The 57671-nt window shown below is 67.6% G+C and carries 48 protein-coding genes (2 of these 48 cut by a window edge); 25 read left to right on the forward strand and 23 right to left on the reverse strand.

What is annotated here, in order from left to right; genetic code table 11:
* Both VGV37_RS23265 and VGV37_RS23270 read left to right on the forward strand, forming a co-directional pair.
* Nucleotides 1-806: the 3' portion of a hypothetical protein gene (locus VGV37_RS23265; RefSeq protein ID WP_326882163.1), read on the forward strand. It extends 484 nt beyond the left edge of the window; only the last 806 of its 1290 coding nucleotides appear in the window; its start codon lies off the left edge, out of view; it ends in the stop codon at nucleotides 804-806.
* Complete coding sequence (locus tag VGV37_RS23270; RefSeq protein ID WP_326882164.1) at nucleotides 788-2284, forward strand: hypothetical protein; 1497 nt, start codon at nucleotides 788-790, stop codon at nucleotides 2282-2284. Before VGV37_RS23265 ends, VGV37_RS23270 begins: the two co-directional genes overlap by 19 nt.
* On the opposite strand, the gene VGV37_RS23275 is transcribed toward VGV37_RS23270, so the two are convergent.
* From VGV37_RS23275 to VGV37_RS23285, 3 genes are read right to left on the reverse strand one after another with little or no spacing between them, the layout of a single operon-like run.
* On the reverse strand, nucleotides 2281-3462 hold the full coding sequence (locus VGV37_RS23275) for a catalase family protein (protein WP_326882165.1): 1182 nt from the start codon (nucleotides 3460-3462) through the stop codon (nucleotides 2281-2283). The genes VGV37_RS23270 and VGV37_RS23275 overlap by 4 nt on opposite strands.
* Nucleotides 3459-5306, reverse strand: a complete 1848-nt coding sequence (locus tag VGV37_RS23280; protein WP_326882166.1) for a GMC family oxidoreductase — start codon at nucleotides 5304-5306, stop codon at nucleotides 3459-3461. Before VGV37_RS23280 ends, VGV37_RS23275 begins: the two co-directional genes overlap by 4 nt.
* A 12-nt stretch (nucleotides 5307-5318) precedes the next feature.
* Nucleotides 5319-7715: a hypothetical protein gene (locus VGV37_RS23285; RefSeq protein ID WP_326882167.1), complete on the reverse strand. Its 2397-nt coding sequence runs from the start codon at nucleotides 7713-7715 to the stop codon at nucleotides 5319-5321.
* 247 nt (nucleotides 7716-7962) lie between these two features.
* On the opposite strand from VGV37_RS23285, the gene ggt reads away from it, so the two are divergent.
* A complete protein-coding gene (gene ggt / locus VGV37_RS23290) occupies nucleotides 7963-9597 on the forward strand; it encodes a gamma-glutamyltransferase (RefSeq protein WP_326882168.1) in 1635 nt (544 codons plus the stop codon).
* Between the two features lie 52 nt (nucleotides 9598-9649).
* On the opposite strand, the gene VGV37_RS23295 is transcribed toward ggt, so the two are convergent.
* From VGV37_RS23295 to VGV37_RS23310, 4 genes are all read right to left on the reverse strand, one after another.
* A complete protein-coding gene (locus tag VGV37_RS23295) occupies nucleotides 9650-11161 on the reverse strand; it encodes a M81 family metallopeptidase (protein WP_326882169.1) in 1512 nt (503 codons plus the stop codon).
* A 234-nt stretch (nucleotides 11162-11395) separates the two neighbouring features.
* Entirely contained in the window at nucleotides 11396-12682 is a 1287-nt protein-coding gene (locus VGV37_RS23300) for an ArgE/DapE family deacylase (RefSeq protein WP_326882170.1), read from the reverse strand.
* Between the two features lies 1 nt (nucleotide 12683).
* Nucleotides 12684-13712, reverse strand: coding sequence for a histone deacetylase family protein (locus VGV37_RS23305; protein ID WP_326882171.1), 1029 nt, complete (start codon nucleotides 13710-13712; stop codon nucleotides 12684-12686).
* Complete coding sequence (locus VGV37_RS23310) at nucleotides 13709-14419, reverse strand: GntR family transcriptional regulator (protein WP_326882172.1); 711 nt, start codon at nucleotides 14417-14419, stop codon at nucleotides 13709-13711. The genes VGV37_RS23305 and VGV37_RS23310 overlap by 4 nt, the downstream gene beginning before the upstream one ends.
* Nucleotides 14420-14604: 185 nt before the next feature.
* Here VGV37_RS23310 and VGV37_RS23315 point away from each other — a divergent pair, with 185 nt between their 5' ends.
* The 7 genes from VGV37_RS23315 (at nucleotide 14605) to VGV37_RS23345 (ending at nucleotide 22811) form a co-directional block, all read left to right on the forward strand.
* Nucleotides 14605-15366 (forward strand): class II aldolase/adducin family protein, encoded by a 762-nt coding sequence (locus VGV37_RS23315; protein WP_326882173.1) that lies wholly within the window; start codon nucleotides 14605-14607, stop codon nucleotides 15364-15366.
* 83 nt (nucleotides 15367-15449) lie between these two features.
* Nucleotides 15450-17021 (forward strand): ABC transporter substrate-binding protein, encoded by a 1572-nt coding sequence (locus VGV37_RS23320; protein WP_326882174.1) that lies wholly within the window; start codon nucleotides 15450-15452, stop codon nucleotides 17019-17021.
* Nucleotides 17022-17049: 28 nt separating this feature from the next.
* Nucleotides 17050-18024 (forward strand): ABC transporter permease, encoded by a 975-nt coding sequence (locus tag VGV37_RS23325; RefSeq protein ID WP_326882175.1) that lies wholly within the window; start codon nucleotides 17050-17052, stop codon nucleotides 18022-18024.
* Nucleotides 18024-18875 (forward strand): ABC transporter permease, encoded by an 852-nt coding sequence (locus VGV37_RS23330; protein WP_326882176.1) that lies wholly within the window; start codon nucleotides 18024-18026, stop codon nucleotides 18873-18875. Before VGV37_RS23325 ends, VGV37_RS23330 begins: the two co-directional genes overlap by 1 nt.
* Nucleotides 18862-20466, forward strand: a complete 1605-nt coding sequence (locus VGV37_RS23335; RefSeq protein WP_326882177.1) for an ABC transporter ATP-binding protein — start codon at nucleotides 18862-18864, stop codon at nucleotides 20464-20466. Before VGV37_RS23330 ends, VGV37_RS23335 begins: the two co-directional genes overlap by 14 nt.
* Complete coding sequence (locus tag VGV37_RS23340) at nucleotides 20463-21404, forward strand: glyoxylate/hydroxypyruvate reductase A (protein ID WP_326882179.1); 942 nt, start codon at nucleotides 20463-20465, stop codon at nucleotides 21402-21404. The genes VGV37_RS23335 and VGV37_RS23340 overlap by 4 nt, the downstream gene beginning before the upstream one ends.
* Before the next feature lie 33 nt (nucleotides 21405-21437).
* Nucleotides 21438-22811 (forward strand): aspartate aminotransferase family protein, encoded by a 1374-nt coding sequence (locus VGV37_RS23345; protein ID WP_326882180.1) that lies wholly within the window; start codon nucleotides 21438-21440, stop codon nucleotides 22809-22811.
* A gap of 3 nt (nucleotides 22812-22814) precedes the next feature.
* On the opposite strand, the gene VGV37_RS23350 is transcribed toward VGV37_RS23345, so the two are convergent.
* The 3 genes from VGV37_RS23350 to VGV37_RS23360 all read right to left on the reverse strand — a co-directional run bounded on the left by VGV37_RS23350 (nucleotide 22815) and on the right by VGV37_RS23360 (nucleotide 27336).
* Nucleotides 22815-24209: an amidase gene (locus tag VGV37_RS23350; protein ID WP_326882181.1), complete on the reverse strand. Its 1395-nt coding sequence runs from the start codon at nucleotides 24207-24209 to the stop codon at nucleotides 22815-22817.
* Between the two features lie 105 nt (nucleotides 24210-24314).
* Nucleotides 24315-25952, reverse strand: coding sequence for a choline dehydrogenase (locus VGV37_RS23355; protein WP_326882182.1), 1638 nt, complete (start codon nucleotides 25950-25952; stop codon nucleotides 24315-24317).
* Nucleotides 25953-26136: 184 nt separating this feature from the next.
* Nucleotides 26137-27336 (reverse strand): PAS domain-containing sensor histidine kinase, encoded by a 1200-nt coding sequence (locus tag VGV37_RS23360; protein WP_326882183.1) that lies wholly within the window; start codon nucleotides 27334-27336, stop codon nucleotides 26137-26139.
* A 197-nt stretch (nucleotides 27337-27533) separates the two neighbouring features.
* Here VGV37_RS23360 and VGV37_RS23365 point away from each other — a divergent pair, with 197 nt between their 5' ends.
* The 7 genes from VGV37_RS23365 (at nucleotide 27534) to VGV37_RS23395 (ending at nucleotide 33783) form a co-directional block, all read left to right on the forward strand.
* Nucleotides 27534-28427 (forward strand): dihydrodipicolinate synthase family protein, encoded by an 894-nt coding sequence (locus VGV37_RS23365; protein WP_326882184.1) that lies wholly within the window; start codon nucleotides 27534-27536, stop codon nucleotides 28425-28427.
* 11 nt (nucleotides 28428-28438) lie between these two features.
* Complete coding sequence (locus VGV37_RS23370) at nucleotides 28439-29095, forward strand: GntR family transcriptional regulator (RefSeq protein WP_326882186.1); 657 nt, start codon at nucleotides 28439-28441, stop codon at nucleotides 29093-29095.
* Between the two features lie 63 nt (nucleotides 29096-29158).
* Nucleotides 29159-30496 carry a sugar ABC transporter substrate-binding protein gene (locus VGV37_RS23375; RefSeq protein WP_326882187.1) on the forward strand — a complete coding sequence of 446 codons (1338 nt, stop codon included), beginning with the start codon at nucleotides 29159-29161 and terminating at the stop codon, nucleotides 30494-30496.
* On the forward strand, nucleotides 30493-31434 hold the full coding sequence (locus VGV37_RS23380; protein WP_326882188.1) for a sugar ABC transporter permease: 942 nt from the start codon (nucleotides 30493-30495) through the stop codon (nucleotides 31432-31434). Before VGV37_RS23375 ends, VGV37_RS23380 begins: the two co-directional genes overlap by 4 nt.
* Nucleotides 31431-32255, forward strand: coding sequence for a carbohydrate ABC transporter permease (locus VGV37_RS23385; RefSeq protein WP_326882190.1), 825 nt, complete (start codon nucleotides 31431-31433; stop codon nucleotides 32253-32255). Before VGV37_RS23380 ends, VGV37_RS23385 begins: the two co-directional genes overlap by 4 nt.
* Nucleotides 32248-33216, forward strand: coding sequence for a ribokinase (locus VGV37_RS23390; protein WP_326882191.1), 969 nt, complete (start codon nucleotides 32248-32250; stop codon nucleotides 33214-33216). Before VGV37_RS23385 ends, VGV37_RS23390 begins: the two co-directional genes overlap by 8 nt.
* A gap of 45 nt (nucleotides 33217-33261) precedes the next feature.
* Nucleotides 33262-33783: a DUF1993 domain-containing protein gene (locus VGV37_RS23395; RefSeq protein WP_326882192.1), complete on the forward strand. Its 522-nt coding sequence runs from the start codon at nucleotides 33262-33264 to the stop codon at nucleotides 33781-33783.
* Nucleotides 33784-33786: 3 nt separating this feature from the next.
* On the opposite strand, the gene VGV37_RS23400 is transcribed toward VGV37_RS23395, so the two are convergent.
* A complete protein-coding gene (locus VGV37_RS23400) occupies nucleotides 33787-34584 on the reverse strand; it encodes a GntR family transcriptional regulator (protein ID WP_326882193.1) in 798 nt (265 codons plus the stop codon).
* A 62-nt stretch (nucleotides 34585-34646) separates the two neighbouring features.
* Between VGV37_RS23400 and VGV37_RS23405 the strand changes: the two genes are divergently transcribed.
* The 7 genes from VGV37_RS23405 to VGV37_RS23435 are packed head-to-tail and all read left to right on the forward strand — an operon-like array spanning nucleotide 34647 to nucleotide 42908.
* Nucleotides 34647-35924: a M20 family metallopeptidase gene (locus tag VGV37_RS23405; protein WP_326882194.1), complete on the forward strand. Its 1278-nt coding sequence runs from the start codon at nucleotides 34647-34649 to the stop codon at nucleotides 35922-35924.
* 34 nt (nucleotides 35925-35958) lie between these two features.
* The gene (locus VGV37_RS23410; protein ID WP_326882195.1) at nucleotides 35959-37521 is read left to right on the forward strand and encodes an ABC transporter substrate-binding protein; all 1563 of its coding nucleotides are present in this window, start codon (nucleotides 35959-35961) and stop codon (nucleotides 37519-37521) included.
* 15 nt (nucleotides 37522-37536) lie between these two features.
* Nucleotides 37537-38484, forward strand: coding sequence for an ABC transporter permease (locus tag VGV37_RS23415; RefSeq protein ID WP_326882196.1), 948 nt, complete (start codon nucleotides 37537-37539; stop codon nucleotides 38482-38484).
* Complete coding sequence (locus tag VGV37_RS23420) at nucleotides 38477-39301, forward strand: ABC transporter permease (protein ID WP_326882197.1); 825 nt, start codon at nucleotides 38477-38479, stop codon at nucleotides 39299-39301. The genes VGV37_RS23415 and VGV37_RS23420 overlap by 8 nt, the downstream gene beginning before the upstream one ends.
* A 4-nt stretch (nucleotides 39302-39305) precedes the next feature.
* Nucleotides 39306-40949 carry an ABC transporter ATP-binding protein gene (locus tag VGV37_RS23425; RefSeq protein WP_326882198.1) on the forward strand — a complete coding sequence of 548 codons (1644 nt, stop codon included), beginning with the start codon at nucleotides 39306-39308 and terminating at the stop codon, nucleotides 40947-40949.
* Nucleotides 40946-42169 (forward strand): M20 family metallopeptidase, encoded by a 1224-nt coding sequence (locus tag VGV37_RS23430; protein ID WP_326882199.1) that lies wholly within the window; start codon nucleotides 40946-40948, stop codon nucleotides 42167-42169. Before VGV37_RS23425 ends, VGV37_RS23430 begins: the two co-directional genes overlap by 4 nt.
* Nucleotides 42170-42224: 55 nt before the next feature.
* Nucleotides 42225-42908 (forward strand): tetratricopeptide repeat protein, encoded by a 684-nt coding sequence (locus VGV37_RS23435; RefSeq protein WP_326882200.1) that lies wholly within the window; start codon nucleotides 42225-42227, stop codon nucleotides 42906-42908.
* On the opposite strand, the gene VGV37_RS23440 is transcribed toward VGV37_RS23435, so the two are convergent.
* From VGV37_RS23440 to VGV37_RS23490, 11 genes are all read right to left on the reverse strand, one after another.
* Nucleotides 42858-43604 (reverse strand): hypothetical protein, encoded by a 747-nt coding sequence (locus VGV37_RS23440; RefSeq protein WP_326882201.1) that lies wholly within the window; start codon nucleotides 43602-43604, stop codon nucleotides 42858-42860. The genes VGV37_RS23435 and VGV37_RS23440 overlap by 51 nt on opposite strands.
* Before the next feature lie 21 nt (nucleotides 43605-43625).
* The gene (locus tag VGV37_RS23445; RefSeq protein ID WP_326882202.1) at nucleotides 43626-45389 is read right to left on the reverse strand and encodes an ABC transporter substrate-binding protein; all 1764 of its coding nucleotides are present in this window, start codon (nucleotides 45387-45389) and stop codon (nucleotides 43626-43628) included.
* 51 nt (nucleotides 45390-45440) lie between these two features.
* Nucleotides 45441-45719 (reverse strand): DUF2160 domain-containing protein, encoded by a 279-nt coding sequence (locus tag VGV37_RS23450; RefSeq protein WP_326882203.1) that lies wholly within the window; start codon nucleotides 45717-45719, stop codon nucleotides 45441-45443.
* An 11-nt stretch (nucleotides 45720-45730) separates the two neighbouring features.
* The gene (locus VGV37_RS23455) at nucleotides 45731-46534 is read right to left on the reverse strand and encodes a carbohydrate ABC transporter permease (protein ID WP_326882204.1); all 804 of its coding nucleotides are present in this window, start codon (nucleotides 46532-46534) and stop codon (nucleotides 45731-45733) included.
* The gene (locus VGV37_RS23460) at nucleotides 46534-47424 is read right to left on the reverse strand and encodes a sugar ABC transporter permease (protein ID WP_326882205.1); all 891 of its coding nucleotides are present in this window, start codon (nucleotides 47422-47424) and stop codon (nucleotides 46534-46536) included. The genes VGV37_RS23455 and VGV37_RS23460 overlap by 1 nt, the downstream gene beginning before the upstream one ends.
* On the reverse strand, nucleotides 47421-48497 hold the full coding sequence (locus VGV37_RS23465; protein WP_326882206.1) for an ABC transporter ATP-binding protein: 1077 nt from the start codon (nucleotides 48495-48497) through the stop codon (nucleotides 47421-47423). The genes VGV37_RS23460 and VGV37_RS23465 overlap by 4 nt, the downstream gene beginning before the upstream one ends.
* Nucleotides 48497-49585: an ABC transporter ATP-binding protein gene (locus tag VGV37_RS23470; RefSeq protein WP_326882207.1), complete on the reverse strand. Its 1089-nt coding sequence runs from the start codon at nucleotides 49583-49585 to the stop codon at nucleotides 48497-48499. Before VGV37_RS23470 ends, VGV37_RS23465 begins: the two co-directional genes overlap by 1 nt.
* Nucleotides 49582-51105, reverse strand: coding sequence for a glycerol-3-phosphate dehydrogenase (glpD, locus tag VGV37_RS23475; RefSeq protein WP_326882208.1), 1524 nt, complete (start codon nucleotides 51103-51105; stop codon nucleotides 49582-49584). The genes VGV37_RS23470 and glpD overlap by 4 nt, the downstream gene beginning before the upstream one ends.
* A gap of 129 nt (nucleotides 51106-51234) precedes the next feature.
* Entirely contained in the window at nucleotides 51235-52044 is an 810-nt protein-coding gene (locus tag VGV37_RS23480) for a DeoR/GlpR family DNA-binding transcription regulator (RefSeq protein ID WP_326882209.1), read from the reverse strand.
* 19 nt (nucleotides 52045-52063) lie between these two features.
* The gene (locus VGV37_RS23485; protein WP_326882210.1) at nucleotides 52064-52693 is read right to left on the reverse strand and encodes a 2OG-Fe(II) oxygenase family protein; all 630 of its coding nucleotides are present in this window, start codon (nucleotides 52691-52693) and stop codon (nucleotides 52064-52066) included.
* Nucleotides 52694-52799: 106 nt separating this feature from the next.
* Nucleotides 52800-53438: a TetR/AcrR family transcriptional regulator gene (locus tag VGV37_RS23490; protein WP_326882211.1), complete on the reverse strand. Its 639-nt coding sequence runs from the start codon at nucleotides 53436-53438 to the stop codon at nucleotides 52800-52802.
* A gap of 132 nt (nucleotides 53439-53570) precedes the next feature.
* On the opposite strand from VGV37_RS23490, the gene VGV37_RS23495 reads away from it, so the two are divergent.
* Nucleotides 53571-55094, forward strand: coding sequence for an FAD-dependent monooxygenase (locus VGV37_RS23495; RefSeq protein ID WP_326882212.1), 1524 nt, complete (start codon nucleotides 53571-53573; stop codon nucleotides 55092-55094).
* Nucleotides 55095-55121: 27 nt separating this feature from the next.
* On the opposite strand, the gene VGV37_RS23500 is transcribed toward VGV37_RS23495, so the two are convergent.
* Nucleotides 55122-57671 carry the 3' portion of an AMP-binding protein gene (locus VGV37_RS23500; protein ID WP_326882213.1) on the reverse strand. 66 nt of this gene lie beyond the right edge of the window, so only the last 2550 of its 2616 coding nucleotides appear in the window; its start codon lies off the right edge, out of view; it ends in the stop codon at nucleotides 55122-55124.

A 57671-nucleotide genomic window follows, 5' to 3' on the forward strand; every position in this document is an offset into this window, starting at 1 on the left:
TCCAGCATGCCGCCGTGCTCGCCGGCGAGCCGCCACGCGCGATTAGCGATCGCCTGCGCGCCCATAGCCGCGCGGCGGGGCCGGCACCGTACCGGGAACAGCCGACGCCGCCCGGCTGGCGGGTGGGCGAGGTCCTCGACGCCATCGGCGGGGCACTGCTCCTGTTGCTGCTGGCGCCCCCGCTGCTGCTGGTCGCCCCGATCTTCCTGGTCCTGCTGCGCTGGCACGAGCGGGCGGACCCGGCAATCACGCCACGGCCAGATCCGGTGCATGTCGCGGACCTGAGCCGGATCGAGGATCATGACGTCGGCAACCAGTTCAGCGCGTTCGGCACCGTGAAGCCGGGCCGGTTCCGGCGCACCACCTTGATCGCCCTGCTGTGGCTGGTGAATTACACGACGCGGCACATCTATACGCGCGGCAGCCTGGGCCGGGTCGGCACCATCCATTTCGCGCGCTGGGTCTTCCTCGACGACAAGCGGCGGCTGTTCTTTGCCAGCAACTACGACGGCAGCCTGGACAGCTACATGGACGATTTCATCAATAAGGTGGCATTCGGCTTGAACCTGGTGTTCAGCAACGGCATCGGCTATCCGCGCACCCGGTTCCTGGTGCTGGGCGGTGCCAAGGACGAGCAGGCCTTCAAATACTACATCCGTCGGCACCAGCTGCCGACCGAGGTCTGGTACAAGGCCTATCCGGGGCTGACCGCCTATGACCTGGCGCGCAACGCGTCGATCAGCGCGGGGCTGGACCGCGACGACATGACCGATCGGGAGATCCGGCAATGGCTGGCGACGATCTAGCGGCGGCCGCGATCGACCTGGACGATGTCCAGGGTCTGCTGCGCTCCGGCTACGGCAGCCTGAAGGACGCGGTGTTTCTGATGCTGCGCATCGCCGATCCGGCGGCTGCGCGGGTCTGGCTCGCCACGGCGCCGGTGACCAGCGCGGGCCTCCTGCGCGTGCGCATCGATCGCGCGCTCAACATCGCGGTGACCGCACCGGGGCTGCGCGCGCTCGGGATCGAAGAGGCTATCCTGGCTGGCTTCTCGGCGGAATTCCTCGCGGGCATGGCCGGCGACGAGGCCCGGTCGCGCCGGCTGGGCGATATCGGGCCGAGCGCGCCCGAGTTCTGGGCCTGGGGTGTCGCCGATCGCACGCCCGATCTGTTGGTCGCCCTCTATGCCGAAGCCGGCGGGCTGGCCGCCTGGCGCGGGGCGGTCCTGACGCCAGGATTCACCGCCGGCTTCACGATCCTGCGGGAACTCGCGACCGCGGACATGCAGGATCACGAGCCGTTCGGCTTCCTCGACGGCGTCAGCCAGCCGGCGATCGATTGGACCCGGGAGCGCACGCCCGGCACCGACGCCGATCTGGACTACGGCAACCTGATCGCGCCCGGCGAATTCCTGCTGGGCTACGCGAACGAGTACGGCCATTATACCGACCGCCCGCTGCTTGAGCCGGCCAGGGATCCGGCGGGCGTGCTGCCGCCCGCCGCCGATGATCCGGACCGCCGCGACCTGGGGCGCAATGGGTCCTATCTGGTGTTCCGGCAGCTCGACCAGGATGTGCGCGGCTTCTGGCGCTTCGCCGCCAGCCAGTCGCCGGAAGATGACGGCGTGGTGTTCGCCGAGGCGATGGTCGGCCGCCGCCGGTCGGGCGAACCGCTGCTGCCGCTCGAGGAAGGGCCGATCCGCGGCGTCGGCCACGGCGACGCCGACGGCCGGAACAATCTCTTCACCTATGCCTGCGACCCGGACGGCAGCCGTTGCCCGCTAGGCGCCCATGTCCGCCGCGCCAACCCGCGCAACGGCGACATGCCCGGCGGCCGGCAGACCATCTTCGACCAGGCGATCAGGCTCGCGGGCTTCGGCGGCGGCGGGCCGCGTGCCGACGCGGTCGCCTCCAGCCGTTTTCACCGCATCCTGCGTCGCGGCCGCGAATATGGGCAGTTCCTGGCTGCGTCCCAGGCGATCGCGGACGATGCCGCCGATCCGGCGAGCGGGCTCAATTTCCTGGCGCTGAATGCCAATATTTCCCGCCAGTTCGAGTTCATCCAAAACGCCTGGCTCGCCAGCGCCAAGTTCGATGGGTTGAGCGGTGAGAGCGACCCGCTGCTCGGCAACCGCCTGCCGTTTCCGGCAGAACAGGCGACCGACGGCTTCACCGTACCGAGGCCAGGGGGGCGCGTCGCCGGGGTCCCGCCGTTCGTGCAGATGCGCGGCGGGGCGTATTTCTTCCTGCCCGGGCTCCGGGCGCTGCGCTTCCTCGCCGGTTAGTCGAAAGTCTCGTCGCCGGTCGGTTCGACGTGTGGTGTGCCGTTCATGACCTGGCGCAACCGCGACAATTCCTCGTATATCGCGCGCCGCGCCCGGTTCTGGTTGCCGAGCGGGCGATGCTCGGGCAGGCAGTGCCAGGGATTGATCGAAAAGCGGCTGGCGAAAGCGAGTTGCGCCGGCGTGTCGAATACCTGCCGCGGCAGCAGCAAGGTCGCGGCCGTGATCGGGCGCGACAGATGTTCGGGCCAGCGGACCGAGGCATTCTCGATTGGCATTCGACGCGGGTCGGTTTGCAGTTGGATGCGAAAATCGAATGCGACCTCCCGTTTCGCCAGGGTCGCCGCCATCGCCTGGCGCAGGTAATCGTCCGGTGGTCGGCCGGGCAGGTCGGGCACGCGGCTGCGCCCCCAATGCTGCGGCCGCAGCCCGTAGCGCATGGCTTGGCCGTGGCCCAGCAGATAGGGCACGCAGCTCCAATATTCCGTTTCCAGCGGGCTGGTCTGGGTCCGCGCCCACAGCCCCTGCATGATGCCGTCCAACAGATGGAAATCGCGAGGATCGATGAAATAGAACAGCGGCAGGCCGCGCCCGATCGCGGCCTGCAGCTTGCGGTTCTCGTGCACGTCCGGCGTCGTGAAAGTGGGCGTGCTGATGCCGGTGAAATCCTGGGTGAAGCGCTCGTCGGCCAGCAGCTTGGGTCCCGGCACGCCCATCACCTTGAGGCCGATGCTGAGCACGCCGATATCGTCGATGTCGGGCGGGCTGGCAGGACCGGGGCCGGCGAAGCGGACCCAGGCGGGATATTCCCCGGGCATCGCGAACAGCCCGTGCCTCAAGGCCGGCGGCAGGTCCGCCCGGACAATGAAGCGGCCGCGCACCATGCCATGGGTCTTGGTATTGCCGGCGCGCTGATAGCCGCCGGGCGCGTATTGCGCCCGCATGTAGTGCGACATGCTATCGGTGATCGCGCGCAGGCACGCGGCCTCGTCGGGCAGCATCGTCTCGCGCGCCGGCTCCAGCGGCTCCGGGCCGCCCCGGGCGACGATGATCGCCTGGGTAATGGCGGCGAGCGGTTCCCGGAACAGCGCATCGAAGGCGGGCCGGAAGAACGGATCGATCCGGCGTTCGAGATGCAGCAGGCACAGCAGTGCCGCGTGCACGCGATGCTGCCAGCTCACGGCCGGCGCTTCGCGTCGCGCAAGATCACGTCGGCGGCCTTTTCCGCGATCATGTAGACCGCGCTGGCGATGAAGAAGCCGGGGATGCGGGGAAAGACCGAGGCATCGACGACGTGCAGCCCCTCGACGCCATGCACCGCGAAGTCGCCGTCGACCACGCCGCCCGCCTCGCGCGGACCGATCGGGCAGCTGCACGAGGCGTGATGGCCCCAGGCATTGTCGCGCACGTATTGGGCCAGGTCTTCGTCGCTCACAACCTCGCGGCCGGGCAGTTCCTCCTCGGCGATCAGGTCCAGGACGTTCAGCGGTTCGTTCAATTCGCGCACGAAGCGGATGCCGGCCACGACCGCCTTCAGGTCCTCGCCGGTCGGATCGTCCCGTTCGTCGAAATAGTTGAAATCGATCAACGGCGGATCGCGCGGATCGGCCGAGCGCAGGGTGACCGTGCCGGCCCGGTTGTTGGTATGCGCCTTCAACACCGCCCAGGTCAGGCAATCGTGGCGTGTCGCGATCTCGCGCGAATAGCCAGGATAATAGCCGTGGAAGCTGGCCAGGAGCGCCATGCAGAACAGATCGGCCGGCTGGCGCCCGGGCGTCGAGCGCTTGGCGACCGCCAAGGCGGCGCCGTTCGAGACATACATGCCGCTCTGCTGGCCGGTCCATTCGGCATAGAGCGGGTCGCCAGGCTCGAACCTGGCGCCGGCCAGCACCTCCCAGGGCCGGTTCATGCGGTTGACCACGCCGACCTCGTAGCGATCCTGCAGGTTGCGGCCGACGCCGGGCAGGTCGACCCGGACCGGGATGCCATGGCGTTCGAGTGCCGCGCGCGGGCCGATGCCCGACAGCATGAGCAATTGGGGCGAATTGAACGCGCCGCCGGACAGGATCACGCCCCGGCCGGCGCGGATCGACCGGCGTATGCCCTCGCCGCCGCTGGGTGTGGGATGTGCACGATAGAGCCGCTCGCCCTGCAGATATTCGATGCCGACCGCGCGGTTGCCTTCGAACAGCACGCGGGTCGCCAACGCGTGCAGCTGGACGCGCAGCCGGTCCGGCTGGCGCTCGGCGACATCCAGGACCCGCTCGCGCGCGCCGGTGCGCCGATGGTCGCAGGTCGATAGCGGCGTGTAGCAGACCGCCTCGTCACCGCGCGGCATGATCCGCCGGTCGTTCGGATCCGCCTGGCCCTCGAACAGGCGCCACAGCGCTTCGAGCGGCCGCCTGCCGGCCCGGATCGCGGCCACGGCACCGTCGATGATGGTCTGGATCAGGCCACCGTCCTCGACGACCTGCCAGGGTTTGGCCCGCTCGGCGCGCAGCCAGCCGGACCAGCCATGGCCGGTCGGGTCCAGCCCCAGCCGGGACAGCAGGCGCCAGAACGGCCGATGCCGGCACTGTTCCAGCCGGCGGAAATAGCGGCGCATGGATCGGGCGCTCCAGCTCCGGTCGCCGGTCAGGGCGGCGATGCCGTCCCAGTCGGCGTCGTGGGGATAGACCAGGATCATGGCGTTGTGCGCGGTGCAGCCGCCGAGCGCCGCCGCGCGTGGATAGAACACGCCGTCGGCGCCGGCCTTGGGATCGCGTTGCTGCTGTGCCTCGTCGGCATAGTGGCGCACGAAGAAATCCCAGCTGATCGCCGGGTTCTCCGATGCCAGGGAATGGAACGCCGGCACGTCGTAATCGTCCGGCAACCGGGCTTCGTCCGTCGCCCGCGGGTCGCCACCCGCTTCGAGCAGGACGACGCGCATGCCGGCCTCGGCCAGCCGGGCCGCCAGGGTTCCACCTCCGGCGCCGGATCCGACGATCACATAGTCGCAGTCGTCGCCGGTGTCCGGGCTGTCCACGAGGGCGGCGGCTCAAAAGGTCTTCAGGAATTCGATCAGGGCGAGCTTGTCCTTGTCGCTCAGCGGCTGCTCCGGGCCGAAGGCCTTTTCGTCGTCGCTCAGCGCCGCGGTGTCGTTGAACGCGGCCGTGCCGAAATAATGGCCGCGGTTGACCTCGAAGTCCCGGCACTTGCTGAGTGCCATCAGGGTCGGGACCTGGTTGGCGAATTTCTGCCGCAGCTGCTCGTCGGTCGCGTCAGGCGGCATCGTGACCAGGTCGGTCTGCAACCCGGCCAGCAGGTTGACGAGCTGGGTCGCATGGTTCGCCTGCTCGACCGGGTCGTCGCTCTCCGACAGGGGCTGGATGTTCGACAACAGGTTGACCGGAATGCCGGCGGGGATCGGGCCGATGGTGATGTCGCCGTCCTTGTCGACCAGCCCCGGCGCCAGCCGGTGCGCCGTGCTCTGTAACGGATGCAGCACTTCCGGCACATAGCCGACGGGAATGGTGACCCAGCTGCGCGCGGTTGTGCGGTCGATCAGCCCCACCCCCTTGTCGCCCAGCACCTTGTCCCGCTCGCGGGTCTCCGGCCACAGCATCTCGCCGATCGAGGCCTGGAACACCCGCAGGCGCGCGTCCACGCTCGGATCCTGGTCGAATGGGCCGACGCTGTTGTTGAGCAGGAACGGCGCCGTCGACCACAGGCTGATCAGCGACGGTGGCCGTGTGTAGCCGCGGCCGCCGGCCGGCATCGCGTAGGGCCGGCGCTCGCCGGTGACCGGATCGCGCAGGGTGACAGTCCCGACGGAGGGCAGGGACTTGTAGGAGTGGGAGGAGAAATTGTCCCAGATGTTGCCGGCGACCGCGTTGGTGGCGAGCGGGCTGCAGGCATTGGTCCGCAGCAGGGTCACCGGCACCCGCACGTCGGTCGACAGATAATTGCCGTCGAGGAAGTCCGTCGCATGGACGATGGCGTTCATCTGCTGCTTGTAGCCGGTGGTCTTGGTCCAGCTCCAATAGCGCTTCCAGCAATCCAGGTAGCCGGGTCCGGCACAACCGGCCGGATCCAGCCCTTCGGCCGGCTGCGGCGCCTTGCTGGAATGGCAGCGCGCGCAGGTCTCGGCGAACACCGTCTTGCCGCGGTCGATCACCGCTGCGTCGGTCGTCAGGTATTTCGTGCCGCCGGGCGCATCCTTCAGATGGTCGGGCACGCCGGCCTTCAGCAGGAATGCCGCCATGGCCGGCGTGCCGGCCTCGGTCGCCTGCCAATAGCTGGAATTCTTCTCAGCCACGGCGATCTCGATCGGGCTGATCGGCTGGCCGCCCACGACCGCGTTGAAATGCAGCAGCCATTCCTCGCTGAACAGGCCGATGTTCAGGTAGACGCGGTTGAGCGCGCCGAGCGCGCCCACCGAATCCGACCCGTCCTTGAGGATGTGCGGCGTCCAGACCGTATCCGGCTTCTGGTAGAACTGGGTCAGCGGCCCGCTGGCGACGAAATCGTTGAACTGCTTGTTGTCGCGCTCGCCGCCTTCGAGCTGTTCCTTACCCCAGCGGTGCCCGACACCCAGCCGGGCACCCAGCGAATAGATCGCGTTCATGGTGCGCGGGTTGTTGATGTTGTCGGTCGAGACCAGCGACGTGTCCATGGCACCCGGGCGATAGGTGTGGACCAACTGGAACATGAAGTTGGTGGGATTGGCGTCGGGGATGAACAGCCGGTCGACCCACATGTATTGCGCACCGACGGTCGAGTTCAGGTCCGCCCAGGCGGGGTGCGCGGCATCGGCTGGCGGATGGGTCGGGCTCGGCCCGACATGGCAGAATCCGCAAGCCATGCCAACCCGATAGGGCCGCACCAGATCCTTCGAATTGTAATAGGACGGGTCGTTGTAATAGCGCTCCGCATCCCATTTCTGGGCCGCCGCCTCGTCGAAGGCCGGATTGGGGAACAGCCGCAGCCCGACGATGCCGGTCGGATAGCCGTAGAACGAGCCGACCGGCACGGTCTTGCCGCGCGCGCCGATCCGGATACCCGGGTATTTGATCTCGTCCGCGAACGGGTCGGGGCCGCAGCCCGGGCCGTCCTTGCGCACGTCGAGCCACAGATGGAAACGCTGCGGATCGCCGCCCGTCGGCTTTTCGAAACACGGCTCGTTGACCAGGCCCAGGTAGTTCCAGCGCGACTCGCGACCGAACTTCTGCCCGGGGTGGGAGGTCACGACCTTCAGCAGGTCGAACGCCCCGAAGGTCGAGGCCGTCATGCCGTCCCAGAACCGGTCGTTGCCGCCGGTCCAGACCAGCCACATGTTGCGGCCCTTGATCTCGTCGGCGCCCAGCGCCACGCCGCCGTCCATGTCGTGGAAATAATCTTCGGACGCCGTCAGCAGCGACGCGGCGTCGCGGCCGGACTTGCTGGCTTCGTCCAATACCCGACCGGACTTCGAGGCATCGTCGCAGGACGCGACGAGAATGAGACAGAGGAAGAGCAAGGTACTTGCGACAATACCGGTTACCCGTGCCATTGCGCCCCCGCATGCCGTTTTATCAGCAATTGCCGCGATGGTAACACGCTACCATTCGGATTGAATAGGCCGCATCGCCGGTGCCGTAGCCCTACTCAGCGGTCGCTGGTCATGCTGTTATTCCTGCTCGTGCTTGATCGGGGATCCCATGATGACGAGACCGACCCGCCGCCTGCCGGCCTACCGGGCAATGATCGTGGCGCCGCAACCGGAGGCGGCCGAGGCCGGGCTGACGGCGCTCCAGGCCGGCGGCAATGCGCTCGACGCGGTCGTCGCCTGCGCGCTGACCCAGGGCGTGGTCGATCCGGCCATGTGCGGGCTGGGCGGCCTCGGCAGCCTGCAGATCTTCGATCCGGCAAGCGGCCGCAATCTTGTATTCGACGGGCTGTCGACCTGTCCGGCCGCCTCCACGCCCGGGATGTGGCAGCACCTGTTCGAACGCGAATGCAGCGACGGCTACGGCTACGTGCTGAAAGGCGGCGGCAACGAGCTGGGCCATACCGCCGTGACGACGCCGGGTATCGTGCGGGTGTTCGGCGATGCGCACCACGCGTTCGGTCGGCTGCCCTGGGCCGAATTGTTCGGTCCCGCCATCGGCTTTGCCGAGGACGGCTGGATCGTCCGTCCCCATGTCGCCATGATGTTCGCGCTCAATGAAGCCGGCGTTGGCCGCCTGCCGTACGTCGAAAAGCTGGCGCTGACGCCCGACGGCCGGAAACTGTACCTGCGGCCGGACGGCACGCCGAAGAAGCTGGGCGACGCGGTCCGGAACCCCGATCTCGCGGAAACCCTGCGTGGGCTGGCGCGCGACGGGGCGGACAGTTTCTATACCGGCGAGATCGCCCGGCGCCTTGTAGCCGACATGGCGGAACACGGCGGCCTGATGAGCCTGGCGGATCTCGCGGGTTTCCGGGTGCAGCAGAAGGCACCGCTCGCCATCGACTATCGCGGCCGCCGCATCGCCACGCCGCCGCCGGCGGCCGGCGGCATCTATGTCACCGAGATCCTGCGCATCCTCGAACGGTTCGACCTGACCGCGCTCGAGCACAATGGTGCCGAGTATGTCGCGATCGTCGCCGAGGCGATGAAGATCGCCGGCGGCGACAAGGACCGCTTCATCGGCGATCCGGATTTCGTCACTCCGCCACTCGACCGGCTGCTGTCGGACGCCTATGCCGACGAATGTGCCGCCAAGATCCGCCGGGACGAGAAGACGCCGCTGGCGCGCATCACCGGCGACAGCAAGCACACCACGACCGTGTCTTGCATCGACGCCGACGGCATGGTCGTGACGCTGACCCATACCAACGGCGTGCCGTCCGGCGTGATCGCGCCGGGGCTGGGCTTCATCCTCAATGGTGCGATGAACTGGTACGACCCGCGCCCCGGCCGTGCCGGCTCGATTGCGCCGGGCAAGCGGCGGTTCTCGTCGATGACCCCGACCATCGTCTTCGAACAGGGCAAGCCGGTCTTCACGCTCGGCGCGCCGGGCGGCGCCTGGATCGGACCCGCGATCGTGCAGGTGCTGCTGAACGTGCTGGACTGGGGCATGCCGGTGGCGGAGGCGGTATCTGCCCCGCGCTTCAGCGCCACATCCGACGCGATCGACATCTCCAACCGCATCCCGCGCAGCGTTCAAAAGGGGCTGGAGGCGAAGGGCTACGAGGTGAAGCGCTCGCCGTTGTCCTATCCGTTCGCCGCCCCCCACGGCATCACCTGCTGGGACGGCAGGCTCGAAGGCGGCGCCGATCCCCAGCGCGACGGCTATGCCGCCGGCATGGTGTAGGCCGTCACGCCCTGCCCTGGTGGTTCTTCCGAACGCGCTGCAGGTGTTCGTCTCAGACGCCGCCGGCTGAGCCCGGCTTCGGCGCAAAGGCCGGGCCGCCCGGACGGACGCGCATGCCGGGCGCCAGGTGCCGCCAGGGCAGGTCCGCCGGGTCGGATTGCATCGGCCCCGGCGCCTTGGCGACGAGGATGGCAGAGGCGATCGGCATGAAATCGGCCCGGAAATGCACCGAGCTCTTGTTGACCAGGATCGCCATCCGCTCCGGCTCGATCCCGCCGATCCGATAGAGGTTCCGGTCCAGCATCTGCGTCTTGTAGGTGCTGACCACGATATGGATGCCGTCGATCCGCAGGCCGGCGACCAAGCCTAGGTCGACCCTGGTGCCGGTCATCATCGGGCCGGCCAGCACGCAGTGCCCGTCGGACAGGTGCTCGACCTCGAAATCGCCCTCGAACGGGGTATCGCCGGGCGTGCCCGATCCGCCGCCGAGCGCCAGGTGAATAGTCTGGCCGATCCCGGCTGCATGGGCCGCCGCAGCCGCAGCGGGGTCGCACATCAGGCCGAGCGCGGCATCCTGGGCGCCGTGACGCACCAGGGCGCGCAGCATGCCGGTCGTGTTCGAATCGCCGCCGGCGCCCGGATTGTCCTGGGTATCGGCGATGACGACCGGGCCGACCGTGCCGGACAGGCGGATCGCCTCCGTCACGGCCTCGTCCGGCGCCAGGAACGGCACGGCCCAGTCGGGCTCGGCTGCCGCGATCTGGTCGTAGAGCGCCTCGACGGCGGCCTCGGCCGCCTCCGCCGTGCGGCCATAGCCCCAGACGACCGGCCCGCATTCGGGAAAGTCGGCGGCCGGGAAGCCGGGCGCGAACGACAGCGACAGGACCTCGCCGGTCTGAAGTTCTGCAATGCGCTGGTAGACCGAGCTCGCGGGTTCGAGCAGCGTGCACATGCCGTTGATCGGGATCAGAAACGGCAGGCGTCGGGACGCCCGATGGAACTGCCGGCCGGGCGCGAGATAATCGTCGAGCAGCACTGCCGCCTGCCGTCCGGTCTCCGCCATGTCGACGTGGGGATAGGTGCGATAGGCGACGAGGCCGTCCGCATTCTCCAGCATCCGCGCCGTGACGTTCGCATGCAGGTCGAGCGAGGCGACGATCGGAATGGCCGGACCGACGACCCGGCGCAGGCGGGCGAGCAACTCGCCTTCGCCATCGTCCGCATGCTCGGCCACCATCGCGCCATGGAGATCCAGGTAGATCGCGTCGAATCCGCCCGCCTTCGCGGCGGTGGTGATTTCGCCGGCGATACGCTCGTAGGCGTCCCGCGTCACGTGGGCCGACGGGCTGGCCCCGGCCCAGATCACCGGGATCAAGCCATGGCGCTCGGCTTCCGCCGCCGCGATGAAGCCGCCCGCCGGGATGTTCACGTCGCGCAGCGCCAGCAGCTCGGCGCCGCGCACCATCGGGGGATAGCCCTCGCCGCGCACGAAACTCTCATAGCCGGCCTGCGACGGCGCGAAGGTGTTGGTTTCGTGCTGGAAGCCGGCGACGAGAATTTTCATGGGGTTCCTTGGGGGTATTACGATGGTGACCAGGCGCGGCTGAACTCGAGATTCCTGCCTTCGCGCCAGGCCAAGGACTTATCCGTCCGTTCTATTCCAGCCCTTTCGTTCTTCATCGTCATGGCCGGGCTTGACGAACTAATAATTTAATACATTGAAAGATAACAAATAAATTCGGGTTGGTGCAGGCTCCAGGCATCTGCGCGGGGACGATGGGAAAGGACCGGACCTCGGTTACCTACTTGCTTCCTGCAGTCCGCACCAATCGGCGATGAACAGGGCGATCGTCTTGGTCACGCGGCGGACCGAGTCGAGGTTGACCCGTTCGTCATAGCCGTGAATGTCCTCCGACAGCGGGCCATAGACCAGGCAGGGCGTGTCGGCATAGAGCATGAACACGCGGGCGTCGAGATAGCCGGGCGTCACGAAGCTTTCGAGCGGCCGGCGATGGACTTCGGTGAAAGCGCGGGTGAACGTCGCCTCCGCCTCGGTGCCTTCGGGCAGCACGTAGCCCTCGGCGAAGAAGCCGTGGAACTGCACCTCGGGCGGCCGGTTGCGCAGGAAGGCGTCGCCGTTCGCGGCCTGGCGGACGCAGGCCTCGATCTCGGCCGCGGCGTCCTTCGCGATCGTGCCGGGATATATGGCGATGCGCGCCTCGAAGCTGCACCAGGCCGGCACGCTCGATGCCCAGTCGCCGCCCTCGATCTTGCCGATGTTGAGGTTGATCGGGTGGTCCAGGTCCTCGAAATGGCGATGCTCGCCGCGCACCGCGTTCCAGCGCGCCTCGAGTTCGCGCAGCGCGCCGATCAGCCGGTAGGCAGCGTCGATCGCGTTGGCGCCTTCGCCCATGACCCGCGTATGGGTCGGCCGGCCCTCGACCGTGACCTTGAACCACAGCACGCCGGTGTTGGCACGGACCAGCTTGTCGTCCTCCGGCTCCGGAATGATCGCGGCGTCGGCCCGGTAGCCGCGCGTCAGGCAGGCGAGCGCGCCGTTGCCGGTGCATTCCTCCTCGACGACCGACTGGAAATAGATCGGTGCGGCCGGCAGGAATCCGGCGGCGCGGATCGCATCGAACGCGAACAGGTTCGCCGCCAGGCCGGCCTTCATGTCGGCCGAGCCACGACCATAGAGCCAGCCGTCGGCGATGCGCGGCTCGAACGGCGGCGTCGTCCAGTCCTTGAGCGGACCGGTTGGCACCACGTCCATATGGCCGTTCAGGATCAGCGACCGGCCGGTCTGGGTTTCCGGCCGCCAGGTGCCGACCACGTTGACCGCGTTCTCGTAGCTGACGCAGACCGGCGAAAAGCCCGGATGATGGCGGATCGACTCGATGTCGATGGTCCAGCGGTCCATGGCCAGGCCGCGCCGCCGCATCGCCTCATGCATGAAATCCTGCGCCGTGTGCTCCACGCCGCGCAGCGACGGAAAGCGCACCAGGTCCTGGGTGAAGGCGATCTGCGCATCGAACGCGGCGTCGACGGCCGCCAGGATCCTATCGGTCGCGGTCTGGTCGGTCATATCAGGCCGCCTGCTCGAAACCGTCGAGCGCACTCACCAGGTTCTGGCCCAGTTCGGGGGACAGGTAGCCGCCTTCCTGCACGAACACGGTCGGCAGGCCCAGCCGCGCGATCTCGGCGCCGATCGCGGCGAAGCCGGGTGTGGTGATGGCGAGGCCCTTCAGCGGATCGCCCTCAAACGCGTCGAGGCCGAGGGCGACGACCAGGGCGCCGGGAGCGAAAGCGCGCAGCTGGCGCGCGGTCGCCTGCAGGGCCGCCAGATAGTCGGCATCGCCCGTGCCGTAGGGCAGCGGGACGTTGAGATTATAGCCGAGCCCGTCGCCCTCGCCGCGCTCGTGGCCATAGCCGACATAGAACGGATAGAAGGCACGGGGGTCGGCATGGAGCGAGACGGTCAGCACGTCGCGCCGATGATAGAAGATGCCCTGGGTGCCGTTGCCGTGATGGACGTCGACATCGAGGATCGCGACCCGGCCGAAGCGCGGCAGCAGGTATTGCGCGGCGATCGCCGAATTATTGAGGAAGCAGAACCCGCCGGCCCGGTCGGCATAGGCGTGATGGCCCGGCGGCCGGCACAGCGCGTAGGCTGCGCGCTCGCCGTCCAGCACCCATTGCGCCGCCTGGCACGCAGTATGGGCAGCCTGGGTCGCGGCCGCCCAGGTGCCGGCGCCGATCGGGCAGGCCGTGTCGGCCATGTGATAGCCGGCGCGGCCGACGATGCCCTCGGGATATGTTGTCGGCTGGCCGGGCAGCGGATGCATGTTGGGCAGCACTTCCGCCGAGGAATTGCCGAGCGCCTGCCAGGCCGCGTGGGCCGTTTCCAGGAAATCGAGATAGGCCGGCGCATGGATCGCGGCGCGCGGACCGGCACCGAAATCGGCGGGCTCGGTCACTGCATTGCCGCGTCGTTCCAGGGCACCCAGCAGGCGGGTGGCCCGTTCCGGCTGTTCGGCGCTGCGCTGCGGCTGGCCGCGCACCAGGAAGAATTGCGGGTCGTGAAGCTGATGCCGGGCGCTATAGGCGATCTTCATGACGGCGGGGTCTCCTGATACCGGGACGGCGGATGCTGGCTCGCGAACCGGTCGCGCACATGATGCCAGGCTGACGTGATGTGCTCGCGCGTCTCAGCGCGAGCCAAGCCCTCGTCGCGGGCGGCGAGCGCGTCCAGGATCGGCTGGTGCGCCTTCGCGACGTAGAGCGGGTCCTGATAATGATTGTCGAGCAGGGCGATGATCATGCGCACCTCGGTCTCGATCGTCGCGAACAGGCGCAGCAGGCGGGCGTTGCCGGAAAATTCGCACAGCATCATGTGGAATTGCAGGTCGAGCTGGATGCGCTGGGGCGGGGTCAGGCTGGGGGCCTGGTCGCACATGGCGTCGATCTGCGCCTGCAGCCGCGCGATCCCGGCGGCATCGATCCGCTCGCAGGCGCCCGCGACGGCGCAATCCTCCAGGCTCAGGCGGACGGCATAGAGATCGTCGATCTCCTTCACCGTGATGTCGCGCACGAAGAAACCGTGGCGCGGCTTCGCGACCAGCAGGCCCTGGCGCTCCATGCGCCGTGCCGCCTCGCGCACCGGCGCCCGGCTGACGCCCATCTGGCGGGCCGTCTCCGCCTCGATCACCCGGCTGCCGGGACCCAGCCGGCCCTCGACGATGGCGCGCGTCAGTTCGGCCTCGATCACGTCGACCAGGTCGGGCACCTCGACGGGGACGAAGGGCTTGGCGATGGGCGTCATGATGCCTGGCATTCCTCGTGCAGGAGGCACCGTCGTCGATGCGCGATGCTCTTGGTCTGGGGTCGAGCCTAGACGATCGTCGGCCGACTGTCGACAGTTGACGGGGGCGCTGCGCCATGGTGATCTGACGGGGCTGGCGCCAACCTCACGGTTGCGTTCCGCATAACGACCGAGGTATCGAGGCCATGGCAAAGCCGTCCCGCATGTCCGACTCCGAATGGGCCATCCGCCAGGATCTGGCCGCCTGCTACCGGCTGGTCGCCCATTTCGGCATGGACGACGTCATCTACACCCATATTTCTGCCCGTCTGCCGGACAGTGATGGCCATTTTCTGATCAATCCCTACGGCATGCTGTTCCGCGAGATCACCGCCTCGTCGCTGGTCAAGATCGATCTGGACGGGAAGATCGTCGACGACACGCCCTACGACGTCAATCCGGCCGGCTTTACGATCCACAGCGCAGTGCACAGCGCCCGGCACGATGCCGCCTGCGTGCTGCATACCCACACCCATGCCGGTGTCGCGGTCTCATCGTTGAAGGACGGGCTCCAGCCGTGCAACCAGTGGAGCCTGCAGTTCCACGACCGCATCGCCTACCACGACTACGAAGGCATCGCGCTCGATCTGGACGAACGGTCGCGGCTGATCGCCGACCTTGGCCAGTCCAAGGTGATGATCCTGCGCAACCACGGCCTGCTGACTGCCGGCGGCTCCGTCGCCGAGGCGTTCATCCTGATGAACAACCTGGAACGGGCCTGCCGGGTCCAGGTCACGATCCAGTCGACCGGGCAGGCGGTCAATCCGGTGCCGTCCGACGTCGCCCAACTGACTGCCCGGCAGTACGAGGGGGGCGACAGCAATCGCCGCCAGGGGCACATCACCCGGGAATGGAACGCCTTGCTGCGCTATCTGGAGCCGCCCATTCCCGGCTCCTACCGCGACTGACCGAAGCGGCCGGCAAGGCCGCACGGACCGCCGCGTCTCGACCGAACCCATCATAAGATCGGCCCATCTCGACAGGGGGTAGCATGCTTCGTCGCGACTTCATCAAGATCGCTTCGGCCACGACCGGCCTCATCGCGGCCGGACAGCCCTGGACCGCATTCGCCCAGGGCGTCACCAACGGCGTGCTGAACGTGGCGCTCAATCCCGAGCCGCCCGGCCTGATGATCGCGATCATCCAGAACGGCCCGACCCAGCTCGTCGCCGGCAACATCTATGAAGGCCTGCTGCGCTACGATGCCGAACTCAATCCGATGCCCGGCCTCGCCACCTCGTGGCAGGTCAGCGAGGATGCGCTGACCTATACGTTCGCGCTCAAGTCCGGCGTCACCTGGCACGACGGCAAGCCGTTCAGCGCCGACGACGTGGTGTTCAGCGTCGACAAGATGCTGCGCGAGGTCCATGCCCGCCTGCGCTCGTCCCTGGTCGCGGTCGACAGCATCACGGCGCCGGATGCCAACACGGTCGTGTTCAAGCTAAAGTACCCGTTCGGCCCGTTCCTGGGCCTGTTCGAAGTCGGCACCATGCCGATCGTGCCAAAGCACATCTACGACGGCACGGATTATCGGACCAACCCGGCCAACAACACGCCGATCGGCACCGGCCCGTTCAAGTTCAAGGAATGGGTCAAGGGCTCCTACATCCGGCTCGACAAGAACGAGGCCTATCACGAGGCGGGCCTGCCCGGCATCGACGGCATCTATTTCCACGTCATCCCCGATGCCGCATCGCGCGCCGCCGCCTTCGAATCCGGCAAGATGGACGTCATGCCGGGCGGCTCGGTCGAATATTTCGACATCTCGCGCCTGAAGGCGCTCCCCAAGACCGACGTCACGACCAAGGGCTGGGAATTCTTCGGGCCCCATTGCTGGATGTGGATCAACAACCGCACCGGCCCGCTGGCCGATGTGCGGGTGCGCAAGGCGATCATGTACGCGCTCGACCGCGAGGCGATGAAGAACGTCGCCTGGTACGGCTTCGGCAAGGTCGCGACCGGCCCGTTTTCGACCACGACGAAGTTCCACAGCGACGACGTGACGCCCTATCCGCACGACAAGGCCAAGGCCAAGGCGTTGCTGGCCGAGGCCGGCTACAAGGGCGAGACCCTCCGCCTGCTGCCGCTGCCCTATGGCGAGACCTGGCAGCGCTTCGCCGAGATGGCGCGGCAGAACCTGGGCGACGTCGGCATCAAGGTCGAGCTGCAGTCGACCGACGTCGCCGGCTGGAACGAGAAGCTGAACGCCTGGGACTACGACCTGGCCTTCACCTACCTGTACCAGTACGGCGACCCGGCGCTGGGCGTGCAGCGCAACTACACGACCGCGAACATCCAGAAGGGCTCGCCCTGGAACAACGTGTCCGGCTACAGCAACCCCAAGGTCGACGAGCTGTTCGAGCGCGGGGCCAAGGAGCCGAACCTGACCCGCCGGCGCGCGATCTATGCCGAGGCGCAGAAGATCCTGGTCGACGAGGTGCCGGTCGCCTGGCTCATCGAATTGGAATTTCCGACGATCTACCGGTCGAACATCACCAACCTGGTCAATTCGGCGATCGGCCTCAACGATGGCTTCGCGCGCGCCAAGGTGACGAAGGCATGAGGGCGGGTGCCGACGGGTCGGCCTCGTCGTGAACCGGACGCGCTTCGCCGCCCGGCGGTTGGCGCAGGGCCTGGTGGCTCTGCTGCTGATCGTCGTCGTCAATTTCTTCCTGATCCGCGCGGCACCCGGCGATCCCGCCGCCGTCATGGCGGGCGAGGCCGGCGCGGGCGACGCCAAGTTCGTGGCCCAGCTGCGCCAGCAGTTCGGCCTCGACCGGCCGATGATCGAGCAACTGGGCCTCTACCTCGGCCATGTGGCGCTGCTCGACCTCGGCCAATCCTACCGCCAGCAGCGGCCGGTCGCGTCGCTGATCGCCGAGCGGATTCCGGCGACCCTGCTCTTGACCGGCAGCGCCTTCGTGCTGTCGCTGGCGCTCGGCATCGCGCTCGGCGCCTGGTCGTCGAGCCGGGTCGGCACCTGGGGCGACAGCGTGGTAACGACGGTGGCCCTGGTCTTCTACGCAACGCCCCTGTTCTGGGTGGCGCTGATGGCGGTGCTGGTCTTCTCGATCAAGCTCGACTGGCTGCCGGGCTTCGGCATGGCGACGGTGGGCGAGAGCTTCTCCGGCTTGGGTGCCGCCGTCGACGTGGCGAAGCACCTGGTGCTGCCGGCGGTCACGCTGGCGCTGTTCTACATGGCGATCTATGCCCGCATGACGCGGACCGCGATGCTCGAGGTTTCGCGCATGGATTTCATCAAGACCGCGCGCGCCAAGGGCGTGCCGCGCAGGCGGATCTGGCGCGTCCATATCCTACGCAACGCGCTGCTGCCGATCATCACGCTCGCCGGCATCCAGGCCGGCCAGATGGTCGGCGGCGCCATCCTGACCGAGACCGTGTTCGCCTGGCCCGGCATCGGCCGGCTGATGTTCGAGGCGCTGCTGCAGCGCGACTATAACCTGCTGCTGGGCGTGTTTCTGTTCACGGCGGCGATGGTCGTGCTGTTCAATTTCCTGACCGACGTCGTCTATACGATCGTCGATCCGCGGATCGAGCTCGGCTGATGCGCGATTTCTGGCGCCGCTTCCGCCGCAACAAGGGCGCCCTCGTCGGCTTGGGTGTCCTGGCCCTGGTGCTGTGCCTGGCCTTGTTCGCGCCAATGATCGACAGCGGCGATCCCTGGGCCATGGTGCAGCGGCCGTTCCTGCCGCCGTTCGAGATCGCCCAGACGATGTTCGGCACCGACACGCTCGGCCGCGACATCGGCACCGGCTTGGTCTATGGCGCGCGCGTCTCGCTGATGATCGGCTTCGTCTCGACCGTGGCGGCCCTGCTGCTCGGCGTCACGCTCGGGGCGGTCGCCGGCTATTACGGCGGCTGGATCGACGCGGCGCTGATGCGCTTCACCGAGCTGTTCCAGACCGTGCCCAGCTTCGCGTTCGCCATCGTGCTGGTCGCGATCTTCCAGCCCTCGGTCGGCTCGATCGTCACGGCCATCGCCATCGTGTCCTGGCCGCCGGTCGCCCGCCTGGTGCGCGGTGAGTTCCTGACCCTGCGCCAGCGCGACTTCGTTGCGGCCGCGCGTCTCGACGGCCAGTCGGACCTGCGCATCATCTTCGTCGAGCTGCTGCCCAATGCCGCGTCCTCGATCGTGGTCATGGCGTCGCTGATGGTGGCGACGGCGATCCTGCTCGAATCGAGCCTCAGTTTCATGGGTCTGGGCGATCCCGACTTGATGAGCTGGGGCTACATGATCGGTGCCGCGCGCACCGTGCTGCGCCAGGCCTGGTGGATGAGCGTGTTTCCCGGCCTCGCCATCCTGCTGACCGTGCTGGCGCTCAACCTGGTCGGCGAAGGCTTGAGCGACGGGCTCAATACCAGGCTGGGCGGAGGGCGCGGCAATGCCGGCCTCTGATCCCGTGCTGCAGGTCGACAGGCTCGACATCTGCCTGCCGCCCGGCGGCGACCGGGCGCTCGCGGTCTCGGACATCAGCCTGACCCTTGATGCCGGCGAGGCGCTTTGCATCGTCGGCGAGAGCGGTTCGGGCAAATCCATGATCGCCAACGCGGTCATGGGGCTGCTGCCCGGCCCACACGTGCGCCCGACCGCCGGCCGCATCCGGTTCGAGGGCCAGGATCTGCTGAGCCTCGCCGAGCCGCAATGGCAGGCGCTGCGCGGCCGGCGCATCGGCATGATCTTCCAGGAGCCGATGACGGCGCTGAACCCGATCATGCGGATCGGCGACCAGATCGCCGAGGTCTATCGCAGCCATCTGACGATCGGCCGGCGCGAATGCCGGGAGCGCGTGCTGGCGGCGCTCGCCGACGTTGGATTGCCCGATCCGCGGCACCTGGCCGACAGCTATCCTTTCCGCCTGTCCGGGGGCCAGCGCCAGCGGGTGATGATCGCGGCGGCGCTGGCGCTGGAGCCGGCGCTGCTGATCGCCGACGAGCCGACCACCGCGCTCGACGTCACGACCCAGGCGCAGATCCTGAAGCTGATCCGCGACCTGCAGCGGCGCCGGGGTATGGCTTTGTTGTTCATCACCCATGATTTCGGGGTGGTGGCCGAGGTCGCCGACCGGGTCGCGGTCATGAGCCAGGGGGTGATGGTCGAGACCGGCCCGGCGCGCGACGTGCTGGACCGGCCGTCGCACGCCTATACCCAGAAGCTGATCGCCGCGATCCCGCACGGCAAGATCAGCGACCGCGCGCCGGCCACGGCGCCGGCGGCACTTCTCGAATTGGACCGGGCCACCAAGACCTACCGGGCGCCGGGTGGGCGCGAGGTCGCAGCGCTCAAGTCCGTGTCGCTCAGCCTGCGCAAGGGCGAGACTCTGGGCATCGTCGGCGAGAGCGGGTCGGGCAAGTCCACGATCGGGCGCTGCGTCACGGGCCTGACGGCGGTCAGCTCCGGCCGGATCCTGTTCGAAGGGGTCGACATCTCCAAGCTCGACGCCAAGGGCCTGAAACCCTATCGCGGCCGGATCCAGATGGTGTTCCAGGATCCCTACGCCTCGCTCAACCCGCGCCATCGGATCGGATCCGCCGTGATGACCGGCATGATCATGCAGGGCATGGCGCGCACCAAGGCGCGCGACCGGGCCGTCGACCTCCTGTCGCTGGTCGGGCTCGGCGAGGAAGCGCTCGAACGCTATCCCCATGAATTTTCCGGCGGCCAGCGCCAGCGCATCGGCATCGCCCGGGCGCTGGCGATGGAGCCGGAACTGCTGGTCGCCGACGAGCCGGTCTCGGCGCTCGACGTCTCGGTCCAGGCCCAGGTGCTCGACCTGTTCGACACGGTGCGCCGCCGCTTCGATCTGGGGCTGCTGTTCATCACCCACGACCTGCGCGTCGCGGCCCAGATGTGCGACCGGATCGCGGTCATGCGCGCGGGCGAGCTGGTCGAATATGGCGAGGCGGCGCATGTGCTGCACGACCCGCAGCATCCCTATACGCGCGAGCTGATGGCAGCCGTGCCCCGGCTGGAGCGCATCGCGTCATGAGCAGCGCCATCCTGCTCGCCAGCACGCAGATCGACATGTCGTACCTGCTCCCGACCTTCGCCGCCCTGGCGCCGGCGCTCGACATCCGCCTCGGTCCCGACGCGGGCGCGCCGGACGAGATCGACGTGGTCCTGTGCTGGCATCCGGCGGAGGGGCTCGCCGCCGCCCTGCCGCGCCTGCGCCTGGTCCAGTCGATCGCGGCCGGGGTCGACCATATCGTCGCCGATCCGACCCTGCCGCCGGACCTGCCGGTGTGCCGGATCATCGATCCGGACATGGCGAGCGGCATGGTGTCCTACGTGGTCTGGGCCATCGCTCATCACCATCGCCACTTCGGCGCCTATCTGGCACGGTCGGCTGAGGGGGTCTGGCAGGAAAGCCCGATCGTGCCAAGCCGGCTGCATCGCGTCGGCATCGCCGGCCTGGGCGTGCTGGGTCTGGCCACGGCGCGGGCGCTGGCCATGCTGGGCTACGACGTCGCCGGCTGGAGCCGCAGCCCGAAACCCGACCTGCCGGTGGGCATCACCGGATTCCACGGGAACGACCAACTGGACGAGTTCCTCGCCCGCTGCGACAGCCTGGTCTGCCTGCTGCCGCTGACCGACGAAACGCGCGGCTTTCTGTCGGCCGATCTGTTCGCCCGCTTGCCGACCGGCGCCCACTTGGTCAATGTCGGTCGGGGCGCGCATCTGGTTGATGCCGATCTGCTGGCGGCGCTCGACCGGGGACAGCTGGGCGCCGCGACGCTCGATGCTTTCACCGAGGAGCCGCTGCCTGCCGATCACCCGTTCTGGCACCATCCTGGTATCATCGTGACGCCTCATATCGCCACACGCACCGGACCGACCGTGGTCGTGACCCAGTTGCTCGACAATCTCGCCCGGCTCGACGCCGGCACGCCGCTCGCCGGCGCGATCGACCGGCGCCGCGGCTACTGAGCCCGTCGTCGCCCTTTCAATGGAGTTCAGCCCATGACCGCCCAGCCCAATTCGCCCGAAGCGCGCGACATCGCCTATCACCTCCACGGCTATACCGACGCTCGCAAGCACGACGAGGCCGGTCCGCTGGTGATCGCGCGCGGCGACGGCATCTATGTCGAGGACATCCACGGCAACCGCTACATCGAGGCGATGGCCGGCCTGTGGAGCGTGGCGCTCGGTTTCAGCGAGCCGCGTCTGGTCGCCGCCGCCACCAAGCAGATGAGCACCCTGCCGTTCTACCATTCCTTCACGCATAAATCGCACGGGGCCGTCATCGACCTGGCCGAGAAGCTGGTGACCATGGCGCCGGTGCCGATGTCGAAGGTGTTCTTCACCAACTCCGGCTCCGAAGCGAACGATACCGCGATGAAGCTGATCTGGTACCGGTCGAATTCGCTGGGCCAGCCGCAGCGTAAGAAGATCATCAGCCGGATGCGCGGCTATCACGGCGTCACCATCGCGTCGGCCAGCCTGACCGGGCTGCCGAACAACCATCGCTCCTTCGACCTGCCGATCGCCAACGTGCTGCACACCAGTTCGCCCCATCATTACAAGGAAGCGAAGCCGGGCGAGAGCGAAGAGGATTTCGCGACCCGCCTGGCCGAGGACCTGGAGGCGCTGATCCAGCGCGAGGGGCCGGACACGATCGCCGCCTTCTTCGGCGAGCCGGTGATGGGCGCCGGTGGCGTCGTGGTGCCGCCCCGGACCTATTGGCAGAAGATCCAGGCAGTGCTGACCAGGTACGACATCCTCCTGGTCGCCGACGAGGTGATCTGCGGCTTCGGCCGGACCGGCAAGATGTTCGGATCCCAGACCTACGACATGAAGCCGGACATGATGATCATGTCCAAGCAGCTGTCGTCGTCGTATCTGCCGATCTCGGCGCTGATGATCAACGAGAAGGTATACGGGCCGATCGCCGACGAGAGCCATCGCATCGGCACGCTCGGCCACGGCTTCACCGCCGGCGGCCATCCGGTCGCGGCTGCGGTGGCGCTCGAGACCCTGAAGATCATCGACGAGCGCGGACTGGTCGCCCATGCGGCCGAGGTCGGTGCACGGATGCAGACCGGCCTGCGTCGGTTCGCCGACCATCCGCTGATCGGTGAGGTGCGCGGCGTCGGCCTGATCGCGGCGATCGAACTGGTCGCCGACAAGGAGACGCGCAAGGGCCTGGATCCGGTCGGCAAGCTGGGCGGCCTGGTCAACGGTCTGCTGCAGAAGAACGGCGTCATCTCGCGCAACATGGGCGACGCGCTCGCGTTCTGCCCGCCGCTGATCATCACCGCGACCGAGATCGACGACCTGTTGTCGCGGCTCGGCCGGGCGCTCGACGAGGCAGCAAGCCAGCTCGAGCTGAAGTAAGCGTCAGGGCAGGGGGTGGCGACGGTGCCAGGACGTCGCCCCCTGGAAGGCGGCGCCGGCCTGCACCAGCGTCGCCTCGTCCAGGAAGCCGGCGACCAGCTGGAAAGCGATCGGTAATCCGGCGATGCCGGTGCCGCCCGGCAAGGTCAGAGTCGGGTGCCCGGTCATGTTGAACGGGCAGGTATAGCGCTGCAGCTTGGCGATCAGCCCGGGCTGGTCGCCCAAGGTCCGGATCGTCGCGAGGCTGGGCGGCGTGAACGGGTGCACCGGCGTCAGCAACAGGTCGATCGTGCCGAACAGCCGATCGACGCGCCCGCGCAGATCCAGGCGGCGCAGCAGGATCTTCTGGTAATCGAGACCGGACAGCACCAGACCGGCCTCGATCACGGAGGCCAGGACCGGACCATACTCGTCCTTGCGTGCGGGATAGGTCGGCCCATGGGCGACCGCGGCCTCCACCGCGCAATTCGGGCTCCAGTCGGCGATGGCCTGGGTCACGTCGGGAAATTGCACTTCGACGATCCGGGCGCCCAGCGCCCGGAAGGTGTCGAGCGCCTCCGCCAGCACGGCGCGGGTCGCGGCATCGACGTCCTCGCCGTTCCAGGCGGCATCTACGCCCAGCCGCAGGCCGCGCATGCCTTGGTCGGTCGCCGCCCGGTAGTCCGGGACGGGCGCCAGCGAGGCCGTCGGGTCCAGCGGATCCTCGCCGGCGATGATGCTCAGCATCAGGGCGGCATCCACGGCACTGCGCGCCATCGATCCGACATGGTCGAGCGTCGCCGCCAGCTCGAATACGCCATGGCGGCTGACCCGCCCCCAGGTCGGCTTCAGGCCGGTCAGGCCGTTCGCGGCGGACGGCCAGCGGATTGACCCGCCGGTATCGCTGGCGATCGCGCCGTAGCACAGGCCGGCCGCCAGGGCCACGCCGGGTCCGCTGGACGAGATGCCGGGCCAATAAGCGGCGTTCCACGGATTTTTCGGTGGGATCACCGTCGGGTGATGGTCCGAATAGGCGCCCTCGGTCATCTGCAGCTTGCCCAGCAGGACCGCGCCGGCCTCCTTCAGGCGGCGCACCACCGTGGCATCCTCGGCCGGGCGGTGATCGCGGTGGATCGCCATGCCGGCGGCGGTCGGAATGCCCACCGTCCAGCACAGGTCCTTCACCCCGACCGGCACGCCATGCAGCGGCCCGCGATAGTGGCCGGCCGCGATTTCCGCCTCCGCGACCGCGGCCTGGGCCAGGGCCTCATCCGCCGCGACCAGAGCATAGCTGCCGAGGGTCGGGTCCAGGGCCGCGATGCGATCCAGCTGTGCCCGCGTCACCGCCACCGGTAACAGTTCGCGCGCCTGGATGCGGGTCGCCAGTTCGGCGAGCTCCAGATAATGCAGATCGTCCATGGTCGGTCTCCTTGGAAAAGGGCGCACGGCTCCACGCGCGGACGGCGGGACGTCTGCGGGAAGTGCCGCGAAACGGTCAGGCGCCGGGGCGGGTCGTCCCGTCCGTCAGCGGGCATCCTCCAGGATCAGGTCGGACGCCTTCTCGGCGATCATGATGATCGCGGCATTGGTGTTGCCCGACACGACGTCCGGCATGACCGAGCCGTCGATCACGCGCAGGCCGTCGATGCCGCGGACCCGCAGCCGCTGGTCGACCACGGCCAGCGGGTCGAGGCCCATCCGGCAGGTCGAGGCCGGGTGATAGATCGTGCTGCCGGATTGTCGGCAATAGGCCAGCAGTGCCTCGTCGCCTGCGATCGCCGCCCCAGGTTCGACCTCGCCGGCGACATAGGGTTGCAGTGCCGGCGCATGAAGGATCCGCCGCAGGATCTTCAGCCCCTCGACATTGGCGGTGCGGTCGGTCTCGGTCGCCAGGTAGTTGATCCGGATCTCGGGCGGCACGGTCGGGTCGGCGCTGCGGATGCGCAGGGACCCGCGGCTTTCGGGCCGCAACTGGCAGACCGAGGCGGTGAAGCCGGAAAAGGAATGCAGCTTCTCGCCCATCTTGTCGGCGCTGAACGGGATGAAATGCACCTGGATGTCGGGTGTCGCCAGGCGTGGATCGGTCTTGAAGAACGCGCCCGCATAGCCCGCCGCCACGGTCAGCGGACCGGTCCGGAACGCGGCATAGCGCAGTCCCGTCCAGACCCGACGCAGCGGGTGGTTGATCGCGTCGTTGATCGTAATGCGCCGGCTGCAGCGCATGACCATCCGGACCTGCAGGTGATCCTGCAGGTCGTGGCCGACGCCGCCGGCGTCGAGTACGACGTCGATGGCCAGGCCGCGCAGCAGGTCGCCGGGTCCGATGCCGGACAGCTGCAGCAGCTGCGGCGAATTATAGGCGCCGGCCGAGACCAGGATTTCGCGCCGGGCCTGCGCCGTCCGCTCGACGCCGTGCTGCCGGTAGCGTACCGCCACGGCGCGCCGGTTCTCGAACAGGATGCGCTCTGCCAGGGTCGCGGTCCTGACCGTCAGGTTGCGCCGGCCCCGGGCGGGCCGGAGATAGGCCACGGCGGTGCTGGCGCGGCGGCCGCGCCGGGTCGTCGTCTGGAAATAGCCCGCGCCTTCCTGGGTGGCGCCGTTGAAGTCCGGATTGGCCGGAATGCCGGTCTCGCCGGCCGCCGCGATGAAAGCCTCGCACAGCGGATCGGTCTGTCGCGGGTTCGACACCGTCAGCGGCCCGCCGGTGCCGTGGAAATCGTCGGCACCGCGCTGCTGGTCCTCGGCCTTCTTGAAATAGGGCAGCACGTCGTCGAAGCCCCAGCCGACATTGCCGCACTGGCGCCAGCGCTCGAAATCCTCGTGCTGGCCGCGCACGTAGACCAGCCCGTTGATCGAGCTCGACCCGCCCAGCACCTTGCCGCGCGGCTGGAAGATCGACCGGCCGTTCAGGCCCGGCTCGGGTTCGGTCTGGTACATCCAGTTGACGGCCCCGTCCTTGAACAGCTTGCCGTAGCCGAGCGGGACATGGATCCACAGGTTGGTGTCCTTCGGCCCGGCCTCGAGCAGAAGCACAGAATGGCGGCCGGAGGCGCTGAGGCGGTTGGCGAGGACGCAACCGGCGGATCCTGCGCCGACGATGACATAGTCGAACGTCTCGTCTCCGGCGGAATCCCGGCCCGTGGGGTTCTGTTCTTTTTTCATCGTTCCCCCGTATGCGGCGTGTGCGCAGGCAGTCTGCCGGCAAACGCCCCGTCACAGAAGGGGCGAGGCCAAGGGGGCGACAAGGGAGATGATCGGTTCATCTTCCTGAAATTGGGCTGCGGAGAGCCGCCCGCAAACCAGATATTCTACGAGGAATAGATTAGAAAAACTAAACGAATGTCGATCATGCCACGTGTGGGTGGCGGACGACCCGCTCTTCGGGGAAATGCAGCGTGACGACGGTTCCGCTGCCGGGCGCGGCCGCGATTTCCAGCGTGCCGCCATGCAGTTCGGTCAGCGCCTTGGCGATGGGCAGGCCCAGCCCGGTCCCGCCGAAGCGGCGCGACAGGCTGCTTTCGACTTGGCCGAACGGCTCCAGCGCCTTCGGAATATCGGCCGGGCGCATGCCGATGCCCGTGTCCGCGATGGTGATGTCGAAGCCGCTGCCGACGCGATGGCTGGCGCCGATGCGAACCGTGCCGCCGGCCGGAGTGAACTTGATGGCGTTGCCGCACAGGTTCAGCAGGATCTGCTTCATGCGCAGCGGATCGGCGCGCATTGCCGGCAGGTCGGACGCAACGGACCGCTCGACATTCACGGCACCGACCGTGGCGCGCTGGGCCAGGATGCTGCACGACATGCCGATGGAATCGCGGACGTCGATCGTTTCGTCCTGCAGGGCCATGTGCCCGCTCTCGATCTTGGAAAGATCAAGGATGTCGTTGATGAGGTCGAGCAGGTGGCTGCCCGCGTCGTGAATGTTGGTGGCGTAGGCGCTGTAACGCGACGCCAGCTCGCCGGCCATGCCGTCCCGGATCATCTCCGCGAAGCCCAGCACCGCATTGAGCGGCGTGCGCAGTTCGTGGCTCATGTTGGCCAGGAATTCCGATTTCGCGCGGTTCGCCGCTTCGGCGGCGGCGATGGCGGCTTCTGCCGCGCGCTGCGCCTGGATCTGGATGGTGATGTCGCGGCAACTGCCGCGGTATCCGCAGAATTTCCCCGCCGCATCGAAGAACGGCCGGCCGCTGACCGTCACGTAATGGACGGTGCCGTCGTCGCCCAACCGTTCGAAGCGGAAATCGTGAAAGGGGCGCCTGGCTTCGAGATCGGCCTTGTGCCGTATCCAATCGGCTTCGCTCACGCCCCGATCCACCAGCTCCCATCTGGTCTTGCCATGGCCGGCTTCGGCGGCATGGACGTCGGCGGGGGCATTGACGTTGAAGAACCAGCGGAAACGCAGCGCCTCGTCCTGTTCCCAGAACCAATCCGACGAGGTTTCTCCGCAATCCCGGAAACGATCCTCGTTCGAGGCGGCGGCCTCCGGGTCGGACGTGGCGATGCTCGGGCCGACCGGCGCCGCGCTCTTGCTCAAAGGTTCTTTCATGCCGTGACGTCTCCAAGGACTGGAAGCGACCCTAAGCCGAAGAGATTACCCGCGCCTTGCGGATGGGTCAGCAATCATCGCGCCGTCGGCGGCCGGTCGATTTGACAACAATTTTTGTACCGGCTAACATGTTACCTCGTTCGAGCGAAGACCGGTTTGAGGCGATGCCGGGAAACCCCTTTGGTGGAGACAATCTCGTGTCTCGAAAACATGAGCGTTTCGGCCTGTCCGCGGCGCTGGCAACGCCGATTTCGGCGGATGGCGACATCGATCTGTCGCGCGTGGTCGCCCAGGCGCGCTGGTGCCTGGCCGAGGGCTGTTCCAGCGTCACCTTGTTCGGTACGACGGGCGAAGGCTCTTCGATCGGCGAGACGGACAGGGCAGGCCTGCTGGCGGCGCTGGCAGGTGCGGGTATCACGGGCGATCGGATCGTCGGTGCCGTCGCCGCGGCCTCGGTCGCCGATGCGGTGGCGCAGGCGCGGCAGGCGCTCGCGATCGGCTGCAAGGCGCTTCTCGTGCCCCCGCCGTTCTATTTCAAGGGCGTGTCGGACGATGGTCTCTTCGCCTGGTTCGCCCAGGTCTTCGAACGGCTGGGCGGTGCCGCCCGCGACGTACTGCTCTACAACATCCCGTCGGTCACGGCGCTGCCATTGTCGGTCGACCTGGTCGGCCGGTTGCGCGACGCCTTTCCGGAAGTCGTCGTCGGCGTCAAGGATTCCTCCGGCGACTGGTCCTATACCCAGCGGCTGCTGGACAGCCATCGCGATCTCGCCATCCTCATTGGCGATGAGCGCTACCTGGCCGAAGGCGTGCGGCGAGGCGGCGAGGGGGCGATCTCGGGCCTCGCCAACATCTGTCCCGGCCTGCTGCTGCCGCTTGCCAACGAAGGGCGGGACGATCCGCGTATCTCCGCGCTGGTCGACGACGTGCTGGCCCATCCGGTGATCCCGGCAGTGAAGGCGCTGATCGCCCACCGGACCGGCGACGAGGGCTGGCGGGCCGTCCGGCCGCCGCTCATGCCGCTCGGCATCGGGGATGCGGAACGGCTGGCCGCGCGCTACGATGCCCACTTCGCCGCTGCCGCGGCCTGATCGGAACGCCCATGCAGAACGAGCCGGAGCCGCTCAAGCTTCGCGAGCGTGCCTATGAAAGCTTCACGCGCCACCTGCTGGCGCGCGCCATCCATCCCGGCCAGTTCATTTCTCAGCGCGAGTTGGTCGAGCTGACCGGCCTGCCGCTGGGAGCCATCCGCGAACTGGTGCCGCGCATCGAGGCCGAGGGGCTGATCCGGACCGTGCCCCAGCGCGGCATGCAGATCGCGCACATCGACCTCAGCCTGGTGCGCGATGCGTTCCAGTTCCGCCTGTTCATCGAGAAGGAGGCGGTCATGCTGTTCGTCGAGACCGCGACGGACGACGCGATCGCGGCCCAGCGCGCCGCGCACGAGGCCGTGCTGGCCCAGGCGCTGGCCGGCTGCACGCCCGAGATCGAGGCCGAGGCGCAGGCGATCGACTGGGGCCTGCACAACACGATCGTCGATGCGCTGGGCAACGGCATCGTCACCAACGCCTATCGGGTGAATGCGATCAAGATGCGACTGATCCGCCAGGAGCGGGTCCGCATCGACGGGCTGGTCGTGCCGGTCATGCGGGAGCATCTGCGCATCATCGACGCCATTGCGACGCGGGATCCGGTCCGGGCGGCCGACACGCTGGTCGAGCACATCAACAAGGCGCGCAACCGGGCGCTCGATCTCTAGAACGACGAAACGAGCCGCGGCGACCCGAGGGGCGACCGGCGGCCGATGGGAGGAATGGGCATCATGACGGGATCGTTCAATCAGCATCCGACGCGGCGCCGCTTCATGGCAGGGACCGCTGCCCTGGGCGGGCTGGGCCTGGCCGGCGTCCGGCCCGCCTTCGCCGAGGTGAACTGGCGCAAATACGCCGGCACCAAGATCGAGGTCAACCTGGTCAAGAGCCCGCGCGGCGATATCCTGCAGCAGTACGAGAAGGAGTTCGAGGCGCTGACCGGCATCAAGGTCTCGTCCGAACAGACGCCGGAACAGCAGCAGCGCCAGAAGGCGGTGATCGAGCTGACCTCGGGCCGGCCCAGCTTCGACGTCGTGCACCTCAGCTACCACGTGCAGAAGCGCCAGTTCGAGAAGGCGAAGTGGCTGGCGGATCTCACCGCCTACCTGAAGGATCCAACGCTAACCGACCCGTCGCTGGTCGAGAGCGATTTCGCCGAGGCCGGTTTGACCTTCGCCAAGGATCCATCCGGCGCGATCCATTCGCTGCCGCTATCCGTCGACTACTGGATCATCTATTGGAACAAGGAGCTGTTCGCCAAGAAGGGCCTCGCTTATCCGGAGACTTACGACCAGCTGGTCGCGGCGGCCGAGGCGCTGACCGATCCCAAGACCAATACCTACGGTTTCGTCGCGCGCGGCCAGAAGAACGCCAACGTGCCGGTCTGGACCAGCCTGTTGCTGGGCTACGACACATCGACCCTGGGGCCGGACGGCAAGCTCACGACCGATACGCCGGAGGCGATCGACGCTGCCAAGCTGTATCAGCGCCTGATGGCGAAATCGGCGCCCCCCGGCGTCGCCGGCTTCAATTGGGCGGAATGCCAGTCGGCGTTCCTGCAGGGCAAGGTCGGCATGTGGTTCGACGGTGTCGGCTTTGCACCGCCGCTGGAAGATCCGGACAAGTCGCGGGTCGTGGGCAAGGTCGGTTACGGCGTGATGCCACGCGGCCCCAAGGTCCAGGCGGCGGCCACGACCGGCGACGGCATCGCGGTCACGGCGGCCAGCCCGAACAAGGAAGCCGCCTACCTCTATTGCCAATGGGCGGTATCGAAGCCGATGGGCGCGCGCCTGCTGCAGGCCGGCGCCGGCGTGCCGTTCCGCAGTTCGGTACTGAACGATCCGGAGGTGCGCAAGGGCGTCAAGATGCCGGCGGCCTGGGTCGATTCCGTCGTGGCGTCGGGTCCGATCAGCCGGCTCGCCTTGCCGGTCATCGTGCCGGTGACGGAGTTCCGCGACGTCATGGGCGTGGCGCTGACCAATCTTCTGTCCGGCTCGGATCCCGCGACCGAACTGCATCGCGCGACCGAGGAATTCCGGCCGGTGCTGGCGCGTAGCGAGGCCACATGAGCGGTCTCGGCTCCGCGCTCGCCGCGGCGCCGGAGGCGGCACCCAGCCCGCCGGTGTCGAACCAGCGCCGGCGGACCTACTGGATCTTCATCCTTCCGGCCGTGCTCACGGTCGGCGCGGTGATCCTGTTCCCGTGGCTCTTCACGCTGTGGATGAGCGTCAACGAATGGAAGATCGGCGAGAGCCGGCATTTCGTCGGTCTCGCCAACTATCTGCGCCTGGCCGGCGACGCACGCTTCATGGACGCGCTGTGGCATACGCTGGTCTATACCGCGCTGTCGGTCGCGGCCCCCGTGGGGCTGGGCCTCGCGGCGGCGCTGGTGTTCAACGAGCGGCTACCGATGCGCGGGCTGCTGCGCGGCATCTTCGTCATGCCGATGATGGCGACGCCCGTCGCGATAGCGCTGGTCTGGACCATGATGTTCAACCCGCAGCTGGGCGTGCTCAACTACCTGCTGTCCTTGATCGGCATCGGGCCGTGGGAATGGGTCTATCACCCGGCGAGCGTCATCCCGTCGCTCGTCCTGGTCGAGACCTGGCAATGGACGCCGCTGGTCATGCTGATCGTGCTGGGCGGCCTCGCCACCGTGCCGGCGGAGCCGTACGAGAGCGCCGACATCGACGGTGCCAGCGGCTGGCAGAAATTCCGCTATATCACCCTGCCGATGATCGCGCCCTTCCTGCTGCTGGCCGCGATGATCCGCACGGTCGATGCGCTGAAAAGCTTCGACATCATCTATGCCATCACCCAGGGCGGGCCCGGCACCGCGTCCGAGACGATCAACCTCTATCTCTACAGCGTCGCCTTCGCCTATTACGACGTCGGCTACGGCTCAGCCATCGCCGTCGTGTTCTTCGTGCTGATCGTGGTGCTGTCGCTGGTCATGCTGCACTTGCGCCAGCGCAGCAAATGGAACGAGATCGGAGAGGGCCGATGAGCGGCGCCCGGATCCTGCGCCGGATCGCGCTCGTCTTCGCCGTGCTGGTCGCGATTTCGCCGGCCCTGCTGTTCTTCCTGTGGATGCTGTCGCTGTCGCTCAAATACGAGATCGACAACGGCGCCTACCCGCCGATCCTGATCCCCGACCGATTCGCCTGGAAGAACTACGCTCAGATCCTGGGCAGCAACAATTTCCTGAACTTCTTCGAGAACAGTTTGATCGTGACCGGCGGCGCCACGGCATTGGCCCTGCTGGTCGGCGTGCCCGCCGGCTATGGCATCGCGCGCATGAAGGCGCACAGTGCCGCCGTCGTGGTCATGATCGCGCGCATGACGCCCGGCCTGTCGTTCCTGATCCCCCTGTTCCTGCTGTTCCAGTGGATGGGTCTGATGGGCACGCTGTGGCCGCAGATCCTGATCCATCTGGTCGTCACCGTGCCGATCGTGATCTGGATCATGATCGGCTATTTCGAAACGACGCCGATGGAATTGGAAGAGGCCGCGATCATCGACGGCGCCACCCGCTGGCAAGTTTTCCGCCTGGTCGCTCTCCCGATCGCGAAGCCCGGCATCGTCGTGGCGTTGATCCTGTCGGTGATCTTCTCCTGGAACAATTTCGTCTTCGGCATCGTGCTCGCCACGCGCGAGACCCGAACCCTGCCGGTCGCGGTCTACAACATGCTGTCGTTCGAGCAGGTCAGCTGGGGTCCGCTCGCCGCCGCCGCCCTGGTCGTGACCCTGCCGGTGCTGATCCTGACCGTCGTCGCCCAGCGCCAGATCGTCGCCGGCCTGACCGCCGGTGCCGTCAAGGGTGGCTGACGCGATGATCCTGGTATTCGGATCGATCAACATGGACCTGATCGCCCGGGTCCGGAATATCGCGCAACCGGGCCAGACCGTGCTGGCCGAGCGCTATCACACCGCTTTCGGCGGCAAGGGCGCCAACCAGGCCGTGGCCGCCGCGCGCGCGCTCAAGGACCGGGGGCGGGTCGCGATGGCCGGAGCGGTGGGCGACGACGCATTCGGCCGCAATGCCCTCGACAACCTGGCCGCCCAGGGCATCGACACCAATGCCATCGCAATCGGCCCGGAGCCGACCGGCTGCGCGTTCATCGCCGTGGATGACGCCGGGGAGAATGCGATCACCGTAGTCAGCGGTGCCAACCGGATGGTGAAGGTGGCCGACGTACATGACGACCTGCTGAAGAAGGCCTCACTCCTCGTCCTGCAGATGGAGGTCCCGGCCCGCGAAAACCTGGCGCTCGCCGTTCGGGCGAAACGCTGCGGGGTTCGCGTGCTGTTGAACCTGGCGCCGGCGGATGGGGATCTTACCACCGATCTGCTGGCGGCGTTGCTGGCGGATACCGACATCCTGGTCGCGAACGAGCAGGAGGCGGTGGCTGCCCACGGCTTGCTCGGCGAGATCGCGGTCGAGGATGCGGTGGGGGCCATGACCGTGATCGCGACGACGCGGGCGCTGGTCGGCGTGGTTACGCTGGGCGCGCGCGGGGCAATCGCCATCTTTCCCGACGGGACCATCCGCCATGCGGCGGCTCGCCCCGTCGTCGCCGTCGACACGACCGGCGCCGGCGATACGTTCGTCGGCATCCTTGCGGCCGGTTTGGCCGAGGCGCGGCCGTTCGGTGAAGCACTGGCGCGCGCGTGCGGCGGGGCGTCGCTCGCCTGCCTCGCTCTGGGCGCGCAGGACGGCATGCCCGATGCCACGCTGCTGGATGAATTCAGCGATCCCGTACTCGTTGCCGACCGCCCGCTCTGTTAGCTTCGCCCGCGGCGCACAAGCGCAAAACGGAGAGGCGAACCAACCATGGCGATTTCGCTCTATGACGGAAGCGTAACGAGCTACCTGCAGATCCTGGATGCCGTCCAGGGCTATCTCGACAAGGGCCTGACCCATTGCCAGGTCAACGACATCGACCCGACGGAGATCGTCGAGTCGCGCATCTTCCCCGACATGCTTCCCTTCCGGTTCCAGGTGCAGTCCGTCGCTTTCCATTCCCTGGGGGCGATCGAGGCGATCAAGAGCGGCGTCGTCGGCATGCCGGGTCCACGGCCGGCCCACGACTATGCCGGGCTGCAAGGCTTGATCGCAGACGCGCGCGAGGCGTTGCGTCGGGTGACACCGGAAGAGATCGAGGCGCGCGAAGGCGCCGACGTGGTCTTCGAGGCGCGCGGCCTTCGGCGCGTGTTCACCGCCGAGGGGTTCCTCACGTCCTTTTCCTTGCCCAATTTCCATTTCCACGCCACGACCGCCTACAACATCCTGCGGTCCAAGGGCGTGCCGGTGGGCAAGTTCGACTATGTCGGCGCGCTGCGCCTGAAACCCTAGGCCCTACCGGATCTCGTTGACGTAGCGATGGTCCGCCGTGACGGCCCGGTGGATCGCGAAAATGGTCGCCTCGCCCGACTGGTCGTAGGCGACCTCCTCGATCTTGAGCACGGCTGCGGGCGCTGACAGGCCGAGCAGCGTCAGGTCGTCGGTGTCGGCCAACTCGGCGGAAACCTGTTCCCGCACGGCCGAGATGCGGATGCCGTAGCGTTCCAGCAGGAACAGGTAGAGCAGTTCGGGCACCTGGTCCGGCTTCTGCGGAAAGTCCGGAATCCGGGCGCCGGGCAGGGTGAAGCGGTCATGCATGACGACGCGACCGGCGACCTCGCGCGTCCGATGCAGCCGCAGGACGGGCGCGGCAGGTTCGATCGCCAGGGCGGTGCTCTCCTCCTCCGTTGCCGGCCCGATCGTGAGGGCGAGGACGCGGGCGACCGAGCGTACCAGGGCGCCGTCCAACCCATGCAGCCGGAAATACTGGAAGAAATAGCGCAGGCTGTGATGCGGCGTCCGCCCGGTCACCACGGTCCCGGTCTTGCGGCGTCGGCTCAGCAGCCCCTCCGCCGTCAGGTCCATCAGCGCGCGGCGCACGGTGCCGACCGCGACGCCGAACAGCTGGGCCAGCGCAACCTCTCCGGGCAACACGGTGCCGGGCGTCCATTTGCCCAGAAGAATGGCTTCTGAAATCTGCCGCTTCACACCCTCGTAAAGCGGTGCCGCCGCTTGCTGACTCAGCCGCCGGATCGGAGAGCGCGTCGGCTTCGGCTTGGCCGTCGGCTGATTTTTATCGTTGACAAGGGTCATCGACTGCCTTTCTCATTTCTATATAGATTATATAAATCACCCGGATTTGAAAGAGGCTTCGCGTGGTACTGGCGGCAAGCGATCGCATCGGGCAGGCCCTGGATCTCGTCGGTTCCGACGAGGCTGCGATCGTGCGCGACCTGGGTCGCCTGCTCGCCGTCGACACCTCGTTCCCGCCGGGCGACGGTTATGGTGCCTTGGCCGATCTGGCGGAAGATCTGGTGGCGCCTTTGGGATTTTCCTGCAGCCGCGTTTCGGTGCCGGACGCGCTGTGGTCGACCCCGGCCGGTGGAGCGCACGGCGAACGGGTCAACCTGATCGCGTCGCGACCCAGCGGCCTGCCGATCTGCAGCCTGTATTTCCACGTCGACACCGTGCCGCCCGGCGAGGGCTGGACCCGACCGCCGCTCGCCTTGGCCCAGGTCGATGGCCGGCTCTACGGGCGCGGCGCCGCGGACATGAAGGGGACGATCGCGGCGACCCTCGCCGCCTTGCGGGCACTCGAGCGGACCGGCTCGCCGCTGCGGTTCGAGCCGCGCCTGCTGTTCTGCACCGACGAGGAGGGCGGCCTCTATCCCGGCATCCGTTATCTGGCGGAACAGGGGCTGGTCGAGGGTCACCTGTTGAGCTTCAACGGCGGTGCGGCGCCCCGGATCTGGGCCGGCTGCTTCGGCAGCATCGACCTGCTGGTCCGCATCCGCGGCCGCGGCGCCCATTCCGGCGAGCCGGTCGGCGGGATCAACGCGGTCGAAGAGGCGATCCCGTTGCTGAACGCCTTGATGGCGCTCAAGGGACGGGTCGAGCGACGGGTCTCGGCCATGCCATCCCCGCCGCATTACGACGGCAGCCCGCTGCACGGCCGCCTGACCATCGCGGCGCTGCACGGCGGACAGAAGGGCTCGTCGCTGCCTGCGGCGTTCGAGATCCTGGTCAACCGGCGCTATGCACCGGAAGAGGATTTCCCCGAAGTGCTGGCCGAACTCGAGGCGACGGTCCGCGACGTCATGGCGCCGACGCAGGTGCTGGACGTCGAAACCCATGTCATCGGCCATCTGGCGCCGGTCTCCGATCCGACCGGTCCCCATTGGCCGCGCTGGCAGGCGGCGCTTGGACGTGGCTTCGGCTTCGCGCCGGAGGAATTCCGCGCCTGGGGCTCGTCCAGCAGTTCGGACATGGGCTTCGTCCAGCAGGCCGGCATTCGCGAGATCCTGCTGGGGGGCCTTGGCCGGCCCGACAACAACATCCATGCACCGGACGAATTCACGACCATGGCGGACGTCGTCGCATTGGCGCGATCCATCCTGGCCTATCTCAGCGGCGATTTCGAAGCGCAGGTCTGATCGACCACGGCACAACCAGGGCGAGGGCAACGGCATGTTCACATTCGCTGAGACCGATCGGCGGCGTTTCATCGCGGGGGCGACCGCACTGGGCGCCTTGTCCCTGCCGCTCGGCCGCGCGTTGGCCGCCGTGCCGAAGCGCGGCGGCACCCTGCGCGTCAGCGTCGACCAGGCCGTCACCAAGCTCAACCCGCTGCAGACCCGGGTCAATTGCGAGTACCTGGTGGCGGAGCTGCTGTACAGCGGCCTGACCCGGCTCGGCGTCAACATGGCGGCGGAGCCGGATCTCGCGCGCTCCTGGTCCTACAATGCGGATCTGACCGAGTGGACCTTCACGCTGCGCGACGGCGTCCTGTTCCATGACGGCACGCCCTGCACGTCGGCCGACGTGGTCGCCAGCTTCGAAGCGATCCTCGACCCGAAGACCGCCTCGCCCGCGCTGCAGAACGTCGGCCCGATCGCCCAGGTGACGGCGCCGGACAAGACCACGGTGGTGTTCAAGCTGTCCGCCCCGTTCGCCGACCTGCCGGTGACGCTCGCCTACACCAACGCCAAGATCATTCCGGCCGCGATCGCCAAGTCCGGGCTGGCGCGGCTCGACCAGCAAGCGGTCGGCACCGGCCCGTTCAAACTGGTGTCGTTCGAGCCGGAACGGCTGGTCGTGGTCGCACGCAACGACGCGTTCTACGACAAGGCGCGCCCCTACCTCGACCGGATCGAGGTGGTGGTCTACCCCGACACCACGGCCGAGGGGTCGGCGCTGATTTCCGGCGACACCGACCTGATGTCGACGGTGCAACCGACTGAATATGCCCGGCTCAAGAGCTCGGACGGGGTCAACGCGCTGCGCGTGCCGTCGGGCCAGTTCTGCAACATCATCCTCGGCTGCAACCAGAAGCCGTTCGACGACGTCCGCGTCCGCAAGGCGCTGGCGCTCACCATCGACCGGGCGACGATGGTCGATTTCGTGGTCGAGGGCTACGGCACGCCCGGCAATGATTCGCCGCTCAGCAGCGCCTATCGCTTCTATGCCGACCAGCCGCTGGCGAAGCCCGACATCGCCCAGGCGAAGCAGCTGCTGGCCGAGGCGGGCTATCCCTCCGGCCTGACGGCAACCCTGATCGCCTCCGACAAGCCGTCGGTCCGTACCCAGCTGGCGGTCGCCGTGCGCGAAATGGCAAAGCCGGCCGGCTTCACCATCGACGTGCAGACCATGCCCCACAGCACCTACCTGGATCAGGTCTGGAAGAAGGGGCCGTTCTACGTCGGCTTCTACAACATGCAGGCGACGGCGGACGCGATCTTCTCGCTGCTCTTCACGTCGACCGCCGCGTGGAACGAGACCCATTGGAACAATGCCGGTTTCGACAAGTTGGTCGGCGAGGCGCGCACCACGACCGACGAGGCCAAGCGGCGCGCGCTCTATGCCGATGCGCAGAAGATGATGCATGACGAGGTGCCGTCGATCATCCCGGTCTTCTTCGATCTGCTGGGCGCGCAGCGCGACTATGTGATGGGCTATCGCCTGCATCCGCGCGGCGCCGTGTTCCGACTGGACTATGTCTCGCTCGGCGAAGGCGCGCCCAAGCGTGGCTGAACCGGCGCACGCATCATGTCGCTGAGCTATCTGCTGAAACGGTGCGGCCTCACCGCCTATACGCTGGTCGTCGTGTCGCTGATCGTGTTCGCCGTGACCCAGGTGCTGCCCGGCGATGCCGCGACCATGTTGCTGGGCGAGAACGCGACGCCGGCGGCATTGGCGGCGATCCGCGACCGGCTGGGCCTCGACGCGCCGGTCTGGGTCCAGTACGGCCATTGGCTGCTGGGCGTGCTGCATGGCGACTTCGGCACGTCGCTCCGCACCGGGCAACCGGTCGGGCCGGTCATGATCGAGGCGCTCGGCCGGTCGCTGCTGCTGGCGGTGCTGGCGATCGGCTTCATGCTGACGCTGGCCGTCCCGCTCGGCGTGTTGGCCGCGGTCCGGCGCGGCCGGGCGGCCGACCTCCTGGTCAGCCTCGTGTCCTATGTCGGCGTGTCGCTGCCGGAATTCGTCACCGCCACCCTGTTCGGCCTGCTGTTCGCCGATTGGCTGCAATGGTTGCCGGCGACCGGCTATGTGCCGATGACCGAGAATCCGGCCAAGAGCCTCCAGCACCTGGTGCTGCCGGTGCTGACCGTTTCCGTCATCCTGATCGCCCATGTCTCGCGCATGGTGCGCTCGGAACTGGTCGACGTGCTGCACACGGACTATATCCGCGCCGCGCGGCTGAAGGGGCTGTCGGCCCGCGCGGTGCTGCTGAAGCATGGCTTGCGCAACGCGTTGCTGCCGACGATTACGATCGTGGCGCTCGACGTCGGCTACCTGCTGGGCGGCGTGATCGTGGTCGAGGAGATCTTTGCGCTGCCCGGCATCGGCCGGCAGCTGATCGTCGCGATCGAGGCCCGCGACCTGCCGGCGATCCAGGCCGGCGCGCTCATCATGGCGGCGACCTATTCCGTCGTGAATTTCGCGGCCGACCTCGCCTATGCCGCGCTCGACAAGAGGATCCAGTATGACTGAGCTCTTCCGCCGGCTGCTGCGCACGCCGCAGGGCGCGCTGGGCACCGGCATCGTCCTCCTGGTCGTGGCGCTGATCCTGATCGGCCCGGTCGCCGCCCCGCACGATCCCGATGCCATGGCGCCGCTCGCGCGCTACAAGGGACCCAGCCTGCAATATTGGCTCGGCACCGACCAATATGGCCGCGACACCTTGAGCCGGCTGCTCTACGGCGCGCGGGCGACCGTGGTCATGGCGTTCCTGGCGACGGCCCTGGGCTCCATCGTCGGCGCCGTCATCGGTACCTTGTCGGCCTTCCTCGGCGGTCGCGCGGACGAGGCGATCATGCGGACGGTCGATGCCGTGATGTCGATCCCCAGCCTGCTGTTCGCCCTGCTGATCGCCAACCTGCTGGGCAAGAGCAGCCTGGACGCGGTCATGGCGATCGGCATCGCGTTCGCGCCCGGCATGGCGCGCATCACGCGCAGCGTGGCGCTGACCGTGCGCAAGCAGGACTATGTCCATGCCGCGATCGCGCGCGGCGAGGGCGGCGGCTATATCGTGCTGCGTGAGATGCTGCCGAACGTGATCGCCCCGATCATCGTCGAGGCGACCCTGCGCGTCGCCTTCGCGGTCATGCTGTTTGCGACCTTGAGTTTCCTGGGCCTGGGCGCCCAGCCGCCGGCACCGGAATGGGGCCTGATGGTCGCCGAAGCCCGCCGCTTCATGCATCTCAGCCCTTGGATGATCCTGTGGCCCAGCATCGCGATCGCGCTGGTCGCCATCGGCTTCAACCTGCTGGGCGACGGGCTGCGCGATGCCCTCAATCCGAGGACCTGAGGCCGTGCCGCCCGTCCTCGAGGTCTCGAACTACACGCTCGACTATGCGACGCCGCGCGGGGTCAACCGGGCGCTGGACGCGATCGACCTCGCGATCGACCGTGGCGAAGCCCTGGGCCTGGTCGGCGAATCCGGGTCGGGCAAGACGTCGCTCGCCTGGGCGATCATGCGCTACCTGCCGAAGAACGCGCGGGAGCCGGGCGGCAGCATCAGGCTTGCCGACGAGGAATTGACGACCAAGACTCCGGCCGAGATCGGGGCCATCCGCGGGCGGCGGATCGGCATGGTGTTCCAGGATCCGGGCACCTCGCTCAACCCGACCCTGCCGCTCGGCGAGCAATTGGCCGAGGTGCTGGTGCGCCATCGCGGCCTGACCCGACGCCAGGCCTGGGTCGAGGGCGAGGCGATGCTGGCGCGGGTCGGGCTGAAGCAGCCGGCCCAGATGATGCGACGCTATCCCCACGAGGCCTCGGGCGGCGAGAAGCAGCGGGTGGTCATCGCCACCGCCTTTGCCTGCGCGCCCGAATGCATCCTGTTCGACGAGCCGACCACGGCGCTCGACGTCATCACCGCGCGCCAGATCCTGGACCTGTTCGCCGAACTGCAGGCCGAGACGTCGGTCGCCTCGCTCTACATCTCCCACGACCTGGCGCTGGTCTCCCAGATCGCCCATCGGGTCGCCGTCATCCATCGCGGCCGGATCGTCGAGCAAGGCACGGCGGCCGAGATCTTCACGAACCCGCGGGACGATTATACCCGGCGCCTGATCGCCGCCGTGCCGAACCCGCGCCACCGCCTGTCGGGCGTTGCGCCTGTCTCGACCGCTGCGCCGCTGGTCGAGGCCAAGTCGGTCAGCGTGCATTATGGCCGGACGTCGCGGCTCGCGCGGCTGATGGGCCGTGCCCGCGAACGGATCGTCGGCAATCGGGCCGTCAGCCTGTCGGTCCATCCCGGCGAGATCCTCGGCATCGTCGGCGAATCCGGGTCGGGCAAATCGACCCTGGCCAAGGCCTTGACGGGCCTCAACCCGTTCACCGGCGAGATCCGGTTCGACGGCCGCCGCATCGGCAGCGCCGCCGACATGGACCGGGCCTATCGCCGCAACGTCCAGATCATCTTCCAGCACCCCGACGCCTCGCTCAACCCGCGCCAGCGTATCGGCGAGATCCTGTCCCGGCCGTTGGCGCTCTATGGCGGTCACGAAGGCTCGCGCGACGCGGCCGTCGCCCGGCTGCTGGAGCAGGTGCGCCTGCCCGCCGACTATGCCCGCCGCCATCCGCACGAGCTGTCGGGCGGCGAGAAGCAACGCGTGGCGATCGCGCGCGCCTTCGCGTCCAATCCGCGCCTCGTCATCTGCGACGAGATCACCTCGGCGCTCGACGTCTCGGTCCAGGCCTCGGTGGTCGAACTGCTGCTCGACCTGCAGCGGCGCCACGGCACGGCCTATCTGTTCATCACCCACGACATCAACCTGGTGCGCCAGATCGCGCACCGGATCGCGGTCATGTATCGCGGCGACCTGGTCGAACTGCTCGGCATCGACGAACTCGAAACCGGACCGAAGCATCCCTATACGCGCACCCTCATCGCAGCGGTGCCCCAGCCGGCCGGAACGGCCGGTACCATCCCGGAAGGATCTGAGACATGACGATGGATCGCGATGCGCTGCTGGCGCGGCTCGACGAAAAGGCCAGCCTCGATTTCCTGGCCGAGATGGCGCGGCACAAGAGCTATTCCGAGACCGAGGGCGAGCGCGTGCTGGCCCGCTTCATGGTCGAGCGGATGCGCGCGTTGGGGATCGAGGCCGACACGACGCCGGTGCCGGGCGACCGGGTCAACGCCATCGGCACCTGGCGCGGCACCGGCGGCGGCCACAGCCTGCTGTTCAACGGCCATCTCGATACCAACCCGGTGACCGAGGGCTGGACCGTCGATCCCTGGGGCGGGCTGGTCGATGACAAGTTCATCTATGGCATCGGCGTCTCGAACATGAAGGCGGGCGACGCTGCCTATTTCTGCGCGGTCAAGACGCTGATCGACGCCGGCGTGAAGCTCAAGGGCGACGTGGTGCTGACCTATGTGGTCGGCGAGCTTCAAGGCGGCGTCGGCACGCTCGCCGCGATCCGCCAGGGCGTGCGGGCGGATTATTTCATCAACAGCGAGCCGACCGACCTGCAGGCGCTCACCATGCATGCGGCGGCTTTCACCTTCATCATCGAGCTGACCGGCATCACCCGGCACCTGTCCAAGCGGGAAGCGGCGCTGGATGCGATCCTGGTCGCCTGCGACCTCATTCCGCGCCTCAACGGCATGACGTTCAGCGGCGCGCGCAGCGACGAGCATCGCTCGATCAACCGGGTCCATGTCGGCGTCGTCCACGGCGCGCTGGGGCAGGAGCTGCACGAATGGCGCCCGCCGCAGGTCGCGGATTTCGTGCGCATCAAGGGCTCCGGCCGCTATGCACCGGGCCAGAGCGAGAGCCAGGCGCTCGCTGACCTGCGCCGGGAACTCGACGCGCTCGAGGCCCGCTTCCCCGGCCTCAAGGCGACGGTCCGGTCGGAACAGGTCGAAGGCCGTCCGGTCATGCCGGCCTTCGAGGTCGCGAAGGACGCGCGGATCGTGCGGACGGTCAATGCCGCCTACGAAAAAATCCGCGGACAGCCCCAGCCGACCGGCGCCATCGCGCCGCCCTGCTTCTACGGCACCGATGCCGGCCACCTCTATCAAGAGCTGGGCATGGAAGGCATCGTGTGCGGCCCGGGCGGCCGCTTCAACACCATGCCGGACGAGCGGGTCGACATCCCCGATTTCCTCGACATGATCCGCATCTACATGCTGGCGATCCTGGATATCTGCGAGATCGCCTGACAAGGGTCTCACCCTCGGCTAGGGTCGTTGCGGTCTTCCGTTTTCCGGTTCCGCCATGTCCCCTGCCTCCGATGGATCGCCGACCGACCCGGCCCCGGCGATCGGCCGCGCCCGCCGGGCCGTGGCGCAGTCGCCAGACGCGCCGGAGCCGCTGTTTCGCCTGTGCGCCCTGCTGCTGCGGCAGGGCGATGCGTCGGCCAACGCGCTGCTGCCGCGGCTCGAGGCGTTTCGCCACTATGCCGCCGGTTGGCTGCACCTGGGCGAGGCGCTGTTCGCCGCCCGGCAGATCGAGGGCGCCGCCGTCGCCTTCGCCCGGGCACAGGCGGCGGAACCGGGCAATGCCGCCGGCCATTTCGGTCAGGGCCGGTGCCTGCGCGAACGCGGCCGGCTGCAGGAGGCCGCTACCGCCTTCGAACAGGCGGCGACGCTGCAGCCGCGCTTCGCCCAGGCCTGGTTCGCGCTGGGGCTGGTGCGGGACGATCTGCGGGACGCGGGTGCCGCCGACGCCTATGGCCGGGCGCTCGACGCTGATCCCACCTTGCACGAGGCGGCGCTCAATCTCGGCATTGCGCGTCAGGAAACGGGCGATCTCGACGGTGCGCTCGACGCCTATGGCCGGGCACTGCGGACCCGGCCCGAGGCGCTGGGTCGGATTGCCCATGCGCTCTCGTCCAGCCCGACCGGTTGCCTATTCCTCGACCCCGCCGACCTGCACCGGGCCCTGCTCGACCGCGCCTGACCGCCGGGCGCGATAGCGCTTGCGATAGACGCCCGGCCCCGACAGCAGGGCCGTCGCCACCTGGTCGTAGCGCTCGACCGCCGGCGGATCCATCGCTTCGTGCACCAGCTCGAGCGGCTGGCGCGGCACCGGGAAACATTGCGCGATCGGCGTACCGCGCGGCAGGACACCCTCGAACGCCGGGTCGGTCCAGGTCGCCGGAAACAGGATGCCGATGTCGCTGAACCGGTCGGCATCGACCAGCCCGGTCAGCAGCCGGAACGGCAGGTCCATGCGGTTCGCCGGGTGCAAGGCGAACAGCGACCAGCCCGGCTCCAGCTCGACGGTCCAGAAGCTGTTGAACTTGACGATCATCCGGTCGGGATCGTGGAACGGCGAGCCTTCCAGCTGCGCCGGCACATGAAAGCTAAAGGGTGCCCGTGGATGGAGCCGGCTCGCGAGCGGCGGCAGGTCCCAGTGCCAGGACAGGCGGCCGCGGCTGACCGTGACGTCGCACGGCAGCGGAATGACGAAGCCGTGGGCCATGGCATCGACGAACGGCGGGCATTGCTTGACCGTGCGCAGATCCTGGCCGTGCGCCCCGGAAAAGGCGGTCCGCGGCATCGCCCGCAGCCAGTCGGGCAGGGCCTCCCGCGCCGGCATCGGGCGCGGGAGGATCTCGACCAGGGCCGGATCGCAGCGAAACACGATCCTCATCGTTCCGGCCCCCGTTTCAGATCAAGCCTTCTTGGGCGGCGTCGCCGGCCAGCTCTTGATCAGCGTATCGTAATCGACCGTCTCGCCCTTGGGCTTTTCATTGGCGAGCTTGCGTTGCGGCGCCAGATTGCCGTCCTTCTCGGCCTGGGCATACCAATATTCGGCGGTCTCCGGCTTGTTGAGCTTGGGACCCAGCTTGCCCTGGACGCCCGACCGCTCGATCCGCTCCATGATCGCGTCCTGGTCGCGCGCCAGCCCGTCCATCGCCTGCTGCGGCGTCACCTGGCCGGAGATGGCGTTCGACACGTTCTGCCACCAGACCTGTGCCATCTTGCCGTAGTCCGGCACGTTGACGCCGGTCGGCGTCCATTGCTTGACGGCCGGGCTGCGGTAGAATTCGACGAGGCCGCCCAGCTTGGGGGCAAGGTCGGTCGCGGCCTGGGTCCAGACGTCGCTGGTCCGGATCAGATGGTTCGAAACGACGAACTTCTTCAGGCTGACCGTCTTGGACGTGCAGAATTGGGCATAGAGCCAGCCGGCCTTGACCTTTTCGAGCGGCGCGTATTTCAGCATGGTCCAGCAGCCGCAATCCTGGTAGCCGAGCTTCATGCCCTCCTTCCAGTAGGCGCCATGCGGCGACGGTGCCATGCGCCATTTCGGCGTGCCGTCCGGGTTCATGACCGGCAGCTTCGGATCGGACAGGGCCGAGGTGAAGGCGCTGTACCAGAACATCTGCTGGGCGATATGGCCCTGGCCCGGCACGGGACCCGCTTCGAGGAAATCCATGCCGGCGGCTTCGGGCGGGGCGTATTTCTTCAGCCACTCGACGTATTTGGTCAGCGCATAGACCGCGGCGGGGCCGTTCGCGTCGCCGCCGCGGGTGACGGACGATCCGCGCGGGATGCCGTCGGTCATGCGGATGCCCCACTCGTCGACCGGCTTGCCGTTCGGCAATCCGCGATCGCCTGCACCGGCCATGGACAGCCAAGCATCGGTGAAGCGCCAGCCGAGCGACGGGTCCTTCTTGCCATAGTCCATATGGCCATAGACGCGCACGCCGTCGATGTTCTTCACGTCGTTGGTGAAGAATTCGGCGATGTCCTCGTAGGCCGACCAGTTGACCGGCACGCCCAGGTCATAGCCGAACTTCTGCTTGAACTGCGCCTGCAGCTCCGGCCGTTTGAACCAGTCGTACCGGAACCAGTAGAGGTTCGCGAACTGCTGGTCCGGAAGCTGGTACAGCTTGCCGTCGGTGAAGGTGCCGAACGACAGGCCCATGAAGTCAGGCAGGTCGAGATGGGGGTTGGTGAAATCCTTGCCGTCGCCGGCCATGAAGTCGGTCAGCGAGCCGCCGACGATGTCCTGGTAGCGCGGATGGGTGCCGATGAAATCCGAATCGTTCATCCAGAAATCGTAGATCGGCCGGCCCGACTGCATCTCGACCTCGATTTTGTCGACCAGCAGGCCCTCGTCCATCATGTCGTGGTTGACCTTGATGCCGGTGATGTCGGCAAAGGCCTTGGTCAGGGTCTTCGATTCATAGTCATGGACCTTCAGGATCTCGGAGACGCAGCTGACCTGCAGGCCCTTGAACGGCTTCGATGCGTTGATGAACCATTCCATCTCGGCCATCTGCTCGTCCTTGGACAGGCTCGACGGCTGGAATTCGGAATCGACCCATTTCTTCGCGGCATCGACCTGCTGGGCGTGGCTGACCCCGCTCTTCAACAGAAGGCCGACACCGACGGTGGCGGCACCACCCTTCAGAACGTCACGACGCTTCATTCTCGTTCCCTCCCAATTGACCGCAGCATTGCCGGCTGCAGACCGGTTTCGTCAGGCAAAGCGAAACATTGCGATCCCGAAAAGAATGGCAGCCACCAATGGATACCACAGGGTTTCTCCGCCGAACCGCATGTAGGCAATGAAGATGTAGGCGGAACCGACCAGGCTCACGAACAGCCGGTCGCCGCGCGTGGTCGGAAAGCGCAGGATGCCGCGACGCGGCACCTCCGGGCGATAGATCGCGAGCAGGGTCAGGACGACCAGGGCCGCGACGATCAGGCCGAAGAACAGGATCGTCTGCCACGTCCAGGCCATCCACACCGTATCCATGGCGGCGCTCCCTAGACGCGGCCAAGGGCAAAGCCCTTGGCAATGTGGTTGCGCACGAACCAGATGACGATGGCGCCCGGGATCATGGTCAGCACGCCGGCCGCGGCCAGCAGGCCCCAGTCCATGCCGGCGGCGCTGTAGGCACGGGTCATGACCGCGACGATCGGCTTGGCGTCGACCGTGGTGAGCGTGGTCGCCAGCAACTGCTCGACCCACGAGAACATGAAGCAGAAGAAGGCCGCGACGCCGATGCCGTTGGCGATCAGCGGCATGAATATCCTGAGGAAGAAGCGCGGGAAGGAATAGCCGTCGATCGCCGCCGTCTCGTCGATCTCGCGCGGGACGCCCGAGATGAAGCCTTCCAGGATCCAGACCGCCAGCGGCACGTTGAACAGGCAATGGGCCAATGCCACCGCCCAGACCGTGTCGAACAGCCCGACCTCGGAATAGAGGTTGAAGAACGGCATGGCATAGACCGCCGGCGGCGCCATCAGGTTCGACAGCAGCCAGAAGAACAGGTGCTTGTCGCCGATGAAGCGGTAGCGGCTGAAGGCATAGGCCGCCGGCAGCGCGATCGTGACCGAGATGACGGTATTCAAGGCCACGTAGCTCAGCGAATTGAGGAAGCCGTTGTACCAGGCCGGGTCGGTGAAGATGTGCTGGTAGTGGTCGAGCACCGGATGATGCGGCCACAGCGACAGGCCGGCGTTGATCTCGACGTTGCTCTTGAAGCTCATGTTGATGAGCCAGTAGATCGGCAGGGCCAGCGCCAGCAGGTAGAGTGCCATTCCGGCGGTGCGGAACGAGAGCTTCATCACGCCTCTCCCTTCTGGTCGGCATGGGTAGTGAAGGTGAAGAAGACCCAGCAGAGCGTGAGGGTGATCAGGTTGTAGACCAGCGACATGGCCGCCGCATTGCCCAGGTCGACCTGGCCCAGCGCGATTTTGACCAGGTCGAGCGACAGGAAGCTGGTCGCCTCGCCGGGGCCGCCGCCGGTCACGACCATCGGCTCGGTATAGATCATGAAGCTTTCCATGAAGCGCAGCAGCACGGCGATGACGAGCACCTTCTTCAGCTTCGGGAATTCGATGTTCGCGAAGATCGCCCAGCGCCGGGCCCCGTCGATGCGGGCGGCCTGGTAGAACGCATCCGGGATCGCCTTCAGGCCGGCGTAGCACAACAGCGCCACCATGGAGGTCCAGTGCCAGACGTCCATGACCACGATGGTCGACCAGGCCGAGAGCGGGTCCTGGGTGTCGTTGTAGGGGATGCCGAGCCCGTTCAACGCGGCGCCCAGCAGCCCGATGTCCTGGCGGGCGAAGATCTGCCAGATCGTGCCGACCACGTTCCAGGGAATGAGCATCGGCAGTGCTATCGCGACCAGCACGGCGCCAACCTGCCAGCCCTGGCGCGGGATGCACAGCGCCACCGCGATGCCGAGCGGAATTTCGAGCGCCAGCACGACCAGCGAAAAGAACAGGTTGCGCACCAGCGCACCGGCGAAGCGCCCGCCGATGTCGGTCGTCGGATCGAACAGGCCCTGGAACCAGCCGGCGCCGTTCCAGAAGAAATTGTTCTGGCCCATGGAATCCTGGACCGAATAATTCACCACCGTCATCATCGGGATCAGCGACGAGAACAGCACGAACACCAGGACCGGCAGGACAAACCACCAGGCGCGGTTATGGATCGGCTTGTCGTTCATGGCGCCCGACCCTCCACCCTGACGTCGTCGACATAGACATGCATGTGCGCAGGGCTGAGCGTCACCGCGGCCTCGCTGCCGTCCAGGGTCATGTCCGGCGGCACGGTCGCGATCAGCGGCCGGGACCCGAGCGTCACATGGGCCAGCCGCCGGCGGCCCAGGTCATCGATCCGGCGGACCTGCACCGGCACGCCGCCGTCCCGTGACAGCATGGCGAAGTCCGGTCGGATGCCGACCTGAATCCGCCCGGCCGGCAGCGGCGGATAGGCTTGGCCCAGCGGCAGGCGGTGGCCTTCGACCAGCGCCGTCGTGCCGTGGACCTCCGCCGGCATGAAATTCATGCCCGGCGAGCCGATGAAATAGCCGACGAACGTGTGTTCCGGCCGCTCGAACAGGTCGGCCGGCGAACCGATCTGCACCGCGCGCCCGTCGTTCATGACCACGACCCGGTCGGCGAAGGTCAGCGCTTCGACCTGGTCGTGGGTGACGTAGATCATCAGCAGGTCGAGCGCGCGATGGACGGCCTTGAGCTTCGAGCGCAATTCCCATTTCAGCGCCGGGTCGATCACCGTCAACGGTTCGTCGAACAGCACGGCCGAGACGTCGGAACGGACCAGCCCGCGGCCGAGCGAGATCTTCTGCTTGGCGTCGGCGGTCAGGTTGCGCGCGCGCCGATCGAGGTCGGCGGTCAGGTCGAGCATCGCCGCGATCTCGGCCACGCGTGCTTCGATCTGCGGCTTCGGCACCCGGCGGTTGCGCAGCGGGAACGCCAGATTCTCGGCGACCGTCATGGTGTCATAGATGACCGGGAACTGGAACACCTGGGCGATGTTGCGTTGCTCCGTCGGCAGGCGCGTCACGTCGCGCTCGTCGAACAGCAGGCGCCCCTCGGACGGGGTTACTAGGCCGGAGATGATGTTGAGCAAGGTGGTCTTGCCGCAGCCGGAGGGGCCGAGCAGCGCGTAGGCCATGCCCTGTTCCCAGACATGGTCCAGCTTCTTCAGCGCGTAATCCTGCTCGGTCCGGGGCCGGCCATAGGCGTGCGCGATGCCGTCGAGGGTGATGCGGGCCATCAGACCGTCTCCATCGCGGCCGGCAGGCCGGCGATCCGTCCGTCGGGGTCGAACACGAAGATCCGGCCGGGATCGACATGGACCTCGGCTGCCGCGCCGGGCTCCCACTCATGGACGCCGCGCACCAGGCAGACCCAGGTGGCGAGGCCGACGTCGACATGGACGAAGCTTTCCGAACCGCTGATCTCGGTCACCGAGACCCGGCCGGGAAAGCTCAGCACGCCGGGCCGCTCTCCGCCCACCGTCACGTCGTCGACGCGGAATCCCACCCGGTAGCTGCCGTCGGGCAGGTCGCCGAGCGGGCCGGCGGCCGGGATGCTGCGCCCGTCGGCCAGGGTCACGGTGGCACCGCGCTTGTCCACTATCAGCTCGTTCAGCGGTGGATCGGAAAACACGCGGGCGGCATCGATGTTGTGCGGGCGCCGGTAGACCGCGGCGGTCGGTCCGGTCTGGCTGACCCGCCCCTGCCACAGCGTCGCGGTATTGCCGCCCAGCAGCAGGGCCTCGGTCGGCTCGGTCGTGGCATAGAGCAGGATGGCACCGGATTCGGCGAAGATGCGCGGCAATTCCTCGCGCAACTCCTCGCGCAGCTTGTAGTCGAGATTGGCCAGCGGCTCGTCCAGCAGCACCAGATCGGCGCGCTTGACCAGCGCCCGGGCGATGGCGGTGCGCTGCTGCTGGCCGCCCGACAGCTGCAGGGGCGTGCGGTCGAGCATCTTTTCCAGACGCAGCAGCTTCGCCGCCTGCTGCACTCGGGCCTCGACCTCGCCCTTCGCGATCTTCGCGACCCTGAGGGGCGAGGCGATGTTCTCGTACACCGACAGGGTCGGGTAATTGACGAACTGCTGATAGACCATGGCGACCGAGCGGCGGCGTACCGGCACGCCGGTGATGTCCTTGCCGTCGAGCAGCAACCGGCCGGACGTCGGCCGGTCGAGCCCGGCCATCAGCCGCATCAGCGTGGTCTTGCCGGCCAGGGTCGGGCCCAGCAGCACGTTCATCGTCCCGCGCTCGAGCGTGAGCGAGACGTCGCGGATCACCGGGATGCCGTCGACCGTCAGGCCGAGATGGTCGAGGGCCAGGCTCATGCCGGGACCGTGGCTTCGGACAGGATACGGGCGATGGCTTCCTCCACGGCGGCCGTGTCGGCCGGCCTCATGCGCAGTCCCAGTTTCGAGCGGCGCCACAGCACGTCGTCGGCCTGGCGCGCCCATTCGTAAGTGACGAGATAGCGAAGCTCCGCCTCGGTCAGGTCCGCGCCCAGCACCGGGCCGAGGTCGGCGGTGCTCGCCGCCCCGTCGAGCAGCTTGTGAATGTCCGTGCCATAGGCGCGCAGCAGGCGCCGCAGGGTGGCGGATGCCACGAACGGATAGCGGGCGCCGGCCCGCTCGAGCTCCGCCTCGAACCCGTCGATCGGAAAATCGCCGCCGGGCAGGCTTTCCCGGCCGGTCCAGCCGGCGGTCCGGTCGGGCTTCGGCGCCGGTACGTGCGGCAGCAGCAGGTCCAGCGCCGCTTCGGCCAAGCGCCGATAGGTCGTGATCTTGCCCCCGAAGATCGACAGCAGCGGTGCGGTATCGCCGCCGCCGTCGAGCTTCAGCACATAGTCGCGCGTCGCCTCCTGGGGGGCGGTCGAGCCGTCGTCATAGAGTGGCCGGACGCCGGAATAGGTCCAGACGACCCGGTCCGGCGTCACCGGCACCTTCAGGTATTCGCTGGCGGCGGCGCAGAGATAATCGATCTCCGCCTGGCTCGCCTTCGCGTCCTTCGCGTCGCCCCTGAATTCCAGGTCGGTCGTGCCGATCAGGGTGAAGTCCCGCTCGTACGGGATCAGGAAGAAGATGCGGCCGTCGGCGTTCTGGAAGATGTAGCAGGACGCATGGTCGTAGAGCCGCGGCACGACGATGTGGCTGCCCTGGACCAGGCGGACCGCGGCCGGGACGTTGCCGCGGATGACCGATCCGGCGACGTCGGCGACCCAGGGACCGGCGGCATTGACCAGCGCCCGGGCCCTGATCGTGTAGCGCTCGTCCTTGCCCTCGTCGTGCAGGTCGAGCTGCCAGCCCCGGCCGGTGCGCTCGGCGGCGACGCAACGGGTCCGCGTCGCGATCCGCGCGCCCCTGGCCGCGGCGTCGCGGGCGTTCAGCACGACCAGACGCGAATCCTCGACCCAGCAATCGGAATATTCGAAGGCGCGGGAGAATTTCGACTTGAGCGGGCCGCCGGCCGGATCGGCATGCAGGCGCACGCTGCGGGTCGGCGGCAGGCGCTTGCGGCCGCCCAGATGATCGTAAAGGAACAGGCCCAGGCGCAGCAGCCAGGCCGGCCGCAGATCCTTGTGATGGGGCAGCACGAAGCGTAGCGGCCAGATGATGTGCGGGGCGATGCCCCACAGCACCTCGCGCTCCATCAATGCTTCGCGCACCAGGCGAAACTCGTTGTATTCCAGGTAGCGCAGGCCGCCATGGATCAGCTTGGTCGAGGCACTCGACGTGCCCGAGGCCAGGTCGCGCTGCTCGCACAGGAACACGCGCAAACCGCGTCCCGCCGCATCCCGCGCGATACCGCACCCGTTGATACCCCCACCAATAATGGCGAGGTCGAAATCCAAAGGTGCGGCGTCTCCCATCGGATACCACCCCTGCGCGTTGAACCGCGCTCTATTGCCTTCGCTTTCGACGCTATATGAAAATAAAAGGAACACGCAAGCGCGAAAACGAACATTACGGCTGCCAGCGCGTCACTCGGCCGTAGGACCCGGCTCGACCGGTCCGCCGGTCTCGATCACCGTCACCTGATGAGCCCGGCACAGTTCCGCGATCGGCCCGGCCGGCAGGCGGTCGGTCACCAGCACGTCGATCTCGGCCAGGGTCGCGATCCGTACCGGCGCCGAGCGGGCGAATTTGCTGCTGTCGGCCACGAGGATGATGCGGCGAGCGCTTTCGATGATCGCGCGCGAGACGGTCACCTCGCGGATGTCGAAGTCCAGCAAGGTTCCGTCGCCATCGATTGCCGAGGTGCCGATGACGGCGGTATCGACGCGGAATTGCCGGATCAGGTCCACGGTGCTGGCGCCGACGATGCCGCCGTCGCTCGTGCGCACGCTGCCGCCCGCGATGACCAAGTTGATGGCGCCGTTGCGATGCAGTTCCGCCGCGACGTTGAGGTTGTTGGTGATGACCAGCAGGCCGGCATGGCCCATCAGCGCGTGGGCCACTTCCTCGGTCGTCGTGCCGATGTTGATGAACAGCGACGAATCGTCCGGGATGAGCCGGGCCGCCGCCTCGCCGATCAGACGCTTGTGGGGGCCGGCCACCTGCTTGCGCGCCTCGTACCCCAGGTTCGCGACACCGGACGCGATCATGGCGCCGCCGTGGATCCGGGTCACCAGCCGCGCCTCGCTCATCTCGTTCAGGTCGCGCCGGATGGTCTGCGGCGTCACAGCGAAGCGGGCCGCCAGATCCTCGACCGTCACGCGCCCGGTCTCGCGCAGCAGGCCGACGATCTCGCTCTGGCGGCGCGACCCGATGCGCGTGCTGGCATTGTCCATGGACGGAGACCCCAGCCGATCAGAGGCCGAAATTGAAGGCGATCGAGATGCGCAATGCCGTGCCGCGATAGGGGCGCACCTGATGATAGAGCCACGACGGAAAGATGAACAGCAGGCCGGGACGCGGCTGGATCGTCTCGGCACTGCCGACCGAGGCGCCGTCCTCGCCGGCGAACTTGAGCGTCGGCGCATACATGCCCGGCCCCGGCCCGCGCGGATCCAGCATCTCGAACTCGCCGCCCAGGCTCGGGTCCGACGCGCAGCCGCCATCCTCGACGTAATAGGTGCCGGACCAGACGGAGCCAGGGTGATAGTGGCAGATGTTCGAATCGCCGGGACCGTTGACGTTGGCCCAGGCCTGCACCGTCCAGGCCGGCTGGATCGGCTTGCCGTCGCGGTCGGCGCTGAGGCGGGTGGCGACGCCTTTGGCGATCTCGATGATCTGGCGCACCGGCTCGCCGCCCCAGGTCAGGATCTCGCGGTCGGAGTGCCAGCCGCCGGCGTTCGACGCCTGCACCGACCGGGCTTCGGCGCGCCGGCGCAGGATCGCCTCGACCAGTTGCGGGTTCAGCCGGTCGGCGCCCGGCATCTCGACTGCCGCGACCGGTGTCGCAAAAAGCCCTTTAACGGCGATGTCCAGGCGAGCCATGGTGCGTTCCAGTCACGATCGAAACAGCGGGTCGATGATCCGTCTTCGCGCAATGCGGACGCCGGCGCAAGCCATCACGCCGATTTAGCTCCGAGCGGTCGAATCCTCAGGCGTAACGCGTCCCGGCCATGCCGGCGGCGACGCCGTCGAAGCCGCGATCGATCAGGTGCAGGAAGGCGGCACGGGCGTTCCCGTTCCCGTGGCCGGCCCGGCAGCAGCGCAGCCCTTCGGCATAGGCGACGCACCAGGTCGACACCAGCAGCGCCGCGGCCAGGTGCGCGGCGGCATCGTCCGCCGGCTGGTCGACGGCGACCGCGATCATGCCGGCCAGATCGGCCACGAGCGTGTCGCGCATCTCGCGCGCCCGGGCCGACAGGGTGGCGCTTCCCGCCACGGTCTGCCAGAAGCCCGCAGTGCCGGGCGTGAACTTCGCGAACGGGTGGTCCGCGTGGGCGAGGGCATGGGCCAATCCACGCAGCGCCGCGATCGGCGAACAGTCCGGCGCACGCCCCGTCAGGGCCGCGCGCGCAAGCTCGTGCCCCTCGTCCTCGCGGTCGAAATACAGATCCTCCTTGCGGGGGAAATAGTTGAACACCGTCATCTTCGACACGTTCGCCGCCTCGGCGATGTCGGCCAGGCTGACATTGTCGAAGCCGCGCGCCATGAACATCTCGGTGGCGACGTTCGACAGCACCTGCCGCGTGGCCTGCTTCTTGCGCTCGCGAAGGCCGGGTTTGTCTGTCATCTCGGGCGGTCGATCCGTTCCATCGTCGTCGGCTCCGATCATCGTGCGCCCCGCCGGCATTTGCCAACCTTGATCGTATTTTATATCAAATAAAAAATTGTACTTAGTATAAAAATATGCCAGCTTTGGCTCATGGAACAGAAGCTGACGGATGTCGTGATCGTCGGGGCCGGCCCCGTCGGTCTCATGCTCGCGATCGAATTGACCTTGGGCGGCGCGCGCGTGATCGTACTGGAGCGCCTGTCCAACCCCGATGAAACCATCAAGGCCGGCGCCATCGGCGCGCTCGCGGGCGAGGCGCTGGAGCGGCGCGGGTTCGAGCCCGCCATGGATGCCGAAGAGCGGATCATGAGCGAAACCATGGCCGCCTTGTTCAAGACGATGGCTCCGACCGCGGGACGGCCGGCGGTACGGAAGATCGGTGGTCATTTCTCCGGCCTGTTCCTGATCGACCAGACGCGCCAGCGCGAGCCGGCCCGGCGGTTGCGCGGCATCCGGCAGCAGCCGCTGGAGCAGATGCTGAATGCCAAGGCGCAGGCGCTGGGCATCGATGTCCGGCGCAATGTCGAGCTGCTGGATTTCAGCCAGGACGACAGCGGCGTCGCTGTCGTGGCCGTCGGTCCGGATGGCGAGATGCCGCTGCGCTGCCAATATCTCATCGGTTGCGACGGCGGGCGCAGCCGGGTGCGCAAGCAGGCGGGCTTCGGGTTTCCCGGCACGGACCCGACGATCACCGGATATCAGGCGCTCGTCGAGTTGGATCATCCGGAACGGTTGCTGCCGCTCGGTTGGCGGCGCACGGCCACGGGCATGCTGGCCTATGGCCCCATTCCGGGACGCATCCTCACGGTCGAGTTCGCCGGTGCGCCCGTCGATCGCGACGCGCCGGTGACCGTGGCCGAGGTGCAGGCCAGCCTGCGTCGGGTCAGCGGTGCCGACGTCACGGTAACCACGATGAAATCGGCGACGCGCTGGACCGACAACGCCCGGCAGGCGACGTCCTATCGCCAGGGCCGGGTGCTGCTGGCCGGCGATGCCGCCCATGTCCATTCGCCATTCGGCGGCCAGGGCCTGAACCTGGGGCTGCTCGACGCCGTGAACCTGGGCTGGAAGCTTGCCGCCGTCGTGCGCGGCACGATGCCGGACGGTCTGCTCGACAGCTACACCGACGAACGTCACCCGGTCGCGGTACGTGTGCTGGCCAACACGCGGGCGCAGGTGGCGCTGATGCGGCCGGACCCGCAGACGTCCGCATTGCGCGAGATCGTCGCCGACATCATGGCGCTCGACGAGGGAAACCGCTTCTTCGGCGAGATGATGAGCGGCGTTGCGATCCGTTACGACCTGGACGACCCGCATCCGCTGGTCGGCCGGATCAGCGGCGACATCGAGCTGGTCTATGACGAGACCATGCTGTTCGAGCTGATGCAGGCCGGCAATGCCGTGTTGCTCGACGCCGGCACCGGTGCGGCCTCGGCCCTGGCGGGACCATGGCAGCCGCAGGTCCGGGTCGTCCGGGTCGAACGCGGACCGTCGCTGCTGGTACGGCCCGACGGCTGCATCGCCTGGGCGAGCGAGGCGGATGCGCTGGACGGGCTGAAGGCGGCGCTGGTCCGCTGGTTCGGGGAAGGTCGGCCGCTGGAGGGAACGGCCTGATCGAAGGTCAACAGGGGTGGCGCCGCGCTACAGCGCGCCGTCTTGCGCCTCTTTGATCGAGATTATTTCGCTCACGAGCCGATCGATCTCCTGAGCGAGCATTTTGGCATGCGTGCCGCCGATGACCCGCAGATCGAGGTTGTCGGAGAAGCGCCGCCATCCGAGATCGGGAAAACGCGCCCGATCGAAGCCTGTGTCGTTCGCCGTCAGAAGGGTCATCGGGGTAGGGATCTTCCCCCTGGGGATCTCGCCGAAGGCGGTGCGTCTGAGGGTGGCGACTGCTTCGATGCGACAGCGCCGATGGGGGACATCCCATCCGATGGCCAGCAGCAGGGAAAGTTCGAGACGCAGCGCCCGAAGCCACCGATGCCGCAGCAGATAGCGCGACGTGCGGTAGGCGAGCCCGCCGAACAGGTATTTGAAGAATCCTCCCCGCGAGCCGGAGCCTTGACGCACCCTGGTCCGGAGCCCCCGAACGACATCCATTCCTTTGATTTCGCCCTCGATCACGCCATCCAGATTGATCATGCGCGCGACCCGGACGCCCGCTTGGTCGGCCAGGCGAAGAGCCTCCGCGGCGATCCGGGCGCCGTAGGAATAACCCAACACCCAGATCGGGATTTCCCCAGCAGCCTGCGACATTTCCCGAACCAGATCGTCGAACAGGCGCCCGGGCTGGAATTGGCCCCGGAGTTCTTCCCCGCCCCTTCGATAATCGACCAACCTGACATCGAAATGCTCCGAGAGCCGATGGCCCAGTTCCGATGCGGCAATGTCCGCGCCGTTGGCATAGAGGCCCGGAAAGAAAAACATCACCGGCTTTTCGACGATCGACGCCGACGGCTCGAGTTCGCCTTTCAAGGCAACGATCAGATCGCTCGGCGTGGCCGAGCGCGACAGGATGCTGAGCGGGAGGCTGCGGCCGAGCCGTTCTTCGAGCAGGGCAAAAAGGCTGAGCGCGTTCAGCGAATCGCCGCCGGAAGCCTCGAAACTTCGATCCTGATCGAATGTGCCGGGAAGAAATTTCTCCCAGGCAGCGCGCACGATGCCCATGAGGGCGGGCCGATCCCCAACCGCTGGTTCCGTGATTTTGGCGGCGTCGAGGCGCGTCCGATCGAGCATGCCTAGCGCCGCATAGTCCGTCTTGCCGGTTCCCAGCAAAGGGAGTTCCCCCACGCAGACCATTTCGGTGGGGCACATGAAGGCCGGCAGGCGCGCCAGACACCAGTCGCGGATCGCCGCCGCGGTCACGCCGCCGGACGAGGCGTCGACCCAATAGGCAACCATGGCGGCGTCGGAAACGCTCGACCTGACGATGATGGCGATCGCGGCGATCCCGGGCATCGCGGCGATGGTCGCCTCGACCGCACCGGGGTGAACGGTGTTGCCCGCGATCTTGACCTGGCGATCCTTGCGCCCGATGAAATCGAGCAGCCCGTTCGGCCGGAAACATCCGATGTCGCCGGTGTGGTAGTCGATCGCACCCGGCACCACCGCCGAGAGACGAAAGCGGGTGGCTGTCGTTTCCGGATCGCGCCAGTAGCCGCGCGCGGCGGATGTCGTCGTCACGACGATTTCGCCCGGAACGCCCTTGGGCGTCGGATGGCCGGCATCGTCGATCAGGCGAAGACCGGACTCGCTGCGCGCCCGCCCGACGGCCACGAGGTCGTTCTCGACGGCGATGGCGGGATCGACCAGCCATGACGCGTAGCTGAAAGTCTCGGTCGTCGCCACGTCGATATAGAGGCGGCAGTCGGGGGCGAAGCGGCGTCGCACCAGCGCCAGGTCGTCGGGGACGATCCGATCCCCGATCAAATGGACGACGCGCAAGGCCTCGAACCGTTCGGCAAAGTGGGCTTGTCCACCCATGACGGCCCGAAATACCGGGGGGGCCGAGTGATAGATCGTGATGCCATGCGCGTCCAGGCGGCGCCGGGCCTCGTTGGTGCCATAGCGCTTCAGATCGACGATGCACAGCCGGGCGCCGGCCAGCAAGGCAGCGAAGATATCGCGGGTTCCGGCAGAGGCGCTCGGCCGGTACAGCATGGAGATGCGATCGGCCGGCCCGATCGACAGGGCGGCGATGTAGCCGTGAATCTCCTCCACCAGATTGCCCTGGTCGTAGATCACGCCCTTGGGCCGACCCGTGCTGCCCGAGGTGTAATAGATGAAGGCCGGCGCGTCGGAACCGGCGCCCAACCGGATCTCCGGCGCAGGGCCGGGAGCGATCGGCGAAACGACCGGTATGCGGAGGAGGCTTGGCACGGCATCCGCCATGATACCGGCGCCGGCGTCGTCGACGAGCACTGCCGCAAGGCCCGCATATTCGGCGATCCGGGCATGTTGCAAGGGCGGGAACGAGGGATCGAGGGCGACATAGGGCCGCCCGCCGATCATGATGGCGACGATCGCCACGATATAGTCCGCCGCCATCGGAAGTATGAGCCCGACCGGCTGCCCGTGGGGAACCTGCGCCTCGATCCGTTGCGCCAGGCGCGCCGCTTCGGTGGCGAGCGCGCGATACGTGAGCTGGCGTGCGCCATCGTCGACCGCAATCCGGTCGCCTGCCTGGCCGGC

Origin of the sequence: Aliidongia sp., assembly GCF_035943795.1 — a bacterium.
In the GTDB taxonomy this organism is placed as follows: Bacteria; Pseudomonadota; Alphaproteobacteria; order ATCC43930; family CGMCC-115725; genus Aliidongia.

Excerpts from the sequence above, each read along its gene's own strand:
- VGV37_RS23270 (WP_326882164.1), top strand. The coding sequence starts at position 788 with ATGGCTGGCGACGATCTAGCGGCGGCCGCGATCGACCTGGACGATGTC.
- ggt (WP_326882168.1), top strand. The coding sequence starts at position 7,963 with ATGACGAGACCGACCCGCCGCCTGCCGGCCTACCGGGCAATGATCGTG.
- VGV37_RS23295 (WP_326882169.1), bottom strand. The coding sequence starts at position 11,161 with ATGAAAATTCTCGTCGCCGGCTTCCAGCACGAAACCAACACCTTCGCG.
- VGV37_RS23300 (WP_326882170.1), bottom strand. The coding sequence starts at position 12,682 with ATGACCGACCAGACCGCGACCGATAGGATCCTGGCGGCCGTCGACGCC.
- VGV37_RS23305 (WP_326882171.1), bottom strand. The coding sequence starts at position 13,712 with ATGAAGATCGCCTATAGCGCCCGGCATCAGCTTCACGACCCGCAATTC.
- VGV37_RS23310 (WP_326882172.1), bottom strand. The coding sequence starts at position 14,419 with ATGACGCCCATCGCCAAGCCCTTCGTCCCCGTCGAGGTGCCCGACCTG.
- VGV37_RS23315 (WP_326882173.1), top strand. The coding sequence starts at position 14,605 with ATGGCAAAGCCGTCCCGCATGTCCGACTCCGAATGGGCCATCCGCCAG.
- VGV37_RS23320 (WP_326882174.1), top strand. The coding sequence starts at position 15,450 with ATGCTTCGTCGCGACTTCATCAAGATCGCTTCGGCCACGACCGGCCTC.
- VGV37_RS23330 (WP_326882176.1), top strand. The coding sequence starts at position 18,024 with ATGCGCGATTTCTGGCGCCGCTTCCGCCGCAACAAGGGCGCCCTCGTC.
- VGV37_RS23335 (WP_326882177.1), top strand. The coding sequence starts at position 18,862 with ATGCCGGCCTCTGATCCCGTGCTGCAGGTCGACAGGCTCGACATCTGC.
- VGV37_RS23340 (WP_326882179.1), top strand. The coding sequence starts at position 20,463 with ATGAGCAGCGCCATCCTGCTCGCCAGCACGCAGATCGACATGTCGTAC.
- VGV37_RS23345 (WP_326882180.1), top strand. The coding sequence starts at position 21,438 with ATGACCGCCCAGCCCAATTCGCCCGAAGCGCGCGACATCGCCTATCAC.
- VGV37_RS23350 (WP_326882181.1), bottom strand. The coding sequence starts at position 24,209 with ATGGACGATCTGCATTATCTGGAGCTCGCCGAACTGGCGACCCGCATC.
- VGV37_RS23355 (WP_326882182.1), bottom strand. The coding sequence starts at position 25,952 with ATGAAAAAAGAACAGAACCCCACGGGCCGGGATTCCGCCGGAGACGAG.
- VGV37_RS23360 (WP_326882183.1), bottom strand. The coding sequence starts at position 27,336 with ATGAAAGAACCTTTGAGCAAGAGCGCGGCGCCGGTCGGCCCGAGCATC.
- VGV37_RS23370 (WP_326882186.1), top strand. The coding sequence starts at position 28,439 with ATGCAGAACGAGCCGGAGCCGCTCAAGCTTCGCGAGCGTGCCTATGAA.
- VGV37_RS23375 (WP_326882187.1), top strand. The coding sequence starts at position 29,159 with ATGACGGGATCGTTCAATCAGCATCCGACGCGGCGCCGCTTCATGGCA.
- VGV37_RS23380 (WP_326882188.1), top strand. The coding sequence starts at position 30,493 with ATGAGCGGTCTCGGCTCCGCGCTCGCCGCGGCGCCGGAGGCGGCACCC.
- VGV37_RS23385 (WP_326882190.1), top strand. The coding sequence starts at position 31,431 with ATGAGCGGCGCCCGGATCCTGCGCCGGATCGCGCTCGTCTTCGCCGTG.
- VGV37_RS23395 (WP_326882192.1), top strand. The coding sequence starts at position 33,262 with ATGGCGATTTCGCTCTATGACGGAAGCGTAACGAGCTACCTGCAGATC.
- VGV37_RS23400 (WP_326882193.1), bottom strand. The coding sequence starts at position 34,584 with ATGACCCTTGTCAACGATAAAAATCAGCCGACGGCCAAGCCGAAGCCG.
- VGV37_RS23410 (WP_326882195.1), top strand. The coding sequence starts at position 35,959 with ATGTTCACATTCGCTGAGACCGATCGGCGGCGTTTCATCGCGGGGGCG.
- VGV37_RS23415 (WP_326882196.1), top strand. The coding sequence starts at position 37,537 with ATGTCGCTGAGCTATCTGCTGAAACGGTGCGGCCTCACCGCCTATACG.
- VGV37_RS23420 (WP_326882197.1), top strand. The coding sequence starts at position 38,477 with ATGACTGAGCTCTTCCGCCGGCTGCTGCGCACGCCGCAGGGCGCGCTG.
- VGV37_RS23430 (WP_326882199.1), top strand. The coding sequence starts at position 40,946 with ATGACGATGGATCGCGATGCGCTGCTGGCGCGGCTCGACGAAAAGGCC.
- VGV37_RS23435 (WP_326882200.1), top strand. The coding sequence starts at position 42,225 with ATGTCCCCTGCCTCCGATGGATCGCCGACCGACCCGGCCCCGGCGATC.
- VGV37_RS23440 (WP_326882201.1), bottom strand. The coding sequence starts at position 43,604 with ATGAGGATCGTGTTTCGCTGCGATCCGGCCCTGGTCGAGATCCTCCCG.
- VGV37_RS23445 (WP_326882202.1), bottom strand. The coding sequence starts at position 45,389 with ATGAAGCGTCGTGACGTTCTGAAGGGTGGTGCCGCCACCGTCGGTGTC.
- VGV37_RS23450 (WP_326882203.1), bottom strand. The coding sequence starts at position 45,719 with ATGGATACGGTGTGGATGGCCTGGACGTGGCAGACGATCCTGTTCTTC.
- VGV37_RS23455 (WP_326882204.1), bottom strand. The coding sequence starts at position 46,534 with ATGAAGCTCTCGTTCCGCACCGCCGGAATGGCACTCTACCTGCTGGCG.
- VGV37_RS23460 (WP_326882205.1), bottom strand. The coding sequence starts at position 47,424 with ATGAACGACAAGCCGATCCATAACCGCGCCTGGTGGTTTGTCCTGCCG.
- VGV37_RS23465 (WP_326882206.1), bottom strand. The coding sequence starts at position 48,497 with ATGGCCCGCATCACCCTCGACGGCATCGCGCACGCCTATGGCCGGCCC.
- VGV37_RS23470 (WP_326882207.1), bottom strand. The coding sequence starts at position 49,585 with ATGAGCCTGGCCCTCGACCATCTCGGCCTGACGGTCGACGGCATCCCG.
- VGV37_RS23480 (WP_326882209.1), bottom strand. The coding sequence starts at position 52,044 with ATGGACAATGCCAGCACGCGCATCGGGTCGCGCCGCCAGAGCGAGATC.
- VGV37_RS23485 (WP_326882210.1), bottom strand. The coding sequence starts at position 52,693 with ATGGCTCGCCTGGACATCGCCGTTAAAGGGCTTTTTGCGACACCGGTC.
- VGV37_RS23490 (WP_326882211.1), bottom strand. The coding sequence starts at position 53,438 with ATGACAGACAAACCCGGCCTTCGCGAGCGCAAGAAGCAGGCCACGCGG.
- VGV37_RS23495 (WP_326882212.1), top strand. The coding sequence starts at position 53,571 with ATGGAACAGAAGCTGACGGATGTCGTGATCGTCGGGGCCGGCCCCGTC.